Origin of the sequence: Paenibacillus sp. WLX2291 (genome assembly GCF_046603665.1) — a bacterium.
Classification (GTDB): Bacteria; Bacillota; Bacilli; order Paenibacillales; family Paenibacillaceae; genus Saccharibacillus.
The window spans coordinates 1,774,898-1,832,568 of the sequence record NZ_CP176755.1; the positions used below are offsets into that span (position 1 = coordinate 1,774,898).

Here is a 57,671-nt window from a genome sequence, read left to right on the forward strand (position 1 = left end):
TCGTTCCAGCACTATCGGTCAGCTCAAGGAAGATTATGTACAGATTCAATATGCGTTTGGCTCCAATACATGGACGATACTGTTCCGTCATGTGATCAAGCATGTGATGCTGCCTGTCATTACGTTGCTCGGTATGTCGATGGGTGATCTGGTCGCTGGTGCGATCGTCACCGAGACGGTCTTTTCGTGGCCTGGTATCGGTTCGCTTGGTATGACAGCTGTCAAAGGGATGGATTATCCAATCATTATGGGCATTACGCTATTCTCGTCCTTGATGCTGATTCTTGGCAATCTGGTGGCTGATATTTTATATGCTGTGGTTGATCCGCGCATCAAGGCAAAGGGGTGACACAATGAACCGCAGAAAATGGAACCACTTGAAGCGCGCACTATGGGATAGCAAGCTGGGCATGACTTCGCTGTTTCTTTTGATTTTGCTGACGCTAGGCGCAATCTTCGCCTTTCTGTCGCCGTATGATCCGAATCTGATGGACGCGACATCGCAGTTTGCCACGCCGGGACCGGCACACTGGTTCGGAACAGACGATTATGGACGTGATTATTTTGCCCGTGCTTTATATGGTGGCAGGGTATCGCTGCTGGTTGGCTTTGCTTCGATGATTTTGGCGACTGCCATCGGCGTAGCAGTTGGTGTGATCAGCGGTTATTTTGGTGGCTGGATTGACAGTCTGCTTATGCGAGCACTGGATGTGATTTCTTCCATTCCATCGTTTCTCGTATTGCTGCTGCTCAGTGTATTTTTGAAGCCGAGCGTGGGCAATATTATCGTGATCATCGCATTGTTAATGTGGATGAATGTAGCGCGTATTGTTCGTGCGGAAACGATGAGTATTCGGCAGCGCGAATATGTGCTGTATGCGCGTGTATCAGGACAAGGCGCAGGTGGTATGATTCGGCATCATATTTTGCCGGGACTCGTTCCCGTGATTATCGTTGGCGCGACCAATAATATCGCGTCCGCGATTATGATGGAATCGTCGCTAAGCTTTCTCGGCTTTGGTGTACAGCCGCCGAATGCGACCTGGGGCAGTATGCTGAACAGCGCGCAGGGCTATATCGCGCAGGCGCCATACTTGGCATTGTTTCCGGGTCTGCTGATTTTGCTGACTGTACTTAGCTTTAATGTACTGGGTGACATTTTGCGGGTCGGTCTTGAACCGAAGCTGAACCGGCGATAGGAGGGGAATTCATCATGACAGAACGGCTATTGACCGTGGACAATCTTAACGTTTCATTTGCTACCCGTGACGGCGATAATCAGGCGGTACGCGGGGTGAGCTTTCATGTAGACAAAGGCGAGACACTCGGCATCGTCGGCGAATCGGGCAGTGGCAAAAGTGTCACTGCCCGCTCGGTCATGTCGTTACTATCCGCACCCGGACGTATGACTGCCGGACAGATTCATTTTCGCGGTCAGGATTGCTCGCAATGGTCGGAAAAGGAATGGCGCAAGCTGCGCGGCAACCGCATTGCGATGATCTTCCAAGATCCGATGACCTCGCTCAATCCGCTAAAACGGATCGGTCAGCAATTGACCGAAGTGCTGCGTCGTCACCGTGGTCTAAACAAGCAGGAGGCGAATCAGGAAGCGGCACGACTACTGCGAGAAGTCGGCATTCAAGATGCAGAAGTGCGATTGCGCCAGTATCCGCATGAATTCAGCGGTGGTATGCGTCAGCGGGTCATGATCGCGATGGCGCTATCGTGCAAGCCGGATTTGCTCATTGCCGATGAACCGACAACTGCACTGGATGCGACGATTCAGGCACAGATTCTCGATCTGTTCAAACGTTTAAAACAGCAATCGGACACAGCCATTACACTTATTACGCACGATCTGGGTGTGGTGGCGCAGGTGTGCACACGCGTTATTGTGATGTATGGCGGATTGATTATGGAGGAAGGCAGTGTAGAGGATATTTTCTACCGACCACAGCATCCGTATACCAAAGGGCTGCTGCGCTCCTTGCCTAAACGCGGCAGCGGCTCACGCGAACGACTCGTGCCGATTGAAGGTACACCGCCGGATCTGCTGCATCCGCCAGTCGGTTGTCCATTTGCACAGCGTTGTCCGCAGGCGTTTGCACGATGTCAGGAGATGCCGCCAGTTACCGAGGTGGCACCGGGTCATCGCTCCAAATGCTGGTTATCGCATGAGGTTGTACCTGTACATGAGCGGTTAGCGTCGTCTGCACTGGAAGGAGTAGAGCATCGTGAGTGATATTCTAGTGGATGTACAGAACTTGAAAAAGCATTTTATTGGTACTCGCAACTGGCGTGGACAGGCAACTAGCGTACAGCGTGCAGTCGATGGCGTGAATTTCCAGATTCGACGGGGCGAAACATTCGGTCTGGTCGGTGAATCTGGCAGCGGCAAATCGACAGTGGGGCGCTGTATGTTGCGATTGTATGATTATACGGATGGGGAAGTGATATTTGATGGACAGCCGCTCGGTTCACTTGGCGAGAAAGCGCTCAAGCCGTTCCGACGCCGCATTCAGTCTATTTTCCAAGACCCGTATTCATCGCTTAATCCGAATCTGAATGTGCTGGAGCTGATTAGCGAGCCGATGAAGATTCACGGCATGAATGCAGGCAATGAGCGCAAAGAAATCATTGCCGATCTGCTGGAAACAGTCGGTCTGAATCGGGATCATATGCATCGGTATCCGCATGAATTCAGCGGTGGTCAGCGTCAGCGCATTTCCATTGCCCGCGCTCTGTCAGTACGTCCAGAATTTATCGTATGCGATGAGCCGATCTCGGCGCTGGACGTGTCGGTACAGGCACAGGTTGTTAATATGCTGGAGGATTTGCAGGCAGAGTTTGGATTGACCTATCTATTTATCGCGCATGATCTGTCGATGGTGCGCCATATTTCCGACCGAATCGGTGTCATGTATGGAGGACGATTAGTAGAAGTTGCGGATAGCGATGAATTGTACGAGAATCCACAGCATCCGTATACGCGTGCATTATTATCGTCCATCTTGGAAACCGATCCCGGTAAAGCTGCCGAGCGTATTCACCTTGACGGCTTCACCGCGATTCGCAATAATGAGCAGGCAGCACCACTACAAGAAATGAGCCCCGGACATTTTGTTGCTTACGATTATAAGTAAGAATAAACTTGAGTCCGAACTCGAACTCGAACTCGAACTCGAACTCGAACTCGAACTCGAACTCGAACTCGAACTCGAACTCGAACTCGAACTCGAATCTGAATCTAATAGAAACGCTACAAGTGGTCGGGCAGAATGGAATTCAACGATTAGAAAGGACGTGCAATGCAATGTCGCATACAATAGAAAAGGTAAAGCTGTCTCAGTGGGACGCCTTACTACTGGAAGCGTTACGCAGTCTTGGCTGGAATGAGCAGCAACTGCTGAACATCGGCGCTGTGCAATCGTTGCCCATCGATGAGAGCGTGTATGAATGGGATTACAGCGAGCTGGCTGCCTTTGCTGCTGCTGAACCGGACATTTACCGCTCCGCTGTTCAACACGGATATCGGATCAAATACAATACCATTCGCGGTATTCGTAGCTGGCTGCATATTACCTACAATATCGAAGCTGAATTGATTCTGGATGAAGGTGAGGAAGCGGTAGTCGCCACATTGACCGAAGCACAGCAAGACAAGCTGGCACAAGTGTTATCACCCGGTTGGCATATCCGCTTTGTATCGTCATCGTTGTGCCGAATCGAACCACTATACGTAGCTACCCCATAACGATCATATTCCGATACACAAACTAGTAAACAAACCAACGATGAATCCATAACGATCACCTTATCAAAAGTAAGAAAAGCAAGCATCAAAACAACTATCAAAGCACCTATCAAAACAAGCTGACTCCGATCATCATCTATTGAAGATGGTCAAAGTCAGCTTTTTGTATTTTTCTGCAATATACTGTAATAAATTCAAGCCAGCTACCGATAATGAAAAAAGGAAGAAAAAGGATAAAATGTGGATGCTTTCTCCCCAATCCATCCGCTGTATCCAATTGTGAACGAAAATCGTCGATCCTTGAAACTTTTTGGATTATTTTGAAGGAGAGTGATTGTTTTTTGTCAGGTTTGTGGTAGTATAAAAGGCAGTTGGGGGAATGAATATGCTTACAGAGGAACGTTACAACCTGATTATAGAGCGCTTACAGGTCAGCGGAATCGTTAAGTTGCAGGAGCTAGTCGATGTGTCCGGTGCCTCGGAATCTACGATACGACGCGATTTGATTGATCTGGAAGGGCGACAACTGTTAAGGCGTATCCATGGCGGAGCGACTTTGCTGCATCAGAAGGGCGAAGAACCCGGTATGGAAGAAAAAACATTCACAAACGTTCAAGAGAAACATCATATTGCTCGTTTGGCAGCCCGCGAGATTCAGAATGGAGAATGTATCTATCTGGATGCTGGGACGACAACACTGGCGATGATTCCCTTTATTGAAGCCAAAGACATTACAGTCGTTACAAACGGATTGTCACATGTGGATGCCTTGGTCAGTAAGCGCATTCGCAGTTATTTGCTCGGCGGTATGATGAAAATGCTTACCAAAGCGATCATCGGCGGCATGGCACTGGAAAACCTGAACAATTTCCGGTTTGACCGCTGCTTTCTCGGAGCGAACGGCATTGATGCCGAGATGGGGTATACAACGCCTGATCCCGAAGAAGCAATGATCAAGCGACGCGCCCACGAGCTGGCTGCTCATACGTATATACTGGCAGATTCCAGCAAGATCGGCGAAGTTACTTTTGCTCGTCTGTTTGATCTGCAAGAGGCGGTACTGATCACTGAAGCAGTACCGGAGCATTCACGACCATCCATTTTGAATAAAACTAAAATAATCGAGGGATAAACATGATCTATACTGTGACATTGAACCCTTCCATCGATTATATCGTGGAAGTTGACGAATTGAAGCTGGGCGATCTGAATCGTATGAAACGCGATCTGAAACTGCCTGGCGGTAAAGGTATTAATGTTTCTCGCATCCTGAATCAACTAGGTGCGCAAAATACAGCAATCGGTTTCCTGGGTGGATTTACTGGTCAGTATATTGATGACAAGCTCAAGCAGGACAACATTGCTACCGATTTTGTATGTATTCAGGATGATACCCGCATTAACGTGAAGCTGAAACACGGCGAAGAAACCGAGATCAATGGTCTTGGTCCGGCAATTAGCAACGAAGAAGCGGATCAACTGGTGAACAAGTTGTCAGCATTGCAACAAGACGATGTACTGGTGCTGTCCGGCAGTGTGCCGCCATCGCTGGGAGCGGATTTTTATGATCGTCTGATCGCGGTTTGTAAGGAAAAAGGTGCACAGTTCGTAATCGATACAACTGGCAAAGCGTTGCTGGAAGCATTGGAGCACGGACCACTGTTAGTGAAGCCGAATCATCATGAATTGGCTGAATTGTTCAACGTAACGATCAACAGCCGTGAGGAATTGATTGGACACGGACGCAAGCTACTGGATATGGGTGCGCAAAATGTACTGATCTCCATGGCAGGCGAAGGTGCATTGCTAGTAACTGCTGATGAGGTGTACCATGCGAATGTGCCAAAAGGTCAAGTGAAAAACTCGGTCGGTGCTGGTGATTCTATGATTGGTGGTTTTGTCGGTACGTTTGTACTGAACGGCGACCGTCTGGAAGCATTCCGTACTGGTGTGGCTTCTGGTAGCGCAACTGCATTTTCCGATGATCTGGCAGATCGCGCCAAGATTGACGAATTGTTGCCACAGGTGAGCATTACGCGTCTGTAATTGCATCACATTTTACAATTGGTATCATATGCTTTGACATCATCTGTCGCACAGTGGGTAATGGATTCCAAAGCAAATACCGGCGCGATACGGCAAGTGTGCCGTATGAGCCGGTCATATATATTAAGGGAGTGTACACAATGAGAATTACTGATCTGATGATCAAAGAAGTCATGATCATGGACTTACAAGCTGTCAGCAAAGAAGCAGCAATCGACGAACTGATTGCTAGCCTCACCGGAAGCGGACGCATCAATGATCCCATCCTGTTTAAAGAAATGATCCTGAAGCGCGAAGGCGAATCCAGTACTGGAATCGGTGGCGGGATCGCTATGCCACACGCCAAAACCAAAGCGGTGAACGAGCCAACCGTCGTTTTTGCGAAAAGCAAAGCAGGTGTGGACTACGAATCGCTAGATAACGAGCCGGCTCACCTGTTCTTCATGATCGCTGCACCGGAAGGCGCTGCAAATACGCATCTGCGCACACTGGCTGCATTGTCCAAGCTGCTCATTGATAGCGATTTCATCGCCCAATTGATGGATACGCAGACACCGGACGAAGTGGCTGCCCTGTTTGATTCCAAACAAGCAGAAGCGGATGCCAAAGAAGAAGCACGTCAAGCTGCCAAAGCAGCAAAAGAAACTGAACAACAAAAAGAAAATGCACGCGAGCAGGAAGCTTCGTCTTCTCTGACTGGTGGCGAAGGTGCTGAACCATTCGTCGTTGCAGTTACTGCCTGTCCAACAGGTATCGCGCATACGTTTATGGCAGAAGATTCCCTATTGAAAAAAGCCCGTGAAATGGGCGTGAATATTCGCGTGGAAACGAACGGCTCTGAAGGCGCAGGCAATCCGCTGACTGCTGACGAAATCCGTCGTGCAAGCGGCGTTATCGTAGCTGCTGACAAAAAGGTCGACATGGATCGCTTTGATGGCAAACCGGTACTGCAACGTCCGGTTAGCGACGGTATCCGTAAGCCAGAAGAATTGATCCGCAAAGCGATGAATGGCGAAGCGCCAATCTTCCGCAGCTCCGGTCAAGCTTCTACAGATAGCGATGCACCAAAAGAAAAAACAAGCGTAGGTAGCAAAATTTATAAAGACCTGATGAACGGAATCTCGCACATGTTGCCGTTCGTTGTTGGTGGCGGTATTCTGCTGGCAATCTCGTTCCTGATCGAGCAAACAGCAGGCGAAGACAGCCAACTGTTCCAATTGCTGCAAACGATTGGTGGCGGAACAGGCGCATTCTTCTTCCTGATTCCGATTCTTGCTGGTTTTATCGCGATGAGTATCGGTGATCGCCCAGCCTTGATGCCTGGTATGGTCGGTGGTCTGATGGCGGTTAACTCCAACGCTGGTTTCCTTGGCGGTCTGGCTGCTGGTTTCCTGGCAGGTTATGTGATCGTCTTCCTGCGTAAATTGCTCAAAGGTTTGCCAAAAGCAATCGACGGGTTGAAACCAATTCTTCTGTATCCAGTACTGGGTCTGTTGATTACTGGTACGATTATGTACTATCTGTTCGATCCAATCTTTGGTGGTATTAACACATGGCTCGTGAACGTCCTGAACAACCTTGGTACAGGGAATGCTGTTATTCTCGGTCTGATTTTGGGTGGTATGATGTCCATCGATATGGGTGGTCCGTTTAACAAAGCAGCGTATGCTTTTGCAATCGGCGTATTCACATCGAGCGGCAATACGAACGGTGCAATGATGGCAGCGGTTATGGCAGGCGGTATGGTGCCACCACTGGCGATCGCACTGTCGACTACCTTCTTCCGTAACAAATTCACGGAGCAAGAGCGCAAGTCTGGTCTGACCAACTATGTACTCGGTCTGTCCTTCATTACAGAGGGTGCTATTCCATTCGCCGCAGCTGATCCGCTGCGCGTACTGACTTCTTGTATTATTGGTTCCGCTGTTGCAGGCGGTCTGACTCAGTTCTGGCACATCAACCTGCCAGCACCACACGGCGGTATCTTCGTCGCTGCATTGGCTAACCACGCACTGCTATTCATGCTTGCCGTTGTCATCGGTGCGGTAATCTCCGGTTTGATCCTCGGCGTATGGAAAAAGCCAGTTGCTCAAAAATTGGCTGAACAACAAAAAGCAGCTTAATCTCAACAGTTTCAGTTTCATCCTATTTGTAAAACAAGGCGGCAGGGGAAGTATCCCTTGTCGCCTTTTCGTATTCATATATCTTAGTAAAGAGGCCCGCTGTATCCTCCGAAACATTTATAACGAATACTTCCACCATTGGCACTTCCATTATGGGAAATTTACTGTATCGTCTGTTGAAATGGATGACTACGAATCATATCCACGAAATGTTGTGCCGTTGCCGATAGAGGCTCATCTTTGCGCGTCCAGATTGAAATTGTATTTTCCAAATGAATATCCGCTACATATACCCGGCAAAGCGTTCCACGCGCCACCTCATCTCGTACAATCAGCGACGAAATAAAGTTCGCTCCATACCCCGCAGTGACCGCCTGAATCGCTTCGTATAATCCATTGAATTGCAGCGGAATACTAGGCGCAGGCAGATTATGCGTACGACACAATGACAACAGCCGCTCACGGGTGGAACTGCCCTGTTCACGCATCACAAATGGCTCCTGCATCATCTGTGATAGTGAGATATGCTGATTGGCATACGGATGCTCCGATCCAACGACAAACCACAGCTCATCTCGAAACAATTCCTCCATATCGACCCATTCACCTGCGCGCTCTGGTACACCGCCATAGATAGCGAGATCGACCTGTGCCGAAGTGAGCAGCTGCAAGGCTTCCGCTGAATTGGTCGTATGGATGGTCAATTCGACCTGTTCGTATTGCTTTTTAAAACGAGACAACCAGCCCGGTAACAGCACATGAGCAGGCAAGTACGTAGCAGCAAGGGCAATCTGTCCAGCTTGCCCTTGCTGGATCTGTCCGCAAAATTGTTCAATTTGCTGCTCCACTGCAAATAGACGCGCTGCCATCAGTGCAATCTCTTCTCCTGCCGCTGTCAATGCAATTCCACGACCAGCAGGTTGCAGCAAGGGAATGCCGAGTTCGTGTTCCAACTTTTTCACCTGAGCGGTAATGGCAGGCTGGCTAATCGCAAGCTGCTCTGCCGCTCGAGTCACGTTACGCGTGGTAGCAATCGTATAAAATAGTCGCAGTCCATGCAGATTCATCCATATGCCTCTTTTCACAATCATTGTCATAAAGCTCATCTTAATCATAACTTAAATCTATGAATAAGGTAAAAACATATATTATATTTATCTAAAAATTAGAGTTATGCTTATACCAGAGGCAGAGATGCAGAACAAAAACGGTATTATGGATAGCTGCCTACTTTCATTCAACAGGGAGAGATGGCATTATGAAACAATCATTTATCGCCGGAAAGATGACAGAACAGCAGCAATTATGGGATGATGTGGATCGGTATGTAGAATCACAGCTCATTCCGCATGACGATGTACTGGCAAGTATTGCGGAGCATAATCGTCAGGCGGAGTTGCCACCGATTGAAGTCACGGATCTGCAAGGTCAATTTCTGCAATTGCTAGTACGTATGTCAGGTAGCCAGCGCATATTGGAACTCGGTACACTAGGCGGTTACAGTACGATCTGGATGGCGCGCGCATTGCCGGAAGGTGGCAAGATCGTGACGTTGGAATTGGACGAGTATTATGCCCGTACCGCCGCTGCCAATTTTGCTTATGCAGGCGTAAGTGAGCAGATCGATTTGCGAGTCGGTGCGGCATTGGAGCAATTGCAACAGCTAGAGCAGGAAGGGGCGGAGCCGTTCGATTTTATCTTCATTGATGCGGACAAGCCAAACAATCCGAATTATTTGCAATGGGCATTACGGTTATCGCATCCGGGGACGATCATTGTGGGTGACAACGTGATTCGGCAGGGCGAAGTGATCGACCGTCACAGCAGCGATCCGCGTGTGCAAGGCATCCGTTCCTTTTACGAGCTGATTCGCGATGAAGTACGTATCACCGCTACCGCACTGCAAACGGTAGGGGAGAAGGGCTACGACGGATTTTTGATCGGTATTGTAAACTAAGCACGCAGAGCTGCATCGTCTAGGTATGTGATTCATTTTGCTTCAATGTAGTACGAATGAGCTTCACCAACAATCGAACTGCCGAAGATTGGTACGACGATTCTCGTAGCTGAAGCAAGCCGATGGATAGATTCTGCTGCTTCAGAGCAAATGGCATCACAACCATATCATCTGGCAGTGCAGTCGAGGACAGAATTGCACCAATTCCACCAGTTGCCGCTGTTAGTGCAGGCACTGCCGATAGCTGACTAACCGTATGGCTAAACGGTTGTATGTGCTTATAAGACCATTCCCGCTCCAATTGCAAATGGTACAGACACTGTCGCCCGCCCGCAATCAATGGATACTGCCGAAAATGCGCATCATTCAATTGCTGCTGCGTCGCCAGTGGATGATCGCGATGCACGATAAACTGGATTTGCTCGTCATATAAATGTTCAAAATGCAAAGAGGTCATATCATTCGGCTCTCCGCATACTGCCAGATCGACTGTTCGTTCCTGTACTGCCTGCCGTAGCCTATCTGTATTCGCGATCGTAATCTCACAGGCAATACCGGGCTTTTGCCGAGTAAAATCGCGCATGACTCTTTGCAATAGCTGCGGCGAACGATTCTCAATCATGCCAAGCCGCAGCGTGCCCACTTCCTCCTGTGCAATCTGCTGCGCCTGATCTTTTACATGTTGCCAGTGAGCGATAAGTGAATCAATCTCGCGTGCATACAATTTGCCCGCTTCCGTTAATTCGGCATCCCAGCCACGTTGAAACAATTGCATGCCTAGTTCTTTTTCCAGTCGCTGAATCTGATAGGTGACAGTGGATTGCGCATAATGTAGCTTCTCAGCTGCGCGTGAGAATGTCCCTTCTTGAATAATCGTGCGAAACGTCGTTAATTCCTTGAGATCCATATTGTCATCTCCATTCATAAAATTGAATATATATATGATTATTTTCAATTATATAGATGAAAACAGGTCATGTACACTGAAATGGAACCGTCATACCTGTTGGATATGCGGAAATCAGGATCATCAAGGAGTGAAGGCTATGCCGTTTGTTGAGATTGGATATCGTAGTGGAGTCTACGAAACGGAGCAATTATCGCGAATCAGTCGCAGTGTGCAGGAATCACTACAGCAGCATTTTCATGTACCAGAACAGGATTACTTTCAATTGCTACATCACTATGAATCAGAACAATTCATCTATGATCCACACTATTTGAATATGCAGCGTAGTCCACAATTGCTCTATATTCGCATTACGTTAGGCGCAGGTCGCAGTAAGGAACAGAAGCAGCGACTGTATCAAGATACTGCCGAGCGACTGGAGCAGCAAGTCGGGGTCCGTGGAGATGACGTATTTATCATACTGATTGAGACAGAATTGGACAATTGGAGTTTTGGTAAAGGAGAAGCACAGATGCTACACGGTGCTAATCATATTACCTCACAGGGTGAAGCGTTACCGCCTTCTGATCAAGCGCAACGAGACACTATAGAACATCATCATCGTCCGTGGCATCCACCAGTCGAAACGAGTGTGAGGGACATCTACGGTCAGATTGCGCCCCAATTTGTTCGTTATAGTGAAGAGGTGTTGTTCGGTCATATGTGGCGACAGCCGGAGCTTGGATTGCGCGAACGCAGCTTGATTACGATAGCTGCCCTGATCACTGCTGGTCATACTGCGCAACTGCCGTATCATTTCAAGCTTGCTGATCAACATGGCATCTCGCATGAGGAACTGGTTGCTGTCATTACGCAACTTGCCTTCTACAGCGGTTGGCCCGCCGCTGCTGCTGCATTACAAGTATTAAATGAAATTAGTATGAAATGAGATGCAGTATATAAGAGCGCAATATACTACTGGTTCTAGCACTCCATCCCAAACGATACATTGTGTATGCCTGCACTCATAACATTATGTCATCCGAAGTGGGTTATCTAATCAAAATACCCGTTGGACGTGTTCCGACGGGTATTTTGGTATGGAGATTGGCATGAAGAGATCAAGACTATATGACTGGCTCACAACCAAGCCAATCTGTCTCAACATATAAATGATCATGTATCGTGATCGTTTATGATTGGTTTTCTACATTTGAATAGGACAATAAAGATGCAAAACGATAAAAACGGACAGATTCGGAATATAATTTGTATACATTATAATTATCACGAAAAAGGATGAGCATCTCTGATGATAAAAAGTTGAAACGATTCGCACCATGACAACATTCAGCAGATAATGAGAACCATACGAAAAGTAAAATGTACACGAAAAAAATATTTCGATTTTCGTCTAAAAACTGTAAATAAAAGGCGGATTAGGGACGATGTATAATACATTAGTGACTAAATTACTCCTTGATTCAAAAAATAAAAATAAAGTGATTGACAGGTAATGAAAGCGTTATTATAATCATAATCAATCAAGGATAATCACAAACGATCACAAAACGTCATCAAGAGATTAAGCAGTCATCATTTCGATCATCAAGTCGTCATTTATGGCTTTTACCAGACCAGTGATCCTGTTGCTTATCGGGATATACCTGCATCACAGGTTGGAAGATATACAGTAGAAGACAGGACGGGTGGTGATGTACCGATGCTTTTCGAACAGGAACGCAAGCATAAGCTGGTCGAATACTTGCAGCACAATCATCGTGCATCGGTTCAGGAACTGGGGGAAATGTTTCAGGTTTCGGATTCAACAGTCAGGCGTGATCTCAAAGAGTTGGAAGACGCACGATTGCTGAAACGGACACATGGCGGAGCGGTTTCATTACAAAGTGTCAATTTTGAACCGAATATGGTGGACAAGGAAGATTCCTACCGCGAGGAAAAGGAACGCATTGCCCGCCGCGCCGCAGAGATGGTGAATCAGGGCGATACGATTTTGCTGGATTCTGGAACGACGACACTTCCGTTAGCACGAGAGCTGAGGAATCGATCAGGTATCCGGGTAATCACCAATTCAGTAATCGTACTAGGAGAATTAAAGGATTGCCGTAATATCGAATTGTCGATTATCGGCGGACTGCTCAGGCCGGATACACAAGCATTTGTCGGACCGATGGCAGAGCGCTTACTCGATATGGTTCGAGTCGATAAGGCATTCATGGCAACAAACGGATTGGATATGAGGGAAGGTATTACAACTCCCAATCTGACGGAAGCCGCAATCAAACGTAAAATGATCGATATTGCCAAGCAGGTTTTGCTGCTGGCGGATCACAGCAAGATTGGTGGAATCGCTTACGCGAAGTTCGCTGATCTGAATGATATCGATTACTGTATCACCGATGGGGGAGTACCAGTTTCGACGATTCAACAGTTCCGCAAGCTGGGGCTGGACATGATTATTGCCTGAATGATTCCAATAACAACCTTTCACCAAGTTTGTAAGCGTTTTAAGATGGTGAGTTGGCACTCACATGGACACAACAATTCAGAGCATTTTCGTACAGGGCTGATTTTGAAATTCAGATGAATGTGAAGGGGATATTACCATGAAAAAATTATTGGCTGTTACCGCTTGTCCGACCGGCATCGCGCACACGTACATGGCAGCAGAATCGCTGTCCAAAGCAGCAAGAGAAAAAGGAATTGAGATCAAAGTCGAAACACGCGGCGCAGTCGGCGTAGAGAACGGCTTGACTCCACAAGAAATCGCAGAAGCACACGCTATTATCGTGGCAGCCGATACGGATGTAGATGAAGCACGCTTTGCTGGTAAACCGGTTGTACGTGTCGCTGTTGCACAGGGCATCAAAGCGCCGGGTGATCTGATCGATCGTGCGCTGAATATGCAAGCATCCAGCTCAAACGTAACTGCTATTCCAACAGCATCCGAGAGCACTGGCAAACAGCCAAACATGTTCTACAAACATCTGATGAATGGTGTATCCAACATGCTGCCACTCGTTATCGCTGGTGGTTTGATTATCGCCTTCTCCTTCTTGTTTGCGTTTACAAAAGGTGGAGTTGATCAGGTAGAAGGTTCACTTGGTGCAGCACTGTCTACAATTGGCGGCGCTTCCATGGGACTGATGGTTGTCATTCTGTCCGGCTTTATCTCCTTCTCTATCGCTGGTAAACCCGGTTTGGCACCTGGTCTCGTCGGCGGCGTACTGGCAAAAGACATGGGCGCAGGCTTTATCGGTGGTATCATTGCCGGTTTCATCGCTGGTTATGTTGCACACTGGCTGATCAAACACATCAAAATGCCACGTAACTTTGAAGGTCTGAAACCGATCCTGATTGTTCCTGTATTATCCGTACTGATTATCGGTCTGTTGATGGTATATGTTATCGGTGAGCCAATTCAATGGCTGCTTGCACAATTGACTACTTGGTTGACTCATATGGGCGCAGGAAATGCCGTACTGCTTGGTGCGATTCTCGGAGCTATGATGGCACTCGATATGGGTGGCCCTTTCAACAAAACAGCGTATACGTTTGCTGTCGGTTTGCTCGCTTCTTCCATCTTCACACCAATGGCAGCAGTCATGGCAGCTGGTATGACACCTCCACTGGGTATCTGGCTGGCTACACTGATCGCCAAAAAGCGCTTCACCAAAGAAGAACGCGAAGCTGGTAAAGTTGCTTCCATACTCGGCTTGTCGTTTATTACCGAAGGCGCGATTCCATTCGGCGCTGCTGATCCAATCCGTATCATTCCTTCCTTTATGGTAGGTTCCGCAGTAGCGGGCGGTCTGTCCATGCTGTTCGGTTGTGGATTGCATGCTCCACACGGTGGCGTGTTCGTTCTGTTCATCCCGAATGCTATTGATCACCTGGGCTATTATGTTCTGTCTATCGTAGCAGGTACTGTTGTAACTGCACTGATGGTGCTGCTGCTGAAACGCAACAAAACCGTTGAAGTTCCTGATCAAAATAAAACAGCTGCCTGATCTGCAAACAGGCAAGCGTGAGAATGAAGAATACACCGCATCCCCGCGGCAATCTCAATAGCAATACACTTGTAAACAAAACCTACTGAGCGACACATGGCGACCGGATACCCCTCCGGTCGCTGTGCATTTCACGCAAACAAAGGAGATCCTATCCATGAATATTCGCGAATTGCTGCAATCACAAAGTATTTTTCTGCCATCAACATCTGCTACACGCGAAGAAGCGATTCAGCAAATGGCGGCTGGTATGCATGAAGCAGGCGCTGTGTCCGATACATCTGCATATGTAGCTGCTGTAACTGCACGTGAACAGCAAAGCTCTACCGGTATTGGCTTTGGCGTTGCTATTCCGCATGGCAAATCCGCAGGTGTGACTCGCGCAGCACTGGCATTTGCCCGTTTCCAAACGCCGCTTGATTGGGATTCGCTTGACGGCGAGCCAGCTCAGATGGCATTCATGATCGGCGTACCTGAAGCCAATACTGGCAACGAGCATCTGCAAATTCTCGTCGCTCTGTCTCGCAAACTGATTCACGAGGAATTTCGCAATGAACTGCTGCAAGCAAGCAGTAAAGAAGAAGTGATCGATATTCTGAGTCGCAATATTGGCTAAGTACACTCCATGTTCACTTCATTATACGGTTTGATATATAGGGCATCGCGTAGTTTATAAATAGAAAATTACAGAGAGAAAGCGTATCGTATCCAGCCTGGATGCGGTACGCTTTTTCTTCAGTTCGATGTAATGATATACAGCTAGGCATAAGGATAAGCAAGTCATTCTATCCAACCTGCTCCATTCAAGTGTAACGTCGTACATACGTGAGCACAAAGCAATATCTATCAGTGGGTATATGCTTTTTGCTTGGCATTGTTGAAGCGATTGCGCCAATTTGTGTTGCTTTTTGGCATACAGCCATATATTTAAATGGACATTCCGCACAAAGTTTTTTAAAATGTATGTACAACTTAAATATTTATATACTTATTTTGCTCAATGCTACATACAAGTTGTTTTTATTTTTGAGTGAAATTGTAAGCGTTCTATTTAGGTAAGGGTGTCTAGTTTAGCACAATCTGAACGTTAGACCAGCGCAAGAAGCAGACAAGTTACCGTATTACAGCAACGATGTCTGTGGTAAAATAAAAGCTATTGTATTCAAATTCATTTGACCGGGAGGAACTATGGCCGCTAAATACAGACAAGTACGGGATGAGATACTTTCATGGATTCATTCCTCCCGTTTGCTGCCAGGTAGTCGCTTGCCGTCGGAGCATGAAATTGCTGACCAATTTGAGGTGAGCCGCCAGACGGTGCGTCAGGCACTGGGCGAACTGGTACGTGAAGGATGGTTAAACCGGATGCAGGGCAAAGGTACATTTGTTGCTGATCCCGGTGCCAAATCCAAAGACGATAACAAAACGGTCGGTGTGATCACGACGTACATTTCCGACTATATTTTCCCGCAAATTGTACAGGGCATCGAAACGAGATTGCGATCGGAAGGGTATCGACTGCTGTTGGCAAGTACGGAGAATGATCCAGCCAAGGAACGAGAGTGTCTGGAAATGATGCTGAGTCAGTCGCCATCGGCGCTGATCGTGGAGCCTACGCGTAGCGGGGAACGAAGCGCCAATCTGAATTATTTTCTAACGATGGAGAATCGTCGGATTCCTTATCTTATGATCAATGCGAGCTATGAAGAGATGGACTCGCCTTGTCTGCGTATGGACGATGAACTGGGCGGATTTCTGGCGGCAGAGCATCTGATCGGATTGGGACATCGCCGGATTGCCGGATTTTTCAAAACAGACGATATGCAGGGAGTTCGCCGGATGAGAGGATTTGTTGCCGCACATCGCAAGCATAATATTCCGCTGCAACCGGCATTGATCTTCACCTATACGACAGATGACAAATCAACAGCACCACTTCGACAGGCGCGTCTACTAGTGAATCAGCCACAGGAACAGCGGGCAACTGGCTGGGTGCTGTACAATGATGAACTGGCAGTTATGCTACTTCAAGTCGTACGGGAGGTTGGCTGGAGTGTGCCGGATGATCTGTCACTCGTCGGATTTGATGATTCGTTTCTGGCGACAGCGACAGAGGTGAAGCTGACTACACTCAGTCATCCCAAACATGCACTCGGTACAGCAGCGGTAGAGATGATTTTGCCAATGTTGGATGGACGAAGCAACTGGGAAGAGAAGACATATCCACCAGAGCTGATTGTTCGTCATTCCACCGCGGCACCTGCTGTACTGTCAGAAAGCTAACATTTATTGGTTAGCAATTAAATTGTTAACCCACCTATTAAGTGTTGAGACAACAAAAAGCTCCACGTTACACCTCATGGTGAACACGTTGGAGCTTTTTGTTGTCTATCATATACACAAACCGGTTCCAATTTCAGTTGATTTAAACGTGAAATTTTTCAGCACAGTTTGTTTTGTTTTTACTTCTTTGTTTCGGCGTACTCATGTGTAGTGACTTCTTGCTCGCCTAACACACAATCGGCAAACAATACCGATTTAGGAATGCGGAAAAATTGTTCGGTTTTCTCTTGGAACGCAGGTGAAGGCAATGTTGCTTGATGCAGCCATTTGCGGAATGTACCTGGATGAACACCAATCCAGTGACTGACATCGGTTACAGAAAGATCGTGAACCATGCATAAACCTGTGAGAATGTGGTTACGCACCGGGGAACGTGTAATGGTCCGTTTCATGAAGCGGGATGGAGCTTGTTGGCAGATGACAGGACTATTATTAATAACCTGCTGGTTGAATAAGATATGGTGCGGGTATCCGAGCTCCCGACAAACCTTTTCCATATTCGCTTTACCTGGCAATCTACCTTCGTAAACCCAGGCGCTTACGCTGCGTGAGGAAACTGATAACCGTTCCGCGAGCTCGGAAAGTTTGATATCCTTGACCATCAGCACAGCCAGCAAAACGCGGTTGCGAATTTGACAGCGTGTCGGTCTACGGAATCTTTTGACGCGGACACCTTTACCAAGGTATTTACGGTTAATCAGAGACCACGCCTCTATAAAGTGTCGTTCTGGTTGATTAGGCATATTTCCTCCGATATGATTTATTCATTTTATAGCAGTTGGTTTAATGACCCTTTCAACATCCTACAACACAAAGACCCGCGTTTCAAGCGAACTTTTGCCAAAATAACCCCTAAAAATACTGGAATTTTTTAAATATTTGAATATCCTATACAAAATGACATAAACATAAGCAAAAATGTATTGTATGACAAACGTGTTACCACAAAAAGAAAATAATGTAATGTTAGATTTTTGTTGATTTCATTGCAATAAATTATTATTGAAATTAGTAAAAATTTGTATTTCTAAGCAAATAAACTATTGTTATATTGTTTTTTCGCCATTTTTCGCGCTGTTCATCGCATCGCTATCTCCAATATTTGTACAAAAACCTCACATTTTATTTACACTATACTGTTTTAAAAATCATATAATCTAACGTATTCATGTAGTTTTAAACGTCTGTTTGAACATATAGGACGGGAAAATACGAAATTCGTAATCATTTTGTAAACATTCATAACGCTGGAAATTGCTTGCCTCTAAATTTACCCTTTTCAAGCTTGTAAATGGAAAGGATTCCGTGGTAAAGATCGCTTCGAATAGACTTGATATCTATGTTATGCATATAATGAAGTCCAAAAAAAAGAAGTTCGATCTGTTGCATTTGCTCGCTAAACGGGTAATGAACGACATGACCAGTAGACATTACTGCTGGAAGGATTGCGAAGGAGAACATTTGGTAGTAGCGAATGTGATTCGGTAAAATGAATATTCGTCATATACCACGCAGTCTTTATTTCTATCTTATTGAACCCCGTGTTTGCAACGACAGACGCAGGGAATTGTTCATAACTCTAGGAGGGTAATATTATGACTACGAATACAAAGATTAAAGCTGAGAAACGCGAATCGACTAAACATTCCGCCAACCGTGAGCTGCGTAGCAGCGGACGTACACCTGGCGTCGTATATGGACCTGATCTGGGTAGCATCGCGGTGCATGTGGACAGCAAAGAATTGCAAGCACAAGCACGTCGCGGTGGGGCAGACATTTTCTCCCTGAACGTAGACGGTAAAGATGTACAAGTACTGTTGAAAGACATTCATCGCCGCGAAGGACGCATTACACACGTCGACTTCCTGCAAGTGTCTTCCAAAAAACCAATCACTGTTAGCGTACCCCTCGACTTCCACGGCGAAGCAAAAGGCACCAAAGAAGGCGGCGTCTTCCAGCATCAAACAACCGAGTTGGAAGTTACAGGTCTGGCAAAAGACCTGCCAAGCATCTTGACTGTGGATATTGCAGAACTGGAAATCGGCGACACCGTAACTGCGGCTGATGTAAAATTGCCAGATGGCGTAACGCTGAACTCCAACGAAGAAGATATCATCGCTTCCGTAGCGGTACCGCGTGTAGCTGATGAAGATCTGGAAACTCCAGCTGCATCTGACGAAGAAGAAACCGCAGCAGGTGAAGAAGAAGCAACAGAAGAAGAAGCTTCTGACGAAGAAAAATCCGAGTAATACTGTAAATAGTGGCAGATTACAATACGATGATGTTGTAGCGTGATCTAACCATATTGTTCATACAATAACAAAGGCTGTTTGTGAAGCTGGCGAGCAATCGTTATCTGATCTAGCAGTGTATCTAGCCGGAACTGTATATGCAGTTCCGGCTTTGTTATGTTCAGGTTGATCCGACTATTCCTTATCTGATCATGTCCATACCAGCAAGAGGGCAAAACGCTGAAGAATATGATACGATACTGTTATGACATGCCACGTTCTATAGCCGTGGTATACACCATCCATTACATAGGCAAAGGAGACGTTTCCGTTATGATCAAGCATATTGTACTGTTCAAATTTAAAGACCCGTCTGAGGAGATCATTAACAAAGTCATTACCGGTTTGCGTGAATTGGAAGGTAAAGTAGACGTGATTCGTTCTATTGAAGTCGGTGTGGACGTGATCCGCAGCGAACGCTCGTATGATGTAGCGCTAGTCAGTGATTTTGACTCATTGGATGATCTGCAAACGTATCAAGTGCATCCAGATCATGTGAAGATCGCTGATTATATTGGCACAGTGAAAGAATCGACCATCGCGGTAGATTACGAATATTAAGAAGTCGTATCGTTGATATTCAGCAAATGCTGTACATTGCTGTGTAACATAATAGGTAGGGGGTTGAACATCATGGGCATGACTGGCAAATATCTGGCTGTAGATTCATCAGAACTGGAGAAGCTGGTGCAAGGTCAATGGAAAGTCGACCAGCTTGATGTGGATCATTATCCAGAACTGGACATTGATAAATCGTGGCAGGGGATTCATTTGTGGTTATGCCGTGATTATTTTGACGGACAACCTCCTCAAGGTTATGTCGTTCCGATGCTCAAAGATCAAGCGCTGGAACTGGAGCCGTATGGAGCCTATTATTTGTATCCGCAACAGGTACAGCAGGCGGCTGAATGGTTAGCGGCAAGTACAGATGAACAGCTCGCTTCATCGTATGATTTTGCCAGTATGATGGAGCAGGCTGTGTATCCTACGATAGAAGGAGAAGATGAGCAGGAATTTTATGATTATTTGCACGCTCATTTACGCGATATTCAAACCTTTTATCAAATAGCGGTAACGACAGGTCATGGTATTGTATTTTATGTGTTCTAATAGAATAGATTCTCAAACAACAGAGTAAGGTGCTGAAACTATATGTATTATGTAAATCGGGAACAGATTGAACGCCGAATCGCGGCGTTGGATGATGTGTGTGCGGCATTGGAGCAAACAGCTTCATCGTGGGATGCGAGCCTGACCAGTGGGATGGTGCAGGAGCGTGCGCTGCATCTTGCTATTGAATGTGTGACTGATATCGGCAGCTATCTGATCGACGGCTTCATTATGCGCGATGCGAGCAGCTATGACGATATTATCGAGATTGTCGGTGGCGAACAAGTGATGGATGAACAGACAACAGCACGCTTGTTAGAACTGGTTAAGCTGCGTCGCCCGCTCGTACAGGACTATTACGATTGGCAGCGCCATGAACTGCATCCGCTTACAACGGTGTTGCCGGAAACGCTTCGCAGCTTTGCGACGCAAGTGCATGATTATTTGGATCGTGAGCTAGGTACAGGTGTATCGGGAGATCAAGCGCAATCGAATTGAATCACATTCCCTGTATCAATGAACCGTTTTGAATTTACATCCCATGCCGGATAAGCTACAATAACGGTATTATGAAAGGGATACTGTGACCCTTTTCGCTGACAACTGGCGGATGGGGTCGTTTTATTTTCGCGCAAAAGGGGGTCCCGGGATGAAGCCCAACCAAGAACCATCAACACGACGCAGCATCATGATGATCCTAAAAACAAGCGGCCCGGCAAGTGTCTCCGATCTCGCCCGGCAATTGAATATTACTGAAATGGCGGTGCGCCGTCATATTCAGACACTGGAGCAGGAAGGATTGCTACTGGCGGAAACGATCAAAATTCCGACCGGACGTCCATATTTACGCTTTCGATTGAGCGAGCAGGCGGCGGAACATTTTCCACATAATTATCATCAGCTGACATTAGACTTGCTGGATGAGCTGGACGAGGCGTCCATTCAGCGGATCTTTGAAGGGCGTAAGCAAAAGCTGTTAGATCGGTATACGCCATTGATGGAACAACAAAGTCTACGTGAACGGGTAGCCGCGCTTGCGGAGATTCAGCACAGCGGCGGATATATGGCAAGCTATGAGGAACAAGGTCAGGATGAGTACACGATTTACGAATACAATTGTCCGATCAATCGAGTCGCTGATCAGCATCAGATTGCGTGTCAATGCGAGCAGGAGTTGTTTGAACAGCTGCTTGATGCCCAAGTGACACGTACCGAATGTATTGCCAAAGGTGGGCGATGTTGTATTTATCAGGTGAAATCCAAATAGACGCTAGAGACAGGATTGGCTTTGTATCAAGCACAATCCTTTTTTGTTATCAGATGATTCATATGTCTGCTATGCATACTTATACCTGCTAGGTGCTGAATGAGACAGCTTGAGCTTTTTATACATAGAAGATCGGCAATTGCAGCGTATGGTGGGCAAAACGTTGCTGGCTGGGTAATAGTAAACAAATACATGTAACTAGAGAATGGAGAGATTGTGATGGATCAACAGAAAACGCAATTTATATACGGACTGCTCACAGGCGCATTGATTGGTGCAGGTGCAGCCATCCTGTATACACCGAAAAGTGGACGCGATATTCGTGCCGATCTGCTATACGGTGCGGAGATCATCAAAGAAAAAGGCCCAGAGTGGAATCAAAAAGGTCATGAAGTGACCGAAAAAGGTCTGGAAGTGGTTGCAGTGGTCAAAGAATCGCTTGGCGTAGCACGCGAATGGAAAGAACAAGTGGAAGCCGCTACTGAGGACGTTAAACATGAACTAGCTGAATTCAAAGAGCAACAGGAAGCAGAGAAGGCGGAAGATACCGATAGCAATGCATCCACTTCTACCCCAGCTTCAACCGACAAACCGACTACACCACCGGCTGGCACTGATAAAACGAGCAATTATAGCGTATAATGTGATGCTCATTTGATTTGTACCTTCTATGAAGGAAGTAAATAAGCAAAATGATAATGAAGAGCACTCATCGGTATGACAATACGCAGATGAGTGTTTTTTTTGTGACGTAAAATAGTAGTGATGGAAGGGTGTATTTTATGATTGTGGAAGTCCGTTATTTCCAGTCGTTATACATGTAAAAGTATGAATATAGCAGTATGTATACGTATTCAAACTGTATTTGGATTACCAAAAAGTCCAGTTTTTAATCTATATAACGATAATTCGCTTTTTTTGTAAACGTGCACAAAAATAATGAAATACTGTACATAATAACTTGAATACGTTTAATATCCTTACAACACATTAAGAAATGCAAACAACGAAGTACAGTAGAAGAACATAGCAACATTGATTGCATTCTATTATGAAGGGAGGTGAGACTCCTGAAGCATTTCTACCGGTTATGTGCAATGGTAGTGACCATGCTGATTGTAGCACTGGTTCACCAACAGTCTGTGCAAGCCGGAGGATTGGGTGACATTGTGGACAACACGACGAAGTCGCTAGGAAAAACGGTCACTGAGACTGTAGAGACTACGACTGATGCAACCTCGGATGTAGTGAAAGACGTATCGGATCCTGTTAGCTCTACCGTTGAGACAACGGCAGGTACAGTAACTGACACCTCTAGCAATGCAGCCGAGTCTGAATCCAATGTTACGAATACGGTTAACGGAATCGTCGATCAAACAACGGATGTTGTTGCAAACACAGTGGAAGATGCAACTGGTGCTGTCGAGCAGACGACCGAAACGGTGGGAGAGACAGTGGGTACAACAACTGATCTTTTGAACAACACGACTGAAACTACCGCCCATACGGTACGTGCTGCTACAACAACGGTAACCGATGTGACTGACACTGCGCTTGAGACAACAGTCGATGTTGTAGATACTACATTGAATACGACGACTGAGGTGACCAATACGGTATTGGATACAACAACCAACGTTGTGGACACAGCAACGGATGCAGTTGACTCCACCGTAGACATTGTAGAAGATACGGCAGAACAACTGCCAGATGATGCAGACGTACCGCCGGTTAATGAGCAGCCAACCGTTCCGCCTGTTGTTTCCGCTCCTGAAAAGGATAACGGTAAGGACAAAGAGCGCGAACGTCAGCCAGCTCAACCGGCTCCGACGCCAGCAGCTACATCTTCTACAGTCCCAGTTGATCATCATTCCGATCCCGTCCCGGCTCCTGCTGCGCAGCAACCCGTTCAACAGCCATCTGCACAGCCCGCTGTGACAGAAACGTCTGAACCGCAAGCTACACAGCCGAAGTCGGAACCATCTGAACCATTGTCAGTGCGCCTTCATGATCCTGAGCCTGCTACATCATCGGTTGTAGTGCCGACACAGATAAGCAGCCAAGAAACATTGAAGACAGTGACAGCGGATCAAGAGATAGACGACAATTCTCCAGCTAGCAGCGGATATCCAGTAGCGGCGAATCCACTTGCGGATATTTGGCTGAATGGCAGAGGCAACCTGACTATTGCACCAGGTAATGCCACAGGCGGCGACCTGAACCCAACCTTCGGTTCTAATGGATCGCAGATTCCGGGTATTGGCGCCGGACGCAACGGCTTGTCACGATACAATGAGCTAGTGCTTATCTATCGTGCCCAGTCAGACAAAGGTAGCAACCAGTGGATCAATCCACCACCAGGGCAACCACCACAAATCGCTCCTGATTTTAATACGTCGTTTGTCGGATGACAACCAACAATTAAAATTAAGGGAGCGAATATACAATGAAAAACACAGTGAAAGCTATGGTAGCAGCAGGATGTCTGGCAGCAGTAATGGGTTGGTCTACAGGTACAGTATCAGCAAACGGATTACTCGACAATCTCGGTAGCAGCCACTCTGGCAGTAATAATCACAGCAGTCAAAGTAGCAATAGCAACCGGGAATCCAGCTCACTGCTCAATCTGGGCGGTGATGATACCATTCTGGGCGATGATCTGAAAATCAATGTACTGAATAGCCATGATGACGAATCCACAGACGGAGAGCGCGAGTCAAGTTCACTGTTGGAGATTTCTGGCGATGATACCATCCTCGGCGACGATCTGAAACTGGATGTACTGAAAAGCGATGATTCTCAATCAGAAGATAAAGACCAAAGTTCCAGCAGCGTACTCAATGCATCCGGAACAGATACCATTCTGGGTGATGATCTGAATGCTGATGTATTGAACAATGATGACTGGGAGTCAAAAGATGGCGAACAGAATCACAGTTCCGTACTGGAATCTTCTGGCACAGACACCATTTTTGGTGACGATGCAAGCTTGGATGTACTGAAAAGTGATGAGAAGGAAGACGGGGATCGCAGCTATGACACTAGTAGCGTTATCGATTCCGCTGCAACGGACAGCATTTTGGGTGACGATCTAAATCTGGATGTGTTGAATAATCAAGATTATGATTCTGAAGACATGGATGCTGAGCACAGTGCAGTATTGGAAACTTCCGGAACCGATACGATTCTGGGTGATGATGTAAATGCCGATGTACTGAAGAACAATGAAGTGCGTACGGATGATATGGAGAGCGAACAAAGCTCTGTATTGAATGCTTCCGCAACGGACAGCGTGGTTGGAGACGATGCAACTGTTGACGTACTGAACAGCAAAGAACAAAACTCGGATAGTATGGATCGTGAACACAGTTCGGTCATTGAATCTTCCGCTACAGATACAGTAGTGGGCGACGATGTGAATGTGGATGTGTTGAAAAGCGATGAAGTGACTTCCGATGATGTGAATGCTGAACAAAGCTCTGTCCTTGATTCTTCTGCTACAGATACAGTAGTAGGCGACGATGTAAATGTCGATGTTTTGAAAAATAGCGATGTGAACACCGACGATATGGATCGTGAACAAAGTGCAGTACTGGAATCTTCTGCTACTGATACAGCTCTTGGTGATGATAGCCATCTGAATGTTCTGCAAAGTGAAGAGAACAACACAGACAAAGCTGATCACGACAAAAGTGTGGCAGTAGATGCAGCGACAACAGATAGCGTACTGGGTGATGATCTGAACTTGGACGTTTTGACTAACGATGACTATGATGCTGATCGTGCGGATCGCGAACACAGTGCAGTTGTTGAATCTTCGGGTACAGACACAGCTATTGGCGATGATCTGAACTTGAATGTACTGAACAGCGATGAAGCAACAACAGACAACGTAGACACAGATAGCAATTCGGTAGTTGAGTCTTCCGGAACAGATACTATCCTTGGTGACGATCTGAATCTGAATGTGCTGGATAGCGAAGATACAGAAGTTACTTCCGACACGTACAACAAATAATCGACAGTACAGGCTTACTCATATCGGTTATACCGAGAGCATAGCTTAACGAAAATAAGTGAATAGCTGGAAGCAGAATAAGGCTGGTATCCTTTATTCTGTACAAAAGACCCTCTGAGACGTCGGAGGGTCTTTTTCTGTCCATTAGCACTGTTTTTCTGTTCATCCATCAGCACTATTTTGCTGTCTAGTAATCCTGTTTTCTGCCCATCCACAATGGTGTTCTTCATATATAGATTTGCATATTCTGTATGATCCAAAAGTACGCGAAAAGAATAACTTTTAATGAATAATTGTAGTCAAAATAGCGATACAGTAAACGTTTTTCGGGTAAATATAAATAACTTAATTTTCCATAATGTTATTTTTAAGTATATTATGTAAGCTTGCTTAGGGTACAACGATTCCTTACAGGAAAGGAGGTGAATAAACGAATGAAGTATCGATTGCTTGCACTAGTGATTGCGTTATTTTTATACGCATTTGTTCATTACAATGCCGCTCATGCTGCTGGTGAAGAATTATCTTCGCAGCAGACGATTTCTACGGAAAAAACGGATACAAATTCAAATGATGAGTTGAACCGTTCTGTAGAAGATACACGCAATGCTACAAGCGAAGAGAGTGGTATATCAGAGCACACTCTATTACAACGTACGACGGCTTCACTTGTTGGAACAGTGACGGATACGGTGAAATCAGTTACTGACACGACAACACAGGCAGCCAGTGAAGTGACCAGTCAGGCATCTTCGGCAGTAGCTGATACAGGCTCCAATCTAGGAAATACAGTAGGGAATACTGCTGGAATTGTTGGAAATGTAACAGGAGTGACCGAAGATCTTGTCAAAGAAACGGAAAAACTAGTGACCGGCGAGCCGACGGATATAACCGGGGCTTTGTCGTCAGCAGTGGATCAAACCGTAAAGGACACTGTAGATACTGCGGCTGGCACCGTATCAGGTACAACTGCAACTGTTACGGAGACGGTACAGTCTACTGTGAGTACGGTCGATCATGTTGTCAATGCTACAACAACGACAGCAACCGATGCTGTTACTGAGGTGGTAGACACCGCAAACGATGTAGTGACCCATGTACCTACTGTAGTAACTGAAGTCGTCAAACCACTACCAACTATACCAAATCCAACACCATCCGTTCCTGTAATTACGATTCCACCAGTAGTGACGCCGCAACCAGAGCCGGAACATACGACGAATCCCGAAGCGGAAGCTGATCCTATATCGTCTACATCCAGTCGAAATCATACAGCTACGAAACCGACCGGAACGCAGACGCCAGATGATCATTCGGCTTCAGCGATTCATCCTCAGTCACCGATCCAACCGCAACCTGATTCAGCGTCACCAAACATTCCTTCCAGCGATGCAGTTGTACCTGAGACTTATCCTACCAACGTTAATCCGAATCCACTCTCGAACAATATCCAAACTGCTTCAGAAGCTACACGTATAGCAGATGAGCAAGAAGCACAGCAGACAGGCAATCCTTCTGGCAATGTACCAAAATGGAATTGGCAATCATGGATGAATACGCAAGATATTGGCGTTGATGAGCGTCATACAGATCGCACATCTCTGCAAACGGTAGACACCAATGACACTTCAGCTGGCGTTGCTATTCCATTTGCCCCGTCCGGGTTGCCACTTGTACCGGATTATTCTACAGATGCACTGGCTGTCATGAATGTAGCCAATGTAGGCGGATCCTCAGCGCAGTTGGGTTCAACTGGCGGAAATGCAGGTAGCAATTCGGCAGCGTTGCTGCTGGACACTATGAACGATCGACAGCGCAATGCGCCGATTGTAATTCACTATACTCGTTCGGAACGAGGCAGCAGTCAGTGGATGAATGCCCCACCGGGTCAGCCACCGCAACACTCCCTTTATTTTAATGGACAACAGTCGTATTAAAATAAAGGGAGCGATGAACAATGAAATGGTCAGTGAAAATGATGGTGGCAACAGGTTGTCTGGCAGCAGTTATGGGATGGTCGCATACAACTGCATCGGCGGCAGAATCAGAAAGCCGTTCGCTGGTAGAGCTGAATATTGGAGATCGACATGAGGAAAGCACTCAGCAGGATAGCACGCTGCATGTCGGTGTACTGGAGCATCAGAAGAACACCGACGCAACAGGCACTCAGCAGAGCGACGCCGTGCTTCAAGTACAAGCCAATAACACCGTGCTTGGAGACGAAACAGAGGCGCAAGTGCTCACTTCTTCAGATCAAACGACAACCAACAGCGAGACCGATCATTCCGCCGTTGCAGAAGTGACGGGGACTGACACCCTGGTCAGCGACGATCTTCATATTGGTGTTCTGGACAATCAAGAGCAATCCCAAGCCAACACTGACAACAGCCACTCGGCTGTAGCCGAAATTGCAGCAACCGATACACCAATTAGTGATGACGTGCATATTGGTGTATTGGATAGCAATGAACAATCCGGTGAAAATATAAACGCAGAGCATAAAGCTGTAGCGGAAGTTACAGCAGACAACGCTGTGATCGGCGACGATGTGCATGTCGGCGTACTGGATCGTGATGAACAATCCGGCGAAGCTGACAGCACAGAACATCAAGCCGTAGTAGAAGTAGCAGCGGATGATGCTGTAGTTGCCGATGATGTACACGTAGGTGTGCTGGATCGTGATGAGCAATCCGGTGAAGCTGACAGCACAGAACATCAAGCCGTAGTAGAAGTAGCAGCAGACAACGCTGTGATCGGCGACGATGTGTACGTTGGCGTACTGGATCGCGATGAGCAATCCGTTGAAGCTGCCAGCACAGAACATGAAGCCGCAATAGAAGTAGCAGCTGACGATGCTGTAGTTGGGGATGATGTACACGTTGGTGTACTGGATCGCGATAAGCAATCTGTTGAAGCTACCAGTACAGAACACGAAGCCGCAGTAGAAGTAGCAGCTGACGATACTGTAGTTGCCGATAATGTACACGTTGGTGTACTGGATCGCGATGAGCAATCCGGTGAAACTGCCAGCACAAAACATCAAGCCGCAGTAGAGGTAGCAGCGGATGATGCTGTAGTTGCCGATGATGTACACGTTGGTGTACTGGATCGCGATGAGCAATCCGTGGAAACTGCTAGCACAAAACACGAAGCCGTAGTAGAAGTAGCTGCCAATGACCTGCCGATTGCTGACCAATTGCATCTTGGTGTATTGGACAGCGATGAGCAATCCACTACAACTAGCAATAGCCAACAAGATGCTGCGGTAAAGCTTGGATTGGATGATGTACTTGGTAGTGATCTGAGTGTAGCTGTCCTCGATAACAACCAGCTGGAAAATAGCGACGGAATTGGTGAACAATCATCGCTGATCTCTATCGGTATTGCAGATGGCATTTTGCCAGATGTGGGTCTGACTTTATTGGAAAATACCAGCTTCACACCGATCATTAGCAACGACGATGGAAATGAATCCGGTGGTGATACTGGTACAACTCCGACAGAGCCAACACAGCCTGGCAACAATGACAATGATGGAACAGACGACAATGGCAACACTGGCAGTACCGATCCATCTGACAACGGTAGCTCAAATAACGGTAATAACGGAAATGGCAACAATACTAGTGGAAATAACAATAACGGTAGCAATACAGACAATAGCGGTGGCAACAATGGTACCAATAATGGAACATCGAACAACACGGACAATACTGGCAATACCAGCACAGATAACAACAGCAATAACGGTACAGGCACATCCGGCAGTAACAGTTCTAGTGGTAACGCAGCAACGACTGCAAGTAATGGAGCAGGTGTTGTCGTCGGATCAACAGATGGAGTCAATCCTTCTGACGCCGACAATGAAACAGCAACCAACGATGTGAATGGCGACGTAAGCATTGCGTCTACAGATGATCCGACTGCTGCTGTAGAAACGGATGAACAGAATAGTTCGACCTCGCCTCGCAATCGTCTGAATACGGTGACTGCGATGGGCATGGTTACACCAGCAGCACTGCTGCCGGGTTCAACTCGCAATGCCAATATTGTGACAGCTGCCGGTCAAGGCACGATGGGCGTGAGTGATATTGCTGCAAACGCTAATCCAACGCTTGGCAACCAGCTGATCCATATGGATCGTCTGCCACAAACAGGTGAGACTGCAACTCCAATGTCAGTATATGTCATCGGCATGCTGCTTATTATGCTCGGTCTGACTTTACGCAAGCACACTGGCAACAAATAAAATAAGAACGACAACGCAATCCGAATGTCCTTCGCTAGAAACCGCGAGTCATATCCCCGCTTCAAAAGAAACATTTCCTAACTATAGAGCAACTTTCCATCACGGAAAGTTGCTCTTTTTTTCGTATATACATACTCATCTTCATACGTACATCCGTATAAGTATCTTCACAAACGACATCTAGTATGCAAAGAAATACTCGCTATATACACTCCAAATGTACAAATAAAAAAGTTTACATAATCTTCGGATTTTCTGAAACTTTTTGCATCTCATACGTATTATACAAGTACGCACTTCGCATGTGCGTTCAGCTTTTGATTATTCAGCGCCCGGATCGCAGCTGTGGCGCGAATCCATGAAGGAGAGATGCAACATGTCAAAATGGACCCGTTTATTTTCTGCTAAGCAATGGGTACATGTATTCAAAAAACTCCCTGGATTGCTCACTTCCAGAGAACTGCCTATAACAGAAAAACTGCTGTTCGTTGTTCCCGTACTTGTATACTGGGTGATGCCGGACATGATGCCGTTTATGCCTATAGATGATATTGGAGTGACCTTGTTGCTCATGAACTGGTTCGTATCACGTGCCGAAACAAAACTGTCAACGATTGAGTACAATCCGCAGCGCTGAGCATGGGTTTGTCCTTGCGTAATAATGGGACCAGTTATACAATAGTACTATTGCGTCCTGCACTCATGCAGGCAAGTCGAACTCAAGGAGCTGATTCCATGAAAGTCAAAATTACGCGCAATGCAGCGAAAGTAATCAAGCAAGAGATGGACAAACCAGAAAACGCAGGTCTGAAACTGCGTGTATTTGTAACTCATTCCCACGGCGACCACGTGCACTATGGTATGGACCTGGCTGAGCCACAAAGCAATGAAGAAGTCGTATCCACCGACAAAGAAATCGATGTAGCCGTTGATCCAAACGAAGCATGGCTGGATGGCGTCAAAGTCGACTATCTGTACACCGGTGAAGAGGGCTTTGTGATTACGAACCCTTCCAAAGGCGATCACGGTCACCATCATCACTAAGAGGACCGAAGGGAACGGAATTATTCATGACTAACGATATTCGCGTATGTGACGAGTGCAACCACATCCGCCTGAAAAGTATTATTCCTAAGCTGGAAAAGCTCGCGCCTGACGCAGAGATCAAGATCGGCTGCAAGTCGTATTGCGGTCCATGTGGTAAGCGTGCATTTGTATTTATTAACGGTCGTTATGTCAGCGCTCCGACGGAAGCTGAAGTGCTGGAGAAGGTTGCCAAGTTTGTGAAAAAGCCTTCTGCCAAAGCATAATACCGACAAACGTTCCCGATGAGGAGACATCTTATACAGGGAAAACGTATATCAACATCAAAGCCCGCAAGGACGATTATCGTCCTTGCGGGCTTTTTGGTGTGAAATATGAGCTGGTAATGCTGATTTATTTACTGCTGTTTGACGTACCGCCTGATTTCTCGCTGTGGAACTCGCGAATCAGATCATGAGTAATCACTTCATCGGAAATGTTCAACCGTTTCTGTGCTTCCTCGAATCCGCTGCGTGCGCGTTCCAGATTGGTCGTCTGGCGCGTTTTCAGATCGTAAGCTGTTCCGTGTTCAAATACACCATCTGCTGATGGGATATAGAATACTTTGCCATCGGTAAAAGCACCGGTGCGCAGTACGACAAGCTTATCTTCTTTTTTGTTAAACATATCATTGCCCATCAGATAATACGGACTGGCATCGACACCGAGCAAATGCAAAATCGATGGAGTCATATCGAGCTGACCGGCAGGTGTATCATACGTACCAGCATGAGCACCATCTGGCAGGTGAATCAACATAGGTACTTGATTCATCAGCTGCTCCATATCAAGATCGGACAATTCTTTGCCGAGGAATTCTTCCATCGGTGCTTTATCCTTGAGCGAATCATCGTGATCGCCATAGAACAACAGAATCGTTTTATCCCACAATCCTTTGTCCTTCAGATCTTGCTCCATCTCACCGAGCGCGGCATCTACATAATGCAGCGATTGAATATAATCGCCAAATGTTGTGCCGGACAGATCGCCCATATCCAATTCTTGTACCGAAGCCGGAAGAGTGAACGGATGGTGACTGGACAGTGTGATGAGGAAGGAGTAGAACGGCTGCTGTACTTCGCTCATTTTCTCAACCGATTGACGGAAGAATGATTTGTCACCGAGCGACCAGCCGAGCGGCTCGTCGATGGTATAATCATTTTTACTGAAAAATTTAGTATAGCCCATATTTTGATACATCACGGAACGGTTCCAGAAGCTTGGCTCATATGCATGGAATACATACGAATCATAACCTTGCTTGTTCAGAATATTCGGCAGTGTATCATATTCATGATCCGCATAGCGAGTAAAGACCGAACCGGTGGGCAGAGGATGCAGTGAAGCGTTAGATGCCATATCAGCATCCGATGTGCGCCCCTGCCCAGTCTGATGATAATACTGGCTAAAATAAATGCTATCCTTCATCAGCCGATTAATATTCGGTGTAATCTCTTGACCGTTGAAGCTCTTACCGACAACAAAGTTCATAAATGCTTCGCCCTGAATAGCGATCACATTGCTGCCTTTGTAGGCGCCGAACAGATCATCATCTCCTTTTTGGGAGCGAGTGTCTTGTTTGGCGGCAAACCAGTCTTTGACTTCATTCGTCTGAGCGGCGGACAATTGACTGCCACTGCCAAAATGATCTTCCGCATACCGATACACATCATATCCGTGAAATCCGAGTACACCGGTTACGTTATACAGCGACATATTCCACCAGTTGCCTACGAACAATCCGATTGCCCAAGTGGACGTTGCATATTTGATCGGTCCAAAGGTCAACAGACAGCCAAGTACCAATACGCCCACCCCTTGTAACAAACGAGTCACGACACGACGGCTACGACTGCTGGATACATCCGAGCCATTCCAGCGATTCGACGATGCGGTGATACGTTTGCCGCGTGTAATCCGTCTTATGATTAGCACGATACCGACGATAAGCAATAATAGTACATCAGCGAACAGCAGAATATCGTTCGTATGAATCAGTTCGCGGATACTGCCGCCTAATGATTCCACCTGACCTGCCTGCATCAGTACCGGAATCGTAATGAAATCCTGAAAATAACGGAAATATACGAGATCGGCGAACAATAACACACTCAGCAGCACATCGGCAATAATCAGACCGATGATACGTCCGCGGCGCGGTAACCATAATGTCCAGAATGACGCGAGCAGGATCGAACCGATAGCGGTTATGACATCGAGCGCATTCATATCGATATTTTGCAAATGTAGATTGCTATGCAAATACAAGATTTTACCCAGCATCAGGATCAAAAATAACAAATAATCAATTCTGACCGGGGCGAACGGCCATAGCAGACGCTGTTGCCAGCTGCGGCGCTGTGACCGGGAATGTATCTGTTCCAAAATGGAGCCCCCTTGCGTAATACATCACCTTACATGATGCCCAAATTCAGTTTACAAAGTTAATCTCTACATTACATTCAAACGGTTAGCGTGCAGTTTAACACGTTAACCCGCTCCAGTTCAAGTGCGTCAGTGCAGGACGTCAAGCAGCCTGTACCAAGGATCTGACGTACAACAGAACACAGCAATGCAAGCAATGTGACTTGTCATTATAACAATAAGTGTAAAAAAGGGATGATCGCAGGCTTTACAACCGCAGCATCCCTGCATGAAATATATAGTGCCTTTACATTCTGTTGATACAACCATCGCGTACAGTCACGCCGGATTGGAATTATGATGTTTAGTCACATCAATGAAATCATATCCGTGATCGGCGTGGCTGTACGTATGGAGATTAGAATGAGTATTGGTTAGCAATTTCTTTGATTGATCTATACCATACGTGATTTATCTGTCTGATGTGCAATCTATTTCTATCTGTTGGGATCGTCGCTGCTCTAAGCGTATACAATCGCTTGGAGCTTATACTTACGAAGATGGAGCTTCTTCCTGACGCTGACGCGGCGGCAGTGGACCGAGATATTGAACAAACTGACATTCGATCCGACCGTTGTACAGCTTGCGACGTTTGTCGGCTTTGCGTCCGAAAAATTGTTCAAAATGACGAGTTGGCGTGATCGCGAATACCGACCAATCCGGCAGATAGATGGACGATTTGCCCAGCTCACGGATCATCGCTTCGACTTCTTTCGTTTCGCTCAGACGCTCGCCATACGGCGGGTTGGTCACGATGCAGCCGAATTTCCCTTGTGGCTGAATACGCGAAACAGGCATAACTTTAAATTCAATTTCGTCGCCCAAACCTGCACTTTTGGCGCATGCTTTGGCGATTTCAATCGCTTCTGGATCAATATCGCTACCGGTAATTTGCAGCGGAATATCGTCATTGACCGCATCGAATGCTTCGTCACGAGCTTGTTCCCACAGCTCATCCGAAATGATCGACCAGCCTTCTGACGGGAAGCTACGGCGCAGTCCGGGCGCGATATTCCAGCCGATCATTGCCGCTTCAATTAGCAATGTGCCGGAACCGCAGAACGGATCGTACAGCGGACGATGTGGACCCCAGCGACTGAGCAGTATGAGTGCTGCCGCCATTGTTTCTTTGAGAGGCGCTTCTGTCGCATGCTTGCGGTATCCACGTTTGTGCAGTGAAGGTCCGGTCGTATCCATCGTGATCAGCGCTGTATCTTCGTATAGCGATACGTCAATCGCATACAGTGCGCCGTCCTCTGGAAACCAATCGGTTTCATACGTTTGTTTGAGCTTCTCCACGACCGCTTTTTTTACGATACCTTGTGAAGCGGGTACACTGCTCAGTTGCGATTTTTGCGAGCGTCCGGAAACCGGAAATTCGCCATCGGCAGGAATATAGTCTGCCCACGATACGGCTTTTACGCCTTCAAATAATTCGTCAAATGTTGTGGCTTTGAATTCTGCCATTTTGATTACGATGCGGTCTGCTGTACGCAACCAGTAGTTACAGCGACAGATGTCGATATAGTCGCCGCTGAAGCGGACACGACCGTTCTCGGTGCGTGTATCATCATATCCGAGCAATTTTAATTCGCGCGCTACAACTGACTCAATACCCATTGGGCAGGTAGCGATTAATTCTAGTGATTTCATTGTAGTTCTTCAACTCCCTATAAACAGTGAGATCTTTTGTTCCTAAACAAAATTCCATTATTTATTTAATATACCGTTTGCCGGTTTCGCCCGAAAGCCATACAATCTAGTATAGGTGAATGCGTCAGTTCTTACAAACGTTTCCGTTAAAAAAGTGCCGCAATATCGGCGATTTTTGCATATCAGACTGAATTTTATATTTGAAGGGGTAGAATCATTACATGACAGAACAACATTCCAATCCAGAACATTATATGAACGAGCTGATTGAGGAAGATGAATTACTGCTACAGATCAAGCAGAAGATTCGAGAGCAGGGGATGCCGGAAGTATCGGTGGAGCCGGGCTACGGACGATTGCTGACTTTGTTAGTGCAAATGTCGCGTGCCAATCGTATTTTGGAAATTGGTGCGCTGGGCGGTTATAGCGGGGTCTGTATGGCGCGCGGATTGAGTGTCGAAGGCAGCATTACCTCGCTGGAGCTGCAACCTGCTTATGCGGCGTTGGCGCATGAACATTTACGTCAGGCGGGTCATGGGGAACAGGTGAAGTATCTCGTTGGCGAAGCGCTGCATAGTTTGGAGCAGTTGAAGCAGGAAGGCAGAACGTTTGACTTCTTTTTCATTGATGCGGATAAAGGGAATTATTTGAACTATCTGGAGTATGCGTTAGAGCTGGCACAGCCGGGAGCGATCATTGTTGGCGATAATTTGCTGCTGCGCGGTCGTACGCTGAACCCGGACAAACAAGGACCTGCTGTGCAGATAGTGCGCGAGTTCAACCGTCGTATGGCTTCCGATCCGCGCCTGACCGGTACGTTGCTGCCTGCTTATGACGGGCTGGCGATTGCGATGGTGAAGGTATAATCTTTTGAAAAAAGATAGGGGAGGGATACCACAATATGAACGGAAGACCGATTAATATACTGGAATTTCCGATTCATCTCGGCTTGCGTAAAAAGGCTGGCGATATCGAGCCGGGTGTCCGTCATTTGCCAGGCTGGCTGCGTAGCTTTGGTTTGCACGAGCGTTTGCATAGTGCGACTGTGGCTGAACTACTGCCGCCAGATTATACGATGAAGCAAGAGGGGGAACCTCTGCTGCTACACGTACCGGAGATTGCCCAGTATGCGCTGCAACAAGCGGAATTGCTTGGAGAACAGCTGGAACGTCAACCGGAGCATTTGGCATTGCTGCTTGGTGGCGATTGTAGCATCCTGATTGGCACGATGCTGGCATTGAAGCAGCGCGGCAGATATGGATTGTTTTTCGTGGATGGGCATACCGATTATATTCCGCCTTCTCTGTCTACGACTGGCGGGGTGGCAGGGATGGATTTGGCGATTGTTGCGGGTATGGGAGATGAACGATTGACTCATTTGCATGGGCAGCAGCCATATGTAGAGCAGTCGCATATTTACTGTGTAGGCAACCGGGAATATGATGAACCCTATGTTCGTCCAGTGCTGGAATCGGATGTGCATTATGTTGATCTACAGGCTGTTCGGCAACAAGGGATGGCAGTCGTTGCACAGAATTTTCTGGATCAAGTGGAGTCGGAGCAATTGGATGGCTTCTGGATTCATCTTGATGTGGATGTGCTTCATCATGATCTGATGCCAGCTGTAGACAGTCCAGCGGATGATGGTCTGTACTATGAAGAATTAACGGCGCTGTTGCAGCCACTATTGAACAGTAAGAAGGTTGCTGGAATGGAACTGACGATTCTTGATCCTTCGCTTGATGCAGACGGGACGTATACACGCCCCTTTGTGCAATGGCTAGTAGATATACTGTCATGATTGGATAGATGAAGTGAGCATTGGATTTGGCAGTATAGCAATGTAAACTAAAAACCGCCGTACTGCGTTGTATGCTGGCAGTACGGCGGTTTTGGGTTTCTTGCGATGTAGTATTTTTAAGAGTGATTTTCGTTGAATACAATCTTTCGTATACAATGCTAGTTGACCACGAATTATGCCGATTTGCGATGACGGTCGGCGGTTGGTTTGCTGTACAGCCGGGCGCGTACCCAAAGCATGTTCAGCATTAGCAGTATTCCTGACAGTACAAACAATCCTTCTACTCCAATAAAGCCTGCCAGCACACCGCCCATCACTGAGCCAGTCATATTGCCGAGTGCATTCGTACTGCTATTAAAGCCAAATGCCCTGCTTTCCATTCCATCCGGCGTATAGTAACGAATCAGCGAATTGACGCTTGGTAACAATCCACCCATACATAATCCCATGAGAAAGCGCACGATAATCAATTGCTCCACATTTTGTACAAAGGCTTGCGGGATGAGCATCAATCCTGCACCGATCAGAGAAAATGTGAGGATGCGGTGAGCGCCGTACTTATCGCTCGCTTTACCAAGAATCGGCGCCATCAACATATTGGATAGTCCCGTCACCGCACTAACCAAGCCAGACCAAAAGGCGAGATTTTCCGTGGTGCCTTGCAATTTCTGCACATATAACGGCAACAATGTCATCGGGCTAATTAGTGCAAATTGCAGCAGCAACGTTACGGTGAACAGTGCTGGTAATTGCGGAGTCAGACTCAATTCGCGCAGCCCGGATAAGACGGATGTTTTGGGCATTTGTGCCGCTGCCGAGCGATCGAACTTCTCGCGTACCGAGAATAGCGCTAACAGCGTAGCGAGGAATATACATGAACCAGTAATGTAGAAAATATACCGGAAGCCAATCGTATCGGCGAGAATACCGCCGATCAGCGGACCGAGAATCGTACCAGCAACAGTACCGGATTGGCTAATGCCCATCGCAAAGCCCATCTTTTCCTTAGGCGTATTGCTGGAAATCAAAGAGGTTGCCGCCGGGTTAAAGCCAGAGATAGTACCGTTAATCAGCCGTAATGCCAGTAGATGCCATGCTTGAGTAGCAAAGCCCATCGCAGTGAATACGATCGCCATCCCGAACCCAGAGCGCAGTAGCATTACTTTGCGTCCATACTGATCGGACAGCTTGCCCCATAACGGCTGGAAAATAAACGAAGTCACAAAATTGGCGGCAAAAATAAAGCCCGCCCACAGTGCGACCCGGTGTTCCCCCTGTACGCCAATATCCTGTGACAGGTACAGAGCGATAAACGGAACGATCATCGTCATTCCGGCATTGACTAGAAATTGCCCGACCCATAATACCATCAGGTTAATTTGCCAGGCTTCGAAATTAGGTTTTGAAATTTTCATCACGTTTCACTTCCTTACAATTCCATCCTGTAATTATAGCATAGTTTTACATGGATTTGGACCGATTCGGGTATAAAATCAAGAAAAAATAAAACTAATTTTCATCAGATGAAACAAGATGCATGAATTTGCTCTGCTTTTAGTATTATTCTCCATGCTGCTGATGAGTGATACACCCTGTATGATGTCCATTTTCGTTCATAGTATTGTCATGGGATGTTCATCGTAGGGGAGTTGTTACACCTTGTGAAAAAGAGGATAATGGAATTGTGAGTCAGAACGAACGAAAACGGACATAAATGGGGTAAGAATAACTATCCTATGATATGTTCAATATCCCAATACTACGATGAATAACTACCGACGCGGAGGACTATGTATGAGCTATAACGATTCCTTCATACGCGCCTGCTTGAAGCAAAGTACCGACCATTTACCAGTCTGGTATATGCGTCAGGCAGGGCGTTATGACCCGGATTATCAGAAAATCAAAGAACATTACACGCTGCTGGAAATATGCCGACAACCCGAGCTGGCTGCTGAAGTGACGATGATGCCAGTACGCAAGCTGGGCGTTGACGCGGCGATTTTGTATTCAGATATTATGAATCCGGTTGCCTCCATTGGCATTGACTTCGATATTGTCAAAAATATCGGTCCTGTGATCGACAACCCGATTCGTAGCGCTGCTGATGTGGAGCGTCTGCGTCCAATTGATGTGGAAGGCGATCTCGGTCATGTGCTGGAAACGATCCGCATTCTGGATCGCGAACTGGATGTGCCGCTGATTACATTTGCCGGTGCGCCGTTTACGATTGCCAGTTATCTGATCGAAGGACGACCATCCAAAAGCTACATCCGTACGAAAACGATGATGTACAGTGAGCCGGAATTGTGGCACTCGCTGATGCGCAAGCTGGGCGATATGGTCGCAACGTACCTGCGCAAGCATATTGAGAATGGTGGTAAAGCGTTCCAGTTGTTCGACAGCTGGGTTGGGGCGCTGTCGCCGCTTGATTTTCGCACGTATGTATTGCCGACAATCACGTATATTTTTGATCAGCTCAAAGATCTGGATGTGCCGAAGATTTATTTTCCAGGTGTAAGTTCAGGCGAACTGTTGCCAGAGCTGAATAGTCTACCCGTCGATGTGATCGGACTGGATTGGCGCGTATCGATTCCAGAAGCGCGTCGCCGTCTCGGTGGTAAATATGCGGTGCAGGGCAATCTCGATCCGTATGTGCTGACTGGACCGTCGTCGCTCATTCATGAGCACGCGCGCCGGATCATCGACGAAGGGCTGCAAGAGCCGGGGTATATTTTCAATCTCGGTCATGGTCTATTCCCGGAAGCGTCTATCGACAAGCTGAAGGAACTGACGCATTATGTGCATGAATATTCAGCGGAAGTGCTGAAGAATCGGATGACATCGGATTGAACCGATTCTGAATGCAAACTGGCAATTTCATTTTACATTCCGCATACTATGGAGCAGAGGCTGCTTATATGTCGGTCTATAGCGAAGTGACAGCATGTGGCATACCGTCTTAACGGTGTCCATTTTGTCGGAATGGGATTCTGTTAATGACGAATTGACGCTTGTTTGTATGTATTATTCCAAAATTTAAATGAAATTTGAATCGTCGGTGTGACAATTGTCATGGATGAAGCGACAGCAATTGCTTTATTACTTTTACTATTGAGGTGATCTTTAATGGCTAACAAGAAAATTGGTGTTCTGGTCATGTCTTACGGTACTCCGGCTAGTCTCGAAGATGTAGAAGCGTATTATACCCATATCCGCAGAGGCAATCCGCCAAGCCCGGAACAACTCAAAGAACTAAAAGACCGCTATGAAGCGATTGTCGGCGGTGTATTCCCACTACGCGAAAATACGGACAATCAAGTGGCTGGATTGCAAAACAAGCTGAATGAGCTAAGCGCAGGCGGCGAGATCGAATTCATCTGTTATCAAGGATTGAAGCATGCGTATCCATTTATTGAGGATGGCATTCAGCATATGGCAAAAGACGGGATTACAGAAGCGATCGGCATCGTGCTGGCGCCTCATTATTCCACGATGAGCGTTGGTAGTTACCTGAAACGCGCGAACGAAACAGCGCAGCAGGAAGGCGTGCAGCTCACTTCAATCGAGAGCTATCACCTGCATCCGAAGTTGATCGAAACGCTGTCCAACCGTGTGAATAGCAAATTGGAACTGTTTGAAGAAACAGGCGCAACCCGTGAAGAAGTACGCGTATTGTTCAGCGCGCACAGCTTGCCAGAGCGTATTCTGAGCATGGGCGATCCGTATCGCGACCAGTTGCTGGAAACGTCCGAAGCGATTGCGAAGCTTGCCAATGTACCTTCATGGCAATTTACCTGGCAAAGTGCTGGACGTACGAGCGAGCCTTGGCTGGGACCGGACGTGCTGGACACGATGCAGGAGCTGAGCGCTGAGCAAGTCAAATATGTGCTGGTAGCGCCGATCGGTTTTGTATCCGATCATCTGGAAGTATTGTATGACCTGGACATCGAAGCCCAGGAGCTGGCACAGGAGATCGATATGCGTCTGATGCGCATCGACTCACTCAACACAGACGAGCTGTATATGGAAGTGCTGGCTGACGAAGTCATCCGCAAATCAAAAGAGGTGCATGTATCATGACATCATCCGCACGGCGTATCGCCATTATCGGAGGCGGGATTACGGGAATGAGCGCAGCGTTTTATTTGCGCAAATATTTTCGTGAACAGGAATTGTCCCCACAGATTACAATTGTGGAACAATCCGGCTCACTTGGCGGTAAAGTGCATACGCTGCATAAGGACGGTTTTGTAATCGAAAAAGGACCGGATTCGTATCTGGCGCGCAAGACTGCCATGACCGAGCTGGCGCAGGAGGTTGGATTGGGCGACGATCTCGTTACGACCAACCCGAATGCGAAGAAAACGTATATTTTGCATGACGGACAGCTGCATCCGATGCCATCTGGATTGGTGCTTGGCATTCCGACCGAGCTGCGTCCATTTATGGAAAGTGATCTGATCTCCATGGATGGCAAAATTCGCGCGCTGGAAGATTTCTTACTGCCTGCCAAGATGGATGGCAAAGACGAGTCACTAGGTGACTTTATCGAGCGTCGTCTGGGCAAAGAAGTATTGGAAAATGTAACGGAACCGCTGCTGGCAGGCATTTATGCTGGCGATACGCGCAAACTGAGCTTGCAAGCGACATTTCCACAATTCGGCACAGTGGAACGTGAATATGGTAGTCTGATCAAAGGCATGAATACCGGACGCAAGCCAGTCGAGACGCATACCGGCACGAAGAAAAGTACATTTTATACATTCAAAAACGGTCTGCAAAGTCTGACTGATCGGTTAGAGCAACAACTGGCGACAGATGTAGCGTTCAAGCTAAGCACAGGCGCGGAATCGATCCGCTACGAGAACGGTCTGTATACGATTGCGCTTAGCGATGGTACGACGCTGGAAGCGGAGCATGTCGTAGTGACTGTGCCTGCTTTTGCCGCTGCACCGTTGTTACAAGGGCATGTGGACACTGCCGCGCTGGATCAGATTAACTACGTATCAGTTGCCAATGTTGTGATGGCATTTGACCGCAAAGATATCGAAACGGAATACGATGGCTCCGGCTTCCTCGTGCCACGCAAGGAAGGTCGCACGATTACCGCCTGTACATGGACATCGACCAAATGGCTGCATACTAGCCCGGATGATCGGGTGCTGATGCGCTTCTACGTCGGTCGCGATGGACAGGAGCAGATTGTCGACGAGTCCGATGAGCAGATCACGGCAAAGGTACTGCATGATATGCGCGAGCTGATGGGCATACAAGCGACGCCACTGTTTACCGAGATTACCCGTCTACGTCGTTCGATGCCGCAGTATCCGGTCGGTCATCTGGATGACATTAGCGCACTGCGCAGTGAGTTGTCGACAGAGCGTCCGGGCATGCTACTACTTGGTGCTGGTTATGACGGCGTAGGTTTGCCAGATTGTATTCGCACTGCCAGAGATGCTGCCCAATTGGAAGCGCAGCGTACAGTGTCTTTACGCGTATTGAAATGACATCATATACATTCGATGAACAAGTACCAAATGAATAGATGATGAATCGATGATCCCGGTAGGTGTATGATGCCTAGCCGGGATTTTTGTCGTGTTTTGTTCTAACGCTTGCTTTCTGGTTAAACGTTATGTAAGCGTTGACACGTAAAAGGAAGCAACGCGATCTTATTTGAATCGCAGAATGGAGGAATTATTAATGAAATTGCTTGCCATCACTTCCTGTCCTAACGGAATTGCGCATACATATATGGCAGCCGAAAATTTGCAAAAAACAGCAGATCAGATGAACATTCCTATCAAGATTGAAACGCAAGGCTCAATCGGTGTGGAAAATGCGTTCACTCAGCAGGATATTGCAGAGGCGGATGGCATTATTATTGCTGCCGATAAGGCGGTGGACAAAAGCCGATTTGTTGGCAAAAGGCTACTGACTGTTGGTGTGCAGGACGGCATTCGCCGACCGGAAGAATTGATTCAGATGTTTATCGACAACAATGTACGTGAATATAACGGTGATCAGCGAGAGCTGCGATCGTCCGAAGAGATTCGCAGTGAACGACAAGATCGGCAAAATCCGATCTATCGCCATCTGATGAACGGTGTCTCGTATATGATTCCATTTATCGTGATTGGCGGGCTGCTGATTGCAATTGCACTCACACTGGGCGGACAGCAGACACCAGGCGGTATTGTTATACCAGACGGGTCGTTTTGGAAAACGGTTGAGAGCATTGGCAGCGCGTCATTTACGTTTATGGTGCCCATTCTAGCAGGCTTTATCGCAGTTAGTATTGCCGATCGTCCGGGGCTTGCGCCGGGTGTAGTCGGCGGCTTTATTGCGGCAAATGGTAGCTTTTATGGAAGTGAAGCGGGAGCAGGCTTTCTCGGCGGCATTGTTGCCGGTTTTCTGGCGGGTTATGTAGCACTAGCGATTAAGAAAATCAAAGTTCCAAAAGCGCTATTGCCGATCATGCCGATTATTATCATTCCGGTTATCTCGTCGCTGATCGTCGGGCTGATCTTCGTCTTTCTGATTGGTGCGCCGATTGCAGCGTTTTTCGAATGGTTGACTGGATGGTTGGCAAGTATGCAGGGCACCAGCTCGATTCTGCTGGCATTGATTTTAGGAGCAATGATTGCATTCGATATGGGCGGACCGGTGAATAAGGTCGCCTTTCTGTTCGGCTCGGCAATGATTGGTGAAGGTAATTATGAGATCATGGGACCGATTGCTGCTGCAATCTGTGTGCCACCGATTGGTATGGGGCTTGCTACCTTTATTCATAAGCATAAATTCCGTGGTACGGAGCGGGAAGCAGGCAAAGCTGCGTTTACAATGGGCTTGTTTGGCATTACTGAAGGAGCGATTCCATTTGCCGCTCAAGACCCGCTACGTGTCATTCCAAGCATTATGATCGGTTCGATGAGCGCCTCAGTCATTGCAATGTTTGGCAAAGTCGGTGATCGTGTGGCGCATGGTGGACCGATTGTGGCACTGCTGGGCGCAGTTGATCATGTAATTATGTTTCTGATTGCGATCATCGTCGGTGTACTAGTAACGGTACTGATGATCGGCTTGTTGAAAAAGGATATAGGACAAGAGCCAGCAACAGCATTGGCTGGTGCGACGTATAACGGTACTGATTCCACATATAACGATACAGAAGGGAAGAACCTCATCATGAATTCACATTCCAACGATTCCACTGGCGATCCTAAACTGAGTTCACATTCCAATCACGCTAATGATCATCGCACCAATGCCAATGATCATCAGAACCATAATGAACAGTCTGACGCTCATCAAGGGCTTGAACAAGCGGATACGAATACAGAGAGTAATGTGAAACAAGAAGAGGTCGGCGTGAAAAAGGAAAGCATTCACTCGTTAACCGACATTGTTACACCGCAGTCTATTGTACTTCAGCTTACAGGCGATACACGGGATGATATTATCGACGAATTAATCGACGTGCTAGATAGCGAAGGCATACTATCGTCCAAATCGCAGTTCAAGCAGGCGATTCTAGATCGCGAGCAGGAAAGCTCGACCGGGATCGGCATGAATATCGCCATTCCACATGGCAAATCGGATGTCGTCAAGCAGCCGCGTGTCGTATTCGGTATGAAACGCGACGGCGTAGATTGGAACAGTGCTGATGGCAGCGATGCACGCCTTATCTTTATGATTGCCGCACCGATCAAGGGCGAGAGCAATGCCCATCTGAAAATATTGCAAATGTTATCACGTAAACTCATGGACGACTCATTCCGCGAACGGCTATTGTCAGTACAATCGAATGAGGAAGCATATAAGTTGCTATCTGAGGTGCATTAACTATACGTTTACGCCCGGATTTTCATCAGTATGGATCAGAGATTATGTTATACAAGACATATTCTGTAAGAATAGAAGGTTATTTATATCTCTATTTTCTTTTACGTTCTTTTACGCAAGGTGCTGCCAATCCCGCGCGATGACAGGGCTGGCGGTCAGCGCGCTTTTCGCTCCTTGTACGAACCTGTTATACTAAACAGGACGTATGAGTAAAAGGAGTAATGTATGTATTCAACACGATCAGAACAAAACCGCCACCAAAGACAGGAAGCAATACGCCGACGCAAACGCCGATTCAGACGCTGGATGCTGCTGAATACGGCACTCGTCGCGGCGGTCGTCCTGGTTGGAATGGTGTATTGGATGAATGAACATCAGCAGTCTGGGTTACCAACAACAGTTGCTGCCACTACCTCGGTGCCGCAGTCAGCAACAGAAGAACATAATGAGATACTGACATCTTCCGATGCAACGACAACGGAGGATGAATCCGGCGATCTTTTACCTGAAAATGAGTCTGGTGCGTTGTCCGGTGAGAGTGAGCAGACACCGAACGCGACCGAGCAACAAGATCCTTCCACATCAGCAGAAGAATCACCGGATACTACATCGGAGACACAGCAACCGTCAGAGCAGAATGCAGTAGCGGACGAATCCTCGTCCCAAGCGCAGACTGGTTCTGATGATGAAGATTCCTCTGAAACGAAGAAGCCTTCACCGACTTCCGGCGATGCTGGTGCATCGACAACACCGACGCTGGAGCCGCAAACGGATACCGCGCCCGATGGACGTACGGTCACGATGAATTTTGGCGGTGATGTGATGTTTTCGGGTAAAGTAGGTGAATTGCTGGCGCAGAAAGGGTATGATTACCCGTATCAGTATGTGAGCAAGCTGTTCACATCGGACGATCTGACAGTTGTCAATCTGGAAACGCCAGTGACTAGCTCGGATACGACAGCAGCGAACAAAACGTATACGTTCAAGTCTTCCCCAGAAGCATTGCCGCATATGGCAGCCGCAGGCATTGATGCAGTCAATCTGGCGAATAACCATATTCTCGATCAGGGCGTCGGCGGCTTGACCGATACGATCAAGCAACTGGATCAGAGCGGCGTTTCCTATGTCGGTGCGGGGAACGATAGCACACGCGCGTATCAGCCGATGTATTTTGAACGTAAAGGTATTAAGATTGCACTACTCGGATTTAGTCGCGTAATTCCGGAGACAAGCTGGAATGCGGGCAAGAATCAGCCCGGCGTAGCAACTGCTTATGATGCAACTGCCGCCCAAGCTGCCATTCGTGAAGCGAAAAGCAATGCCGATCTCGTCGTCGTTGTCGCCCACTGGGGAGTAGAGCGTTCCGATACAACGGTCGATCACCAGACCGATCTGGCACATCGCTTTATCGATGCAGGCGCTGATCTGGTTGTGGGCGGTCATCCGCATGTGCTGCAAGGATTGGAGCAGTACAAAGGCAAATGGATCGCTTATAGCACAGGTAATTTTATTTTTACCCGTTCCTTGACCGAGAAGACATGGGATACTGGTGTCTTTCAAGCGGTATGCAGTGTGAAGGGCGAGTGCAGCATGAAGGTGATTCCGTATACTGCCAATCTGGGACAACCGGTTCCGATGGCAGAGCAACAAGCGCAGACGTTATTGCAGCGACTGCAAAGCCTATCAAGCAATATCCGCTTTGATGTCAAAGGAAATGCGATACCATAAGTCATTGCTATCTGCATACACAACCAAGTATATTCATCAAAACAGGGTCTATTCATAAACTAGTCGCAGAGGAGAATGTTCATAATGAGTGCCATTCGCAACGTATACTGTGTAGGACGCAATTACCGACTGCATGCTGAAGAACTGGGAAATGAGGTGCCAACATCGCCGATGATTTTCCTCAAGCCTTCCCATGCGGCAGTACCATTCTCTACTGATTCTCTAGTACTGCCTGCCAATCAGGGCGAGATTCATTATGAAGCCGAGCTGGTTGTGCGCATTGGACGGGATTACGAACGTGGACTGTCTGCTGAACAGCTCGTAGACGGTGTAGCGCTGGGAATTGATTTTACACTGCGTGATGTACAGAGTGTGTTGAAGAAAAAAGGTCATCCATGGACAGCGGCAAAAGGGTTCAAAAACTCTGCGCCAGTGACCGACTTCGTACCATTCCCAGGCGATCAGGGCTGGTTGGACAATGAGTTTGCTCTACTGAAAAATGATCAGCAGGTGCAGCTTGGTTCCACGAGAAATATGATCTTTTCATTGGAAACCATTATAGAGCATATTGGCGAGACGTATGGATTGTCTGCTGGCGATATTATTTTTACGGGTACGCCGGAAGGTGTCGGTCCAGTCGTAGCTGGCGATACATTTGAACTGATCTATGCTGGGCAATCGCTTGGCATCTGTCGGATCGCCCAATGATGAACAACGGAATCGATTGGCTGGTCGGCGCGCTCTGTGCCGGCCTTATTTCCGGGTTGGGGTATCGCAAGCGCTGGTTATCCGGCTCAGGTGCGTGCGCAGCGGCAATGATGGGGACGATTTATTACGGAGCAGGCAATCTACTCTGGTTTGGACTGCTGATTCTATTTTTCATTAGCGGTAGCGTATTGTCGAAAATGAAGCGTGAACGTAAACGCAAAATGGAACAGGATTACGCCAAAGGCTCACGCCGCGACGCCGGACAAGTATTTGCAAATGGTGGGCTTGGTATGCTGCTCTGTATCGGTAATGCCATCGCACCACATCCGGCATGGGTGCTGGCGTTTGTCGGCATTATGGCAACGGTCACGGCAGATACGTGGGCGACCGAATGGGGAAGCCTGAGTCGCAAGCCGCCACGTTCGGTATTAAATGGACGCGTCTTGGAGCCGGGCGCATCAGGTGGTATCTCGCTTCGCGGCACAGTGGCAGCGGCGGCAGGCGGTCTGGTGATCGGAATTGCAGCGTGGATGTTTTCGATAATCTCTCCTGTGGGTAATCCATATACTGAATATTCCGGCGGTTCTGATCTGATGCATGGAGGTTGGCAGCTCATCATGGCAGGCTTGATTGGTGGTCTGGCAGGTTGTTTTGCCGATTCGTATCTAGGGGCAACGGTACAGTTGATGTATCGCTGTACCGTCTGTGACAAAATCGTAGAGACGACGATGCACTGCGGACAGCCGACCGTGTATGCACGCGGCTGGCGCTGGATGAACAATGATATGGTCAATGCGATCAGCTCCATTGCAGGCGGAGCGGTAGCGCTGCTGTTTTTAGTGATATAGGAGGTGGCGTATGAGCGGCACGACAGGAGACAAACTGGATTTAATATTGGATGCTGCTTATGAATTATTTGGTCTGGACGGGTTTTATGAGACCAAGATTTCGGATATTGCGCACCGGGCCGGTATCGCCAAAGGAACGGTCTATTTGTATTTTAAAAGTAAAGAGGAATTGTGTCTGGCAGTGACGCGCCGGGATTGCGAGCAATTTCTCGATAACCTGCAAGAAGCGCTGCATTCCTGCATCAGCATGGCAGATCAGCTGTATGTGATTGCGCTGCATCATACGAAGTATCATTTTGACCGTCGCAAGTATACCAAGCTGGTGTTCCGTGCGCCGAATAATGATCCTGAGCTGATGGCATATATGCGCGAATTTATGTTCCGCTATATGCAGATCGTACTGGATGTGTTGGAGCAGGGCAAAGTCACGCATCCGCAATGGTGTGCCGAATCGTATATCGGCATGCTGGATCGGGTGAAAATGGATCTGATGTTCAATCCTGACTTCAGTGAGCAACAGTTGTATGAACGCACGCGCTTCGTAGCTGATTTGTTTTTGCAAGGATGCGAGCGACAGGTGAATGATCAGCAATCATAACCGCTCGATGTATAAGGCGTGGATGGAGCAATGGGAGCGTTTGTATGCTCTTTTTCCAAATCTGGTTCTCAATCGTGGTATAATAGCGGGTATCGGCGTGACGATGCGTTATCCGCTATCGTGTCATGCCCAAATTATGCAGCAGGCAGATGCCTGAGAAGGTGAATCGCAATGAACATAATGACTGTAGAAGCACTCGTCAAAAGCTTTGGCGATAAAATATTGTTTGAAGATGCCTCGTTTGGCATGGAAGATCGCGATAAGATCGGTATTATCGGCGTCAACGGAACTGGTAAATCGACCTTTTTGAAAATCATTGCCGGATTGGAGCAGCCGGACAGCGGTAAAGTCGTGATTAACAACAGCGTCCGTGTCCGCTATCTGGCGCAAAATCCACCGTACGACCCGGAAGCGACCGTACTTCGTCAAGTGTTCGAAGGCGGCGGTGAGGAATTGCAGGCGGTCAGCGCATATATGAACGTGATGGAGCAATTGGAGCAGACGCCGGAAGATGCCGGGCTACAACAACAGCTCGTGCAAGTTAGTCATGATATGGATCGACTGGATGCGTGGTCGCTGGAAAGCGAAGCGAAAAACGTGTTATCCAAGCTTGGCATTACCCGCTACGATGCGCCGATGGGGACATTGTCGGGTGGTCAACGTAAACGGGTAGCGCTGGCGACTGCGCTGATCCAACCGGCGGAGCTGCTTATTTTGGATGAGCCGACGAACCATATTGATCATGATTCGGTCACATGGCTGGAGCAATATTTGCAACGGCGGCGCGGCGCACTCTTAATGATTACGCATGATCGCTATTTTCTAGATCGTGTAGCTACCGTTATGCTAGAACTGGATCAAGGTCGGTTGTATCGGTATGAAGCCAACTATAGCCGCTATCTGGAGCTAAAAGCCGAGCGGATGGAACGCGAAGCCGCAACCGAGGACAAGCGCCAAAATCTGCTGCGCCGGGAGCTGGCATGGATTCGCCGCGGTGCCAAAGCACGCACCACCAAGCAGAAGGCGAGAATTGATCGCTTTGAACAATTGAAAAATGACAATCCCAATCGTCGTAACGACCAGCTGGAAGTGTCGACTATTTCCTCTCGTCTCGGTAAGCAAATTATCGAATTGGATCATGTATCGCTCACATTGGGCGGTCGCGAGCTGATTCATGATCTGACATACCATGCGGTGGCAGGAGATCGGATCGGTATCGTCGGACCGAACGGACGCGGTAAATCAACGCTGCTCAATTTGATTTCAGGCAAATTGCAGCCATCCAGCGGGCAGATTGTTACTGGTCAAACGGTCAAATTCGGTTATTTCACGCAGGAACATCAGGAAATGGATGAAAATATGCGTGTAATCGAATACATCAAGGAAGCTGCCGAAGTGGTCAAAACATCGGATGGCAGCAGCATTACCGCTGCCCAGATGTTAGAACGCTTCCTGTTCACTCCATCTGCGCAATGGACGCCGATTGCCAAGCTATCCGGCGGCGAGAAGCGCAGATTGTATCTGCTGCGCGTATTGATGAGTGCACCGAATGTATTGCTGTTGGATGAGCCGACGAATGATCTGGATATTACGACACTGACCGTGCTGGAAGATTATTTGGAAGAGTTCCCAGGCGTTGTACTCGTCGTATCCCATGATCGCTACTTTTTGGATCGGACGTGTGAGAAGATGTTTGCCTTTGAAGGTGGCGGTGTCGTAAGTATTCATGCTGGTAACTACAGCGAGTACGAAGAACGTACTGGCGGTCAACAACTCAAAACGAATGATATGGGCAAAGAAACATCGGCAAGCAAAGGAGCTACCGATGCCGCTTCGTCCAGTGAGATCACAGCCGAAGCTGCCAATGATGCTAACAAACGAACGTCATCCCGCGACAAGCTCAAATTCAGCTATAAGGAACAACGCGAATATGAGCAGATTGACAGCATGATCGAAGCCGCCGAAAGCAAGCTGAGCCGCATCACAACCGATATGGAAGCGGCATTCAACGACTCCGTGCGCTTGCAGGAATTGATGGCAGAGCAAGCGGCAGGCGAGCAGGAACTAGAGCATCTGATGGAACGCTGGACGTATTTGAATGAGCTGGCAGAGAAGATTGAACAGCAGGGATAAATCTGGCGGAACAAGCGATATGCTCTGATCTACCCGACTTATTTTTGTGCAAGTAACGATTCGTTATTCCATCAGCTATTCTCTGTCTCATCATCTATTGAGTTTGCGATATATAATAGCGATATAGAATACGTTCTACAGCAATTGAATATATGAAGAACTCCCTGTGCATAGTAGAATCAACACCTGTTGATCCTGATGCGACAGGGAGTTTTTGTTTATATTTTCCCATGACATACATGAGTCGATGGAAATGCAAAGCAATCCATACATATCATTCGTCATATCAATGGGAGAGTAGCCTTGAGGTGAATATATCGTTGTTCGTACACACTACCGGATCAACATCTTCTGCTTCTGCTATATCAGTACGAAGGATATAGACCACGCAAGTCTATCAACCATACACACTGTTCGTCGAGCCTTGCCGCGTGCGATACGTTTCCGCCATCTGCTCCATACCTGACTCAATCGCTTCTTCCGGCGCAATTCCATCCCGTTCTGCCAGATCGCGAATATCCTGCGTAATCTTCATACTGCAAAATTTCGGGCCGCACATGGAGCAGAAATGTGCTGATTTGGCACCTTCTGCGGGCAGTGTCTCATCGTGATAACTCATCGCCCGCTCGGGATCGAGTGATAGATGAAACTGATCGCGCCAGCGGAATTCAAACCGCGCGCGGGACAGTGCATCATCCCGATAACGGGCGCGCGGATGACCTTTGGCGAGATCGGCAGCGTGCGCAGCAATTTTGTACGTGATAACGCCCTCTTTGACATCCTCGCGATTCGGCAGACCGAGATGCTCCTTAGGTGTTACATAGCAGAGCATCGCCGTCCCCATCGAGCCAATCATGGCTGCTCCAATCGCACTCGTAATATGATCGTAGCCCGGCGCAATATCTGTTGTTAGCGGACCGAGTGTATAAAAGGGGGCTTCCTTGCACACATCCAGCTGTCGATCCATATTTTCCTGAATGAGCTGCATCGGGACATGCCCTGGACCTTCAACCATTACCTGCACATCATGCTGCCAAGCGATCTGCGTCAACTCACCTAGCGTATCCAACTCAGCAAACTGAGCTTCGTCATTCGCATCCGCAATAGAACCCGGACGTAGTCCATCCCCCAGCGAAAAGCTAATATCGTACGCCTTCATAATCTCGCAAATATCTGCAAAATGCGTATACAGAAAGTTCTCTCGATGATGCGCCAGACACCACGCTGCCATAATCGATCCGCCGCGACTGACGATGCCGGTTACGCGCTTCGCAGTGAGCGGAATATAACGTAATAGCACCCCGGCATGAATCGTAAAATAATCCACACCCTGTTCTGCCTGCTCAATTAGTGTGTCCCGATACATCTCCCAGCTGAGATCCTCCGCCTTACCATTGACCTTTTCCAATGCTTGATAAATCGGCACTGTACCGACCGGCACTGGCGAATTGCGGATAATCCATTCGCGCGTCGTATGAATATTTTTGCCAGTGGAGAGATCCATAATCGTATCTGCGCCCCAACGCGTCGCCCATGTCATTTTCTCCACTTCCTGCTCGATAGAGGAAGCAACTGCCGAATTACCGATATTGGCATTGATCTTCACATGAAACCGGCGTCCGATAATCATCGGCTCCAGCTCAGGATGATTCACATTCGCAGGTATAATTGCACGTCCGGCAGCAATCTCGGCACGTACCACTTCCGGCGTCATCCCTTCGCGAATAGCGATATACTCCATCTCCGGCGTAATGATGCCACGGCGAGCGTAATGTAGCTGGGTCACATTATGTCCCGTTTTGGCACGTAGAGGTTGGAGCCCGTAGTCTGGAAACTTCTCCGCGCCGTGCAGCTCCGCTTTTTCCATACTGGTGAATCCGTTATCCTCTGGCTGCTCTGTTCGCGCATCAACCGGCTCACAATCACCGCGTTCAGCAATCCAGCCTGCGCGCAGTGGAGATAATCCCCGACGAATATCAATGGTTGATTGCTCGTCAGTGTACGGTCCGCTCGTATCGTACACCCGTAGCGGTGCATTGGCAGTTTCCACACCGCGTAATTCACTCGGTGAAAGGGCGATCTCGCGCTCTGGCACCTGAATGTCGGGACGTGAGCCGATTGTATACACTTTGCGGCTACCGGGCAATGGGGTTGTTAGAATAGGCATAGTCAAAAATCCTCCTACAGTTATACGGATAACATCCATCGTAGACTGCTGAGTAGGGAATATGGTGGGGCGGCAACCAGTACAGTATGTAACCAATACATCAGTTGCAATCCGCAACCGACATGTTTGCCATGCTTGCATATATTATCCTATTATCTTCTTCGATTCACCGAACACGACAAAAAGCCGCCTCCGGCGAACGGAAGCGGCAAATAAGACCACAGGCAAACAAAATAAGCCGGTCATCATTGCACCACTTTCCTACGCTGGCATAACCCAGATCAGGTTCAAAGGGACCAAAGCTACGCTTTATCTCAGCCCATACGGGCGCCCCTAGTGGATGTCTCGCTGTACACTATACTTGGTCGGCAAACGTTCTGTCAACCTTTGCCATGATAGTGATTATTCGGTAATATAAGCTGCTAGCAGACGTGCAGTGTTAATAACGGCATCGCTATGTGTACGCTCCATAGAGTGCGAAGCATGTACGCCGGGTCCGATCAACGCCGCCCGGATATTGTTGCCACCACGCAGTGCAGCAGAGGCGTCAGAACCGTAATGTGGATACACATCAAGCGCAAACGGAATCTGTTCACGCCGTGCCAACTCAGCAAGCTTGCCAGTCATCTCATAATCGTAAGGACCGGAGCTGTCTTTGACACAGATCGATACATCCGTTTCTTTACATGACAGATCATCACCGATACAGCCCATATCAACCGCGATCATCTCGTCGATATCGCCTGGAATATAGGCGGTGCCGTGACCAACTTCCTCGTAGTTGGAAATGAGTAATTTCACTGTATGACGCGGCTTCCATTGGTGAGTATGCGCCGATTCCAATAGCCCGAACATGGCGGCAACACTCGCTTTATCATCCAGATGGCGGGATTTGATATATCCGCTATCTGTCATTACCGGACGCGCGTCGAAGGAGATATAATCGCCCACCGCAATGCCAAGTGCGTCGACATCTTCTTTCGACGCAACAACCTCGTCGATTCGCACTTCCATATGATTTTCCGTTCGCTTTAACGTTTCCGCGTGATCATATACATGCACCGACGGCTCGGTAGAGAGGATTGTGCCGGTGTACATTTTGCCACTGCGAGTATGGATGATACAGTATTCATTTTCAATGCTATTCATCGTAAAACCGCCGACCATGGTCATGCGGATTTTGCCATCCGGTTTGACAGCACGAACCATCGCACCTAGCGTATCGACATGACCGCTTAATGCAATCGTGCGTGAATCATCCTGACCAGCAAGCGTCAGAATCAATCCGCCTTTATGGTTATAGTCCGCCTGTACTCCCAGTCTGAGTGCTTCCTCATGCAGTGTTGCTAGCAGGTGATGCGTGTAGCCTGTCGGGCTAGGCGTTGCCAGCAGCTGCTGAAGCAGGGAAAGGGTGTACTCGCGGTTCATCGTAATGGACATGTTCAATCTCCTTTTGCACAGTCAACACAGGCTGTACGACATAGTCAAAATTCCAGTGAGCCTCCAAAGGCACAATATAAACAACATACCAGTTTTGCCTAAGCTTAGCCAGTAAAAATCCACCTGTGCAACGCCGGAGAGTCCAGCAGGCAACAGGTGGATGCGTCTAACAGGTTATTCAGCTACGCTAGATGATGCGAATCATTTACAACTTGCGATCCGAAAAGGACGAGACTGCCGGATCTTCTTTGCGATCATACATATTGTCAAACTCGACATCGCCGACTGGACCGCTATCGGCAACAGGTGTTTCACCCAATTGAGCGATTTGCGCTTCCAGTTGTTTCACTTTACGTTGCAACCGATACTGACGATAAATACCGTAAAATCCGACGATCAAACCGCCTGCGAGCGTACAGCCGAGAATGAGCAGAATCAGCGGCAACTGCACGACATTAAACATCAGATTGACCTGCACCGGATTCACATTAATGACTGCGAAGATTGCAATAACAACCGCAAAAATCAATCCCAGAATCAGTGTCCATTGAAATTTCATTGTACATAACCCCTTTCAAATCTTCATCTTACATGGCATAGATTGTCTACTACTATATAAAGTAATTAGAGACAACATAAACATCCATATATCGCTTGTTAGCTTCAATGTACACACAACAAGCACGCCTGCGCAGCGAACAAGCAGTTCGAGGCAGGCGTGCGGCAGCTTGATGAGGACTGACAGGGGAGAAGAGACTAGAGCTGCCCGGCAATCTAGCAATCTGGATAACGAATTGCCGGTGTGAATACAAACGTTCCGAATAGGATCGATATTACTATCATCAACAATCGATATAACATCCATCAGCAAAGGCATATCATCTGTATCGTATGCTTGCACTACATCCACTATATACAGCGTATTAGTTGGACAGTTGTTCCATTTCACTAACCAGACTTTCGAATACGCTCATCGCTTCACGGATCGGCTGTGGTGTAGACATATCCACCCCGGCTTTTGCCAGAATATTGATAGAGTAGTCACTACCACCGCTTTTCAGGAAACCGAGATAACGGTCGACTGCGGGTTGACCTTCTTCGAGAATTTGCTTCGAGAAGCTGGTTGCTGCGGAGAAGCCAGTTGCATATTTGTACACATAGAAGCTGTTGTAGAAATGGGGAATACGTGCCCATTCCATCTCGATCTCCTGATCCACAGTCATGCCATCACCGTGATATTTAGCGTTCAGATCGTAATAAATCTGTGACAGATCTTGCGGAGTCAGCGATTCGCCTGCTTCACTGCGTCCATGTACGATCATCTCGAATTCAGCAAACATCGTTTGACGGAATACTGTTGTACGGAATTGATCAGCATAGTAGGTGAGCAGGTACATTTTTTCCTTCGGATCGGTCGACTTTTTGAGCAGATAATCCATCAGCAGTGCTTCATTGGTAGTAGAAGCAACTTCCGCTAGGAAAATAGTGTACTGTGCATCACGGTAAGAGAGCGCATTGTCGGAATAATACGAGTGCAGGGCATGACCCATTTCGTGTGCCAGCGTGAACATGCTGTTCAGATTATCTTTATGGTTGAGCAGTACGTATGGATGCGTACCATAAGCACCCCAGCTGTAAGCGCCAGTACGTTTGCCTTCATTTTCGTATACATCGATCCAGCTCTCGTTATAACCTTTGTTCAGCGAGTTCAAATAATCTTCGCCGAGTGGTTTGAGACCGTCTGCAACCGTCTGTTTTGCTTCTTCGTAGGTGATATCCATTTTGAATTCTTCTACCAGCGGTGCGAACAGATCGTACATATGCAGTTCATCCACACCAAGCAGCTTTTTGCGCAGCGCCATATAGCGGTGCATCACTGGCAGACTTTCGTGAATCGTATCGATCAGGTTGGTATACACGTCTGTTGGAATATTGTCGCCATAGAGGGACATTTCCAGCACCGATGGGTATTTGCGTACACGAGAATAGAAAATGTTCTTGTTCACATTCGCAGTCAGTGTCGCTGCAATCGTGTTTTTCTGACGTGCATACGTACCGTAGATCGCTTTGAACGCACGTTCGCGCACTTCACGATGTGGGCTTTCCAGAAATTGAATATAACGACCGTGCGTCAGCTCAACTTCATTGCCATGCTCATCAATGATATTCGGGAATTTCATATCCGCATTGTTCAGCATGCCGAAGATCGTTTGCGGTGCTTGCGACAGATTACCGACTTGAGCGAGCAGTGCTTCTTCCGCTTCCGTCAGAATATGCGCTTTTTCACGCTTCATTTCTTGTAGGCTGAATCGGTACGCTTGCAGCTCTGGCGATTCCAGCAATTCATCCAGCTTGTCATCAGACAGGCTCAAGATTTCCGGTGTAATAAAAGAAAGCGCCTGACTGGCGTCTACGCTCAATTTTCTCGCTTTTTGGGTCAATGCCTGATATGTAGGATTCGCAGTGTCCTCATCCTGATGCATATGTGCATATACGTAGAGACGCTCAATGTGTAGACCGATCTCGTCTTCCAGCTCAAATGCTTTTTTGACCGCAGAAGCGGTATTCAACTTGCCTTTCAATTGCTCACCCTGAGGCAGTTTGGCTTTGACTTCGTCATGGGTGCGATCCCATGCCTGCTGGTCGGCAAATAGATCGTTCAGGTTCCAGCAGTTTTCAGGTGATACTTCGGAGCGCTTGAGTATGTTTTGCATGTTCATTTCCTCCTCGGGTGATGTGAGTCAAACGGTGATGAATGAATACGTTATGCGTTTGGATTGGCTGCCATCAGGAATCCGTAGATCATGAGGAAAAAGGCAAGCAGCAGCATCACAATCGCAAAAATAGCCAGCCACCGCTTGAATTGCGGTGGAATGCTGTTCTTGTAAGCAATCAGGATAAAGCCCTGCACAAAGGCAAGAATGATGAAAATCACAATCGCGGTATAATTCATGGAGCGATTTAAACCTCCCGGAAGGCGTTCATAATGTCTTCCCATTCCGCTTCGGTCTCAAAATCTTCCTTTTTAAAACGATCACTTGCCCATTGCATCATTTCGGGACGGCTGATGAATTTATGCGTTTCTTCGCCCCATTCGGTAGAAATTTCGCGCAAAATCAGCTCACGGCCATTTACTTCAACCGTTAGCATGTTCCATTTGTC

The 57,671-nt window shown here is 47.5% G+C and carries 52 protein-coding genes and 1 riboswitch (2 of these 53 running past the window's edge); of the genes, 40 read left to right on the top strand and 12 right to left on the bottom strand.

Going from position 1 to position 57,671, the window contains the following annotated elements; genetic code table 11:
- The 8 genes from ACDE64_RS07610 to ACDE64_RS07645 all read left to right on the top strand — a co-directional run.
- Positions 1-349: the end of an ABC transporter permease gene (locus ACDE64_RS07610; protein ID WP_411349561.1), read on the top strand. It extends 602 nt beyond the left edge of the window; the window shows 349 of its 951 coding nt (coding positions 603-951); the start codon falls outside the window, past its left edge; it ends in the stop codon at positions 347-349.
- Positions 350-353: 4 nt separating this feature from the next.
- A complete protein-coding gene (locus tag ACDE64_RS07615; RefSeq protein ID WP_411349562.1) occupies positions 354-1,199 on the top strand; it encodes an ABC transporter permease in 846 nt (281 codons plus the stop codon).
- Positions 1,200-1,213: 14 nt separating this feature from the next.
- A complete protein-coding gene (locus ACDE64_RS07620; RefSeq protein ID WP_411349563.1) occupies positions 1,214-2,242 on the top strand; it encodes an ABC transporter ATP-binding protein in 1,029 nt (342 codons plus the stop codon).
- Positions 2,235-3,143 (top strand): ABC transporter ATP-binding protein, encoded by a 909-nt coding sequence (locus ACDE64_RS07625; RefSeq protein ID WP_411349564.1) that lies wholly within the window; start codon positions 2,235-2,237, stop codon positions 3,141-3,143. The genes ACDE64_RS07620 and ACDE64_RS07625 overlap by 8 nt, the downstream gene beginning before the upstream one ends.
- A gap of 170 nt (positions 3,144-3,313) precedes the next feature.
- On the top strand, positions 3,314-3,754 hold the full coding sequence (locus tag ACDE64_RS07630; protein WP_411349565.1) for a hypothetical protein: 441 nt from the start codon (positions 3,314-3,316) through the stop codon (positions 3,752-3,754).
- 385 nt (positions 3,755-4,139) lie between these two features.
- A complete protein-coding gene (locus tag ACDE64_RS07635) occupies positions 4,140-4,886 on the top strand; it encodes a DeoR/GlpR family DNA-binding transcription regulator (RefSeq protein ID WP_411345884.1) in 747 nt (248 codons plus the stop codon).
- 2 nt (positions 4,887-4,888) lie between these two features.
- A complete protein-coding gene (gene pfkB, locus ACDE64_RS07640) occupies positions 4,889-5,800 on the top strand; it encodes a 1-phosphofructokinase (protein ID WP_411349566.1) in 912 nt (303 codons plus the stop codon).
- 140 nt (positions 5,801-5,940) lie between these two features.
- A complete protein-coding gene (locus ACDE64_RS07645) occupies positions 5,941-7,923 on the top strand; it encodes a fructose-specific PTS transporter subunit EIIC (protein ID WP_411349567.1) in 1,983 nt (660 codons plus the stop codon).
- Positions 7,924-8,084: 161 nt separating this feature from the next.
- On the opposite strand, the gene ACDE64_RS07650 is transcribed toward ACDE64_RS07645, so the two are convergent.
- On the bottom strand, positions 8,085-8,990 hold the full coding sequence (locus ACDE64_RS07650; RefSeq protein ID WP_411349568.1) for a LysR family transcriptional regulator: 906 nt from the start codon (positions 8,988-8,990) through the stop codon (positions 8,085-8,087).
- A gap of 191 nt (positions 8,991-9,181) precedes the next feature.
- Here ACDE64_RS07650 and ACDE64_RS07655 point away from each other — a divergent pair, with 191 nt between their 5' ends.
- Entirely contained in the window at positions 9,182-9,880 is a 699-nt protein-coding gene (locus ACDE64_RS07655) for an O-methyltransferase (RefSeq protein WP_411349569.1), read from the top strand.
- Between the two features lie 19 nt (positions 9,881-9,899).
- Here ACDE64_RS07655 and ACDE64_RS07660 read toward each other — a convergent pair whose 3' ends face one another.
- A complete protein-coding gene (locus ACDE64_RS07660) occupies positions 9,900-10,787 on the bottom strand; it encodes a LysR family transcriptional regulator (RefSeq protein ID WP_411349570.1) in 888 nt (295 codons plus the stop codon).
- A 139-nt stretch (positions 10,788-10,926) separates the two neighbouring features.
- Between ACDE64_RS07660 and ACDE64_RS07665 the strand changes: the two genes are divergently transcribed.
- The 5 genes from ACDE64_RS07665 (at position 10,927) to ACDE64_RS07685 (ending at position 17,083) form a co-directional block, all read left to right on the top strand.
- A complete protein-coding gene (locus tag ACDE64_RS07665; protein ID WP_411349571.1) occupies positions 10,927-11,718 on the top strand; it encodes a tautomerase family protein in 792 nt (263 codons plus the stop codon).
- Positions 11,719-12,492: 774 nt separating this feature from the next.
- Positions 12,493-13,257: a DeoR/GlpR family DNA-binding transcription regulator gene (locus ACDE64_RS07670; protein WP_411349572.1), complete on the top strand. Its 765-nt coding sequence runs from the start codon at positions 12,493-12,495 to the stop codon at positions 13,255-13,257.
- Between the two features lie 139 nt (positions 13,258-13,396).
- Complete coding sequence (locus tag ACDE64_RS07675; RefSeq protein ID WP_411345891.1) at positions 13,397-14,800, top strand: PTS fructose transporter subunit IIC; 1,404 nt, start codon at positions 13,397-13,399, stop codon at positions 14,798-14,800.
- 157 nt (positions 14,801-14,957) lie between these two features.
- Positions 14,958-15,416, top strand: coding sequence for a PTS sugar transporter subunit IIA (locus tag ACDE64_RS07680; RefSeq protein ID WP_411349573.1), 459 nt, complete (start codon positions 14,958-14,960; stop codon positions 15,414-15,416).
- Positions 15,417-15,988: 572 nt separating this feature from the next.
- The gene (locus ACDE64_RS07685) at positions 15,989-17,083 is read left to right on the top strand and encodes a GntR family transcriptional regulator (RefSeq protein WP_411345893.1); all 1,095 of its coding nucleotides are present in this window, start codon (positions 15,989-15,991) and stop codon (positions 17,081-17,083) included.
- Positions 17,084-17,262: 179 nt separating this feature from the next.
- Here the strand turns inward: ACDE64_RS07685 and ACDE64_RS07690 are convergent, their stop codons facing one another.
- Entirely contained in the window at positions 17,263-17,886 is a 624-nt protein-coding gene (locus tag ACDE64_RS07690; protein WP_411345894.1) for an XRE family transcriptional regulator, read from the bottom strand.
- Positions 17,887-18,738: 852 nt separating this feature from the next.
- Here ACDE64_RS07690 and ACDE64_RS07695 point away from each other — a divergent pair.
- The 13 genes from ACDE64_RS07695 (at position 18,739) to ACDE64_RS07755 (ending at position 31,388) form a co-directional block, all read left to right on the top strand.
- Positions 18,739-19,392 carry a 50S ribosomal protein L25 gene (locus tag ACDE64_RS07695; RefSeq protein ID WP_411345895.1) on the top strand — a complete coding sequence of 218 codons (654 nt, stop codon included), beginning with the start codon at positions 18,739-18,741 and terminating at the stop codon, positions 19,390-19,392.
- Positions 19,393-19,707: 315 nt separating this feature from the next.
- On the top strand, positions 19,708-19,995 hold the full coding sequence (locus tag ACDE64_RS07700) for a Dabb family protein (protein WP_411349574.1): 288 nt from the start codon (positions 19,708-19,710) through the stop codon (positions 19,993-19,995).
- Between the two features lie 72 nt (positions 19,996-20,067).
- Positions 20,068-20,544 carry a YfbM family protein gene (locus tag ACDE64_RS07705; protein WP_411349575.1) on the top strand — a complete coding sequence of 159 codons (477 nt, stop codon included), beginning with the start codon at positions 20,068-20,070 and terminating at the stop codon, positions 20,542-20,544.
- Between the two features lie 42 nt (positions 20,545-20,586).
- The gene (locus tag ACDE64_RS07710) at positions 20,587-21,042 is read left to right on the top strand and encodes a DUF86 domain-containing protein (protein WP_411349576.1); all 456 of its coding nucleotides are present in this window, start codon (positions 20,587-20,589) and stop codon (positions 21,040-21,042) included.
- Between the two features lie 151 nt (positions 21,043-21,193).
- Positions 21,194-21,811 (top strand): helix-turn-helix transcriptional regulator, encoded by a 618-nt coding sequence (locus ACDE64_RS07715; RefSeq protein ID WP_411345898.1) that lies wholly within the window; start codon positions 21,194-21,196, stop codon positions 21,809-21,811.
- A gap of 219 nt (positions 21,812-22,030) precedes the next feature.
- Positions 22,031-22,453 (top strand): YtxH domain-containing protein, encoded by a 423-nt coding sequence (locus ACDE64_RS07720; protein ID WP_411345899.1) that lies wholly within the window; start codon positions 22,031-22,033, stop codon positions 22,451-22,453.
- Positions 22,454-22,914: 461 nt separating this feature from the next.
- Positions 22,915-24,222, top strand: coding sequence for a hypothetical protein (locus ACDE64_RS07725; protein WP_411349577.1), 1,308 nt, complete (start codon positions 22,915-22,917; stop codon positions 24,220-24,222).
- A 35-nt stretch (positions 24,223-24,257) separates the two neighbouring features.
- On the top strand, positions 24,258-25,829 hold the full coding sequence (locus ACDE64_RS07730) for a hypothetical protein (RefSeq protein WP_411349578.1): 1,572 nt from the start codon (positions 24,258-24,260) through the stop codon (positions 25,827-25,829).
- A gap of 434 nt (positions 25,830-26,263) precedes the next feature.
- Entirely contained in the window at positions 26,264-27,766 is a 1,503-nt protein-coding gene (locus ACDE64_RS07735; protein ID WP_411349579.1) for a hypothetical protein, read from the top strand.
- Between the two features lie 20 nt (positions 27,767-27,786).
- Complete coding sequence (locus ACDE64_RS07740; protein WP_411349580.1) at positions 27,787-30,078, top strand: LPXTG cell wall anchor domain-containing protein; 2,292 nt, start codon at positions 27,787-27,789, stop codon at positions 30,076-30,078.
- A gap of 376 nt (positions 30,079-30,454) precedes the next feature.
- Positions 30,455-30,715, top strand: coding sequence for a hypothetical protein (locus ACDE64_RS07745; RefSeq protein WP_411345904.1), 261 nt, complete (start codon positions 30,455-30,457; stop codon positions 30,713-30,715).
- 98 nt (positions 30,716-30,813) lie between these two features.
- Entirely contained in the window at positions 30,814-31,122 is a 309-nt protein-coding gene (locus ACDE64_RS07750; protein ID WP_411349581.1) for a HesB/IscA family protein, read from the top strand.
- A gap of 26 nt (positions 31,123-31,148) precedes the next feature.
- Positions 31,149-31,388 (top strand): DUF1450 domain-containing protein, encoded by a 240-nt coding sequence (locus tag ACDE64_RS07755; RefSeq protein ID WP_411349582.1) that lies wholly within the window; start codon positions 31,149-31,151, stop codon positions 31,386-31,388.
- A 127-nt stretch (positions 31,389-31,515) separates the two neighbouring features.
- On the opposite strand, the gene ACDE64_RS07760 is transcribed toward ACDE64_RS07755, so the two are convergent.
- Both ACDE64_RS07760 and ACDE64_RS07765 read right to left on the bottom strand, forming a co-directional pair.
- Entirely contained in the window at positions 31,516-33,546 is a 2,031-nt protein-coding gene (locus tag ACDE64_RS07760) for an LTA synthase family protein (RefSeq protein WP_411349583.1), read from the bottom strand.
- 531 nt (positions 33,547-34,077) lie between these two features.
- A complete protein-coding gene (locus ACDE64_RS07765) occupies positions 34,078-35,238 on the bottom strand; it encodes a class I SAM-dependent RNA methyltransferase (RefSeq protein WP_411345908.1) in 1,161 nt (386 codons plus the stop codon).
- 221 nt (positions 35,239-35,459) lie between these two features.
- Between ACDE64_RS07765 and ACDE64_RS07770 the strand changes: the two genes are divergently transcribed.
- Together ACDE64_RS07770 and ACDE64_RS07775 are read left to right on the top strand one after the other, a co-directional pair.
- On the top strand, positions 35,460-36,104 hold the full coding sequence (locus ACDE64_RS07770) for an O-methyltransferase (protein WP_411345909.1): 645 nt from the start codon (positions 35,460-35,462) through the stop codon (positions 36,102-36,104).
- 35 nt (positions 36,105-36,139) lie between these two features.
- Positions 36,140-37,039 carry an arginase family protein gene (locus ACDE64_RS07775; protein ID WP_411349584.1) on the top strand — a complete coding sequence of 300 codons (900 nt, stop codon included), beginning with the start codon at positions 36,140-36,142 and terminating at the stop codon, positions 37,037-37,039.
- A gap of 173 nt (positions 37,040-37,212) precedes the next feature.
- Here ACDE64_RS07775 and ACDE64_RS07780 read toward each other — a convergent pair whose 3' ends face one another.
- Entirely contained in the window at positions 37,213-38,454 is a 1,242-nt protein-coding gene (locus tag ACDE64_RS07780) for an MFS transporter (protein ID WP_411349585.1), read from the bottom strand.
- A gap of 379 nt (positions 38,455-38,833) precedes the next feature.
- Here ACDE64_RS07780 and hemE point away from each other — a divergent pair, with 379 nt between their 5' ends.
- The 11 genes from hemE (at position 38,834) to ACDE64_RS07835 (ending at position 50,902) form a co-directional block, all read left to right on the top strand.
- Positions 38,834-39,892: a uroporphyrinogen decarboxylase gene (hemE, locus tag ACDE64_RS07785; RefSeq protein ID WP_411349586.1), complete on the top strand. Its 1,059-nt coding sequence runs from the start codon at positions 38,834-38,836 to the stop codon at positions 39,890-39,892.
- Positions 39,893-40,168: 276 nt separating this feature from the next.
- Complete coding sequence (gene hemH / locus ACDE64_RS07790; RefSeq protein WP_411345913.1) at positions 40,169-41,122, top strand: ferrochelatase; 954 nt, start codon at positions 40,169-40,171, stop codon at positions 41,120-41,122.
- Positions 41,119-42,549, top strand: coding sequence for a protoporphyrinogen oxidase (gene hemY, locus ACDE64_RS07795; RefSeq protein WP_411349587.1), 1,431 nt, complete (start codon positions 41,119-41,121; stop codon positions 42,547-42,549). The genes hemH and hemY overlap by 4 nt, the downstream gene beginning before the upstream one ends.
- A 196-nt stretch (positions 42,550-42,745) precedes the next feature.
- Positions 42,746-44,887, top strand: a complete 2,142-nt coding sequence (locus ACDE64_RS07800; protein ID WP_411349588.1) for a fructose-specific PTS transporter subunit EIIC — start codon at positions 42,746-42,748, stop codon at positions 44,885-44,887.
- A 221-nt stretch (positions 44,888-45,108) separates the two neighbouring features.
- Positions 45,109-45,258, top strand: coding sequence for a hypothetical protein (locus ACDE64_RS07805; RefSeq protein WP_411349589.1), 150 nt, complete (start codon positions 45,109-45,111; stop codon positions 45,256-45,258).
- Positions 45,251-46,615, top strand: a complete 1,365-nt coding sequence (locus tag ACDE64_RS07810; protein WP_411349590.1) for a CapA family protein — start codon at positions 45,251-45,253, stop codon at positions 46,613-46,615. The genes ACDE64_RS07805 and ACDE64_RS07810 overlap by 8 nt, the downstream gene beginning before the upstream one ends.
- An 84-nt stretch (positions 46,616-46,699) precedes the next feature.
- The gene (locus ACDE64_RS07815) at positions 46,700-47,323 is read left to right on the top strand and encodes a fumarylacetoacetate hydrolase family protein (protein ID WP_411349591.1); all 624 of its coding nucleotides are present in this window, start codon (positions 46,700-46,702) and stop codon (positions 47,321-47,323) included.
- A gap of 11 nt (positions 47,324-47,334) precedes the next feature.
- Entirely contained in the window at positions 47,335-48,171 is an 837-nt protein-coding gene (locus tag ACDE64_RS07820) for a DUF92 domain-containing protein (protein ID WP_411350252.1), read from the top strand.
- Positions 48,172-48,181: 10 nt separating this feature from the next.
- Positions 48,182-48,769: a TetR/AcrR family transcriptional regulator gene (locus ACDE64_RS07825; RefSeq protein ID WP_411349592.1), complete on the top strand. Its 588-nt coding sequence runs from the start codon at positions 48,182-48,184 to the stop codon at positions 48,767-48,769.
- Entirely contained in the window at positions 48,753-48,926 is a 174-nt protein-coding gene (locus ACDE64_RS07830) for a hypothetical protein (protein WP_411349593.1), read from the top strand. Before ACDE64_RS07825 ends, ACDE64_RS07830 begins: the two co-directional genes overlap by 17 nt.
- A gap of 14 nt (positions 48,927-48,940) precedes the next feature.
- A complete protein-coding gene (locus ACDE64_RS07835) occupies positions 48,941-50,902 on the top strand; it encodes an ABC-F family ATP-binding cassette domain-containing protein (protein ID WP_411349594.1) in 1,962 nt (653 codons plus the stop codon).
- 397 nt (positions 50,903-51,299) lie between these two features.
- Here ACDE64_RS07835 and thiC read toward each other — a convergent pair whose 3' ends face one another.
- The 6 genes from thiC to ACDE64_RS07865 form a co-directional block, all read right to left on the bottom strand.
- Entirely contained in the window at positions 51,300-53,069 is a 1,770-nt protein-coding gene (thiC, locus tag ACDE64_RS07840; RefSeq protein ID WP_411349595.1) for a phosphomethylpyrimidine synthase ThiC, read from the bottom strand.
- A gap of 241 nt (positions 53,070-53,310) precedes the next feature.
- Positions 53,311-53,414, bottom strand: a riboswitch (TPP riboswitch).
- A gap of 57 nt (positions 53,415-53,471) precedes the next feature.
- Complete coding sequence (locus ACDE64_RS07845) at positions 53,472-54,509, bottom strand: M42 family metallopeptidase (RefSeq protein ID WP_411349596.1); 1,038 nt, start codon at positions 54,507-54,509, stop codon at positions 53,472-53,474.
- A gap of 205 nt (positions 54,510-54,714) precedes the next feature.
- Positions 54,715-55,068 (bottom strand): lipopolysaccharide assembly LapA domain-containing protein, encoded by a 354-nt coding sequence (locus tag ACDE64_RS07850; RefSeq protein ID WP_411349597.1) that lies wholly within the window; start codon positions 55,066-55,068, stop codon positions 54,715-54,717.
- A gap of 364 nt (positions 55,069-55,432) precedes the next feature.
- Positions 55,433-57,223, bottom strand: coding sequence for an oligoendopeptidase F (gene pepF / locus ACDE64_RS07855; protein WP_411349598.1), 1,791 nt, complete (start codon positions 57,221-57,223; stop codon positions 55,433-55,435).
- A 50-nt stretch (positions 57,224-57,273) separates the two neighbouring features.
- Positions 57,274-57,462, bottom strand: coding sequence for a hypothetical protein (locus tag ACDE64_RS07860; RefSeq protein ID WP_411345926.1), 189 nt, complete (start codon positions 57,460-57,462; stop codon positions 57,274-57,276).
- 8 nt (positions 57,463-57,470) lie between these two features.
- Positions 57,471-57,671: the 3' portion of a hypothetical protein gene (locus ACDE64_RS07865; protein ID WP_411345927.1), read on the bottom strand. It continues 30 nt past the right edge of the window; the window shows 201 of its 231 coding nt (coding positions 31-231); its start codon lies beyond the right edge, outside the window — the gene reads right to left on this strand; its stop codon occupies positions 57,471-57,473.

Coding starts and splice junctions, on each gene's coding strand:
- ACDE64_RS07660 (WP_411349570.1), bottom strand. CDS start 10,787: ATGGATCTCAAGGAATTAACGACGTTTCGCACGATTATTCAAGAAGGG.
- ACDE64_RS07620 (WP_411349563.1), top strand. CDS start 1,214: ATGACAGAACGGCTATTGACCGTGGACAATCTTAACGTTTCATTTGCT.
- ACDE64_RS07695 (WP_411345895.1), top strand. CDS start 18,739: ATGACTACGAATACAAAGATTAAAGCTGAGAAACGCGAATCGACTAAA.
- ACDE64_RS07770 (WP_411345909.1), top strand. CDS start 35,460: ATGACAGAACAACATTCCAATCCAGAACATTATATGAACGAGCTGATT.
- ACDE64_RS07665 (WP_411349571.1), top strand. CDS start 10,927: ATGCCGTTTGTTGAGATTGGATATCGTAGTGGAGTCTACGAAACGGAG.
- ACDE64_RS07755 (WP_411349582.1), top strand. CDS start 31,149: ATGACTAACGATATTCGCGTATGTGACGAGTGCAACCACATCCGCCTG.
- pepF (WP_411349598.1), bottom strand. CDS start 57,223: ATGCAAAACATACTCAAGCGCTCCGAAGTATCACCTGAAAACTGCTGG.
- ACDE64_RS07675 (WP_411345891.1), top strand. CDS start 13,397: ATGAAAAAATTATTGGCTGTTACCGCTTGTCCGACCGGCATCGCGCAC.
- ACDE64_RS07700 (WP_411349574.1), top strand. CDS start 19,708: ATGATCAAGCATATTGTACTGTTCAAATTTAAAGACCCGTCTGAGGAG.
- ACDE64_RS07780 (WP_411349585.1), bottom strand. CDS start 38,454: ATGAAAATTTCAAAACCTAATTTCGAAGCCTGGCAAATTAACCTGATG.
- ACDE64_RS07740 (WP_411349580.1), top strand. CDS start 27,787: ATGAAATGGTCAGTGAAAATGATGGTGGCAACAGGTTGTCTGGCAGCA.
- ACDE64_RS07815 (WP_411349591.1), top strand. CDS start 46,700: ATGAGTGCCATTCGCAACGTATACTGTGTAGGACGCAATTACCGACTG.
- ACDE64_RS07720 (WP_411345899.1), top strand. CDS start 22,031: ATGGATCAACAGAAAACGCAATTTATATACGGACTGCTCACAGGCGCA.
- ACDE64_RS07775 (WP_411349584.1), top strand. CDS start 36,140: ATGAACGGAAGACCGATTAATATACTGGAATTTCCGATTCATCTCGGC.
- ACDE64_RS07750 (WP_411349581.1), top strand. CDS start 30,814: ATGAAAGTCAAAATTACGCGCAATGCAGCGAAAGTAATCAAGCAAGAG.
- ACDE64_RS07685 (WP_411345893.1), top strand. CDS start 15,989: ATGGCCGCTAAATACAGACAAGTACGGGATGAGATACTTTCATGGATT.
- ACDE64_RS07825 (WP_411349592.1), top strand. CDS start 48,182: ATGAGCGGCACGACAGGAGACAAACTGGATTTAATATTGGATGCTGCT.
- ACDE64_RS07680 (WP_411349573.1), top strand. CDS start 14,958: ATGAATATTCGCGAATTGCTGCAATCACAAAGTATTTTTCTGCCATCA.
- hemY (WP_411349587.1), top strand. CDS start 41,119: ATGACATCATCCGCACGGCGTATCGCCATTATCGGAGGCGGGATTACG.
- ACDE64_RS07860 (WP_411345926.1), bottom strand. CDS start 57,462: ATGAATTATACCGCGATTGTGATTTTCATCATTCTTGCCTTTGTGCAG.
- ACDE64_RS07710 (WP_411349576.1), top strand. CDS start 20,587: ATGTATTATGTAAATCGGGAACAGATTGAACGCCGAATCGCGGCGTTG.
- hemE (WP_411349586.1), top strand. CDS start 38,834: ATGAGCTATAACGATTCCTTCATACGCGCCTGCTTGAAGCAAAGTACC.
- ACDE64_RS07835 (WP_411349594.1), top strand. CDS start 48,941: ATGAACATAATGACTGTAGAAGCACTCGTCAAAAGCTTTGGCGATAAA.
- ACDE64_RS07630 (WP_411349565.1), top strand. CDS start 3,314: ATGTCGCATACAATAGAAAAGGTAAAGCTGTCTCAGTGGGACGCCTTA.
- pfkB (WP_411349566.1), top strand. CDS start 4,889: ATGATCTATACTGTGACATTGAACCCTTCCATCGATTATATCGTGGAA.
- ACDE64_RS07800 (WP_411349588.1), top strand. CDS start 42,746: ATGAAATTGCTTGCCATCACTTCCTGTCCTAACGGAATTGCGCATACA.
- ACDE64_RS07730 (WP_411349578.1), top strand. CDS start 24,258: ATGAAAAACACAGTGAAAGCTATGGTAGCAGCAGGATGTCTGGCAGCA.
- ACDE64_RS07690 (WP_411345894.1), bottom strand. CDS start 17,886: ATGCCTAATCAACCAGAACGACACTTTATAGAGGCGTGGTCTCTGATT.
- ACDE64_RS07645 (WP_411349567.1), top strand. CDS start 5,941: ATGAGAATTACTGATCTGATGATCAAAGAAGTCATGATCATGGACTTA.
- ACDE64_RS07830 (WP_411349593.1), top strand. CDS start 48,753: ATGATCAGCAATCATAACCGCTCGATGTATAAGGCGTGGATGGAGCAA.
- ACDE64_RS07655 (WP_411349569.1), top strand. CDS start 9,182: ATGAAACAATCATTTATCGCCGGAAAGATGACAGAACAGCAGCAATTA.
- ACDE64_RS07810 (WP_411349590.1), top strand. CDS start 45,251: ATGAATGAACATCAGCAGTCTGGGTTACCAACAACAGTTGCTGCCACT.
- ACDE64_RS07715 (WP_411345898.1), top strand. CDS start 21,194: ATGAAGCCCAACCAAGAACCATCAACACGACGCAGCATCATGATGATC.
- ACDE64_RS07635 (WP_411345884.1), top strand. CDS start 4,140: ATGCTTACAGAGGAACGTTACAACCTGATTATAGAGCGCTTACAGGTC.
- ACDE64_RS07745 (WP_411345904.1), top strand. CDS start 30,455: ATGTCAAAATGGACCCGTTTATTTTCTGCTAAGCAATGGGTACATGTA.
- ACDE64_RS07805 (WP_411349589.1), top strand. CDS start 45,109: ATGTATGTATTCAACACGATCAGAACAAAACCGCCACCAAAGACAGGA.
- ACDE64_RS07850 (WP_411349597.1), bottom strand. CDS start 55,068: ATGAAATTTCAATGGACACTGATTCTGGGATTGATTTTTGCGGTTGTT.
- ACDE64_RS07615 (WP_411349562.1), top strand. CDS start 354: ATGAACCGCAGAAAATGGAACCACTTGAAGCGCGCACTATGGGATAGC.
- ACDE64_RS07670 (WP_411349572.1), top strand. CDS start 12,493: ATGCTTTTCGAACAGGAACGCAAGCATAAGCTGGTCGAATACTTGCAG.
- thiC (WP_411349595.1), bottom strand. CDS start 53,069: ATGCCTATTCTAACAACCCCATTGCCCGGTAGCCGCAAAGTGTATACA.
- ACDE64_RS07735 (WP_411349579.1), top strand. CDS start 26,264: ATGAAGTATCGATTGCTTGCACTAGTGATTGCGTTATTTTTATACGCA.
- ACDE64_RS07650 (WP_411349568.1), bottom strand. CDS start 8,990: ATGAATCTGCATGGACTGCGACTATTTTATACGATTGCTACCACGCGT.
- hemH (WP_411345913.1), top strand. CDS start 40,169: ATGGCTAACAAGAAAATTGGTGTTCTGGTCATGTCTTACGGTACTCCG.
- ACDE64_RS07765 (WP_411345908.1), bottom strand. CDS start 35,238: ATGAAATCACTAGAATTAATCGCTACCTGCCCAATGGGTATTGAGTCA.
- ACDE64_RS07845 (WP_411349596.1), bottom strand. CDS start 54,509: ATGTCCATTACGATGAACCGCGAGTACACCCTTTCCCTGCTTCAGCAG.
- ACDE64_RS07705 (WP_411349575.1), top strand. CDS start 20,068: ATGGGCATGACTGGCAAATATCTGGCTGTAGATTCATCAGAACTGGAG.